Annotated in this window: 48 protein-coding genes and 1 pseudogene (1 of these 49 running past the window's edge); 18 read left to right on the forward strand and 31 right to left on the reverse strand. The window is 70.1% G+C overall.

What is annotated here, in order from left to right:
- The 7 genes and pseudogenes from ACFSE6_RS17015 to ACFSE6_RS17045 form a co-directional block, all read right to left on the reverse strand.
- Positions 1-261 (reverse strand): annotated as a pseudogene (locus ACFSE6_RS17015) (hypothetical protein); the annotation flags it as partial.
- 256 nt (positions 262-517) lie between these two features.
- On the reverse strand, positions 518-736 hold the full coding sequence (locus ACFSE6_RS17020) for a hypothetical protein (RefSeq protein WP_388010068.1): 219 nt from the start codon (positions 734-736) through the stop codon (positions 518-520).
- A 322-nt stretch (positions 737-1,058) separates the two neighbouring features.
- Entirely contained in the window at positions 1,059-3,485 is a 2,427-nt protein-coding gene (locus tag ACFSE6_RS17025) for a glycoside hydrolase family 172 protein (protein WP_388010071.1), read from the reverse strand.
- Between the two features lie 74 nt (positions 3,486-3,559).
- Positions 3,560-4,600 carry a substrate-binding domain-containing protein gene (locus ACFSE6_RS17030; protein WP_388010074.1) on the reverse strand — a complete coding sequence of 347 codons (1,041 nt, stop codon included), beginning with the start codon at positions 4,598-4,600 and terminating at the stop codon, positions 3,560-3,562.
- 17 nt (positions 4,601-4,617) lie between these two features.
- Positions 4,618-5,646, reverse strand: coding sequence for an ABC transporter permease (locus ACFSE6_RS17035; protein WP_388010077.1), 1,029 nt, complete (start codon positions 5,644-5,646; stop codon positions 4,618-4,620).
- Entirely contained in the window at positions 5,643-7,187 is a 1,545-nt protein-coding gene (locus tag ACFSE6_RS17040) for a sugar ABC transporter ATP-binding protein (protein ID WP_388010080.1), read from the reverse strand. Before ACFSE6_RS17040 ends, ACFSE6_RS17035 begins: the two co-directional genes overlap by 4 nt.
- A gap of 139 nt (positions 7,188-7,326) precedes the next feature.
- On the reverse strand, positions 7,327-8,277 hold the full coding sequence (locus ACFSE6_RS17045) for a DNA-3-methyladenine glycosylase family protein (protein ID WP_388010083.1): 951 nt from the start codon (positions 8,275-8,277) through the stop codon (positions 7,327-7,329).
- Positions 8,278-8,426: 149 nt separating this feature from the next.
- On the opposite strand from ACFSE6_RS17045, the gene ACFSE6_RS17050 reads away from it, so the two are divergent.
- Positions 8,427-9,971: an ATP-dependent DNA ligase gene (locus tag ACFSE6_RS17050; protein WP_388010086.1), complete on the forward strand. Its 1,545-nt coding sequence runs from the start codon at positions 8,427-8,429 to the stop codon at positions 9,969-9,971.
- A 4-nt stretch (positions 9,972-9,975) separates the two neighbouring features.
- On the opposite strand, the gene ACFSE6_RS17055 is transcribed toward ACFSE6_RS17050, so the two are convergent.
- A complete protein-coding gene (locus ACFSE6_RS17055) occupies positions 9,976-10,650 on the reverse strand; it encodes a sortase (RefSeq protein ID WP_388010089.1) in 675 nt (224 codons plus the stop codon).
- 249 nt (positions 10,651-10,899) lie between these two features.
- On the opposite strand from ACFSE6_RS17055, the gene ACFSE6_RS17060 reads away from it, so the two are divergent.
- Together ACFSE6_RS17060 and ACFSE6_RS17065 are read left to right on the forward strand one after the other, a co-directional pair.
- Positions 10,900-13,944, forward strand: coding sequence for an alpha-mannosidase (locus ACFSE6_RS17060; protein WP_388010092.1), 3,045 nt, complete (start codon positions 10,900-10,902; stop codon positions 13,942-13,944).
- A gap of 324 nt (positions 13,945-14,268) precedes the next feature.
- A complete protein-coding gene (locus ACFSE6_RS17065) occupies positions 14,269-17,469 on the forward strand; it encodes an SNF2-related protein (protein WP_388010095.1) in 3,201 nt (1,066 codons plus the stop codon).
- 139 nt (positions 17,470-17,608) lie between these two features.
- On the opposite strand, the gene ACFSE6_RS17070 is transcribed toward ACFSE6_RS17065, so the two are convergent.
- Entirely contained in the window at positions 17,609-18,034 is a 426-nt protein-coding gene (locus ACFSE6_RS17070) for a PPOX class F420-dependent oxidoreductase (protein ID WP_388010098.1), read from the reverse strand.
- 99 nt (positions 18,035-18,133) lie between these two features.
- Between ACFSE6_RS17070 and ACFSE6_RS17075 the strand changes: the two genes are divergently transcribed.
- Positions 18,134-19,339 carry an MFS transporter gene (locus ACFSE6_RS17075; RefSeq protein ID WP_388010101.1) on the forward strand — a complete coding sequence of 402 codons (1,206 nt, stop codon included), beginning with the start codon at positions 18,134-18,136 and terminating at the stop codon, positions 19,337-19,339.
- Between the two features lie 36 nt (positions 19,340-19,375).
- Here ACFSE6_RS17075 and ACFSE6_RS17080 read toward each other — a convergent pair whose 3' ends face one another.
- A complete protein-coding gene (locus tag ACFSE6_RS17080; protein ID WP_388010104.1) occupies positions 19,376-19,759 on the reverse strand; it encodes a MerR family transcriptional regulator in 384 nt (127 codons plus the stop codon).
- A 219-nt stretch (positions 19,760-19,978) separates the two neighbouring features.
- Between ACFSE6_RS17080 and ACFSE6_RS17085 the strand changes: the two genes are divergently transcribed.
- Positions 19,979-21,511: a SulP family inorganic anion transporter gene (locus ACFSE6_RS17085; protein ID WP_388010433.1), complete on the forward strand. Its 1,533-nt coding sequence runs from the start codon at positions 19,979-19,981 to the stop codon at positions 21,509-21,511.
- 27 nt (positions 21,512-21,538) lie between these two features.
- Here ACFSE6_RS17085 and ACFSE6_RS17090 read toward each other — a convergent pair whose 3' ends face one another.
- From ACFSE6_RS17090 to ACFSE6_RS17110, 5 genes are all read right to left on the reverse strand, one after another.
- Positions 21,539-22,297: a LytR/AlgR family response regulator transcription factor gene (locus tag ACFSE6_RS17090; protein WP_388010107.1), complete on the reverse strand. Its 759-nt coding sequence runs from the start codon at positions 22,295-22,297 to the stop codon at positions 21,539-21,541.
- Between the two features lie 172 nt (positions 22,298-22,469).
- Complete coding sequence (locus tag ACFSE6_RS17095) at positions 22,470-23,768, reverse strand: sensor histidine kinase (protein ID WP_388010110.1); 1,299 nt, start codon at positions 23,766-23,768, stop codon at positions 22,470-22,472.
- Positions 23,755-25,458, reverse strand: coding sequence for a sodium/solute symporter (locus tag ACFSE6_RS17100; RefSeq protein ID WP_388010113.1), 1,704 nt, complete (start codon positions 25,456-25,458; stop codon positions 23,755-23,757). Before ACFSE6_RS17100 ends, ACFSE6_RS17095 begins: the two co-directional genes overlap by 14 nt.
- Positions 25,455-25,856 (reverse strand): 6TM ABC transporter family protein, encoded by a 402-nt coding sequence (locus tag ACFSE6_RS17105; RefSeq protein WP_388010116.1) that lies wholly within the window; start codon positions 25,854-25,856, stop codon positions 25,455-25,457. The genes ACFSE6_RS17100 and ACFSE6_RS17105 overlap by 4 nt, the downstream gene beginning before the upstream one ends.
- Positions 25,857-25,892: 36 nt before the next feature.
- Positions 25,893-26,327 carry a hypothetical protein gene (locus tag ACFSE6_RS17110; protein WP_388010119.1) on the reverse strand — a complete coding sequence of 145 codons (435 nt, stop codon included), beginning with the start codon at positions 26,325-26,327 and terminating at the stop codon, positions 25,893-25,895.
- A 279-nt stretch (positions 26,328-26,606) separates the two neighbouring features.
- Between ACFSE6_RS17110 and ACFSE6_RS17115 the strand changes: the two genes are divergently transcribed.
- Positions 26,607-26,933, forward strand: a complete 327-nt coding sequence (locus ACFSE6_RS17115; protein WP_388010122.1) for a DUF4212 domain-containing protein — start codon at positions 26,607-26,609, stop codon at positions 26,931-26,933.
- Entirely contained in the window at positions 26,930-28,597 is a 1,668-nt protein-coding gene (locus ACFSE6_RS17120) for a sodium:solute symporter family protein (RefSeq protein ID WP_388010125.1), read from the forward strand. Before ACFSE6_RS17115 ends, ACFSE6_RS17120 begins: the two co-directional genes overlap by 4 nt.
- 73 nt (positions 28,598-28,670) lie before the next feature.
- Here ACFSE6_RS17120 and ACFSE6_RS17125 read toward each other — a convergent pair whose 3' ends face one another.
- From ACFSE6_RS17125 to ACFSE6_RS17155, 7 genes are all read right to left on the reverse strand, one after another.
- Complete coding sequence (locus tag ACFSE6_RS17125; RefSeq protein WP_388010128.1) at positions 28,671-30,482, reverse strand: hypothetical protein; 1,812 nt, start codon at positions 30,480-30,482, stop codon at positions 28,671-28,673.
- A gap of 174 nt (positions 30,483-30,656) precedes the next feature.
- Entirely contained in the window at positions 30,657-31,958 is a 1,302-nt protein-coding gene (locus ACFSE6_RS17130) for an alkaline phosphatase family protein (RefSeq protein ID WP_388010131.1), read from the reverse strand.
- A gap of 168 nt (positions 31,959-32,126) precedes the next feature.
- Positions 32,127-33,632: an arabinosylfuranosidase ArfA gene (gene arfA / locus ACFSE6_RS17135; protein WP_388010134.1), complete on the reverse strand. Its 1,506-nt coding sequence runs from the start codon at positions 33,630-33,632 to the stop codon at positions 32,127-32,129.
- Positions 33,633-33,731: 99 nt separating this feature from the next.
- The gene (locus ACFSE6_RS17140) at positions 33,732-34,667 is read right to left on the reverse strand and encodes a carbohydrate ABC transporter permease (RefSeq protein WP_388010137.1); all 936 of its coding nucleotides are present in this window, start codon (positions 34,665-34,667) and stop codon (positions 33,732-33,734) included.
- Positions 34,664-35,602, reverse strand: coding sequence for a carbohydrate ABC transporter permease (locus tag ACFSE6_RS17145; protein ID WP_388010140.1), 939 nt, complete (start codon positions 35,600-35,602; stop codon positions 34,664-34,666). Before ACFSE6_RS17145 ends, ACFSE6_RS17140 begins: the two co-directional genes overlap by 4 nt.
- Positions 35,599-36,918 carry an extracellular solute-binding protein gene (locus tag ACFSE6_RS17150; protein ID WP_388010143.1) on the reverse strand — a complete coding sequence of 440 codons (1,320 nt, stop codon included), beginning with the start codon at positions 36,916-36,918 and terminating at the stop codon, positions 35,599-35,601. The genes ACFSE6_RS17145 and ACFSE6_RS17150 overlap by 4 nt, the downstream gene beginning before the upstream one ends.
- Complete coding sequence (locus ACFSE6_RS17155) at positions 36,915-38,315, reverse strand: homoserine dehydrogenase (RefSeq protein WP_388010146.1); 1,401 nt, start codon at positions 38,313-38,315, stop codon at positions 36,915-36,917. The genes ACFSE6_RS17150 and ACFSE6_RS17155 overlap by 4 nt, the downstream gene beginning before the upstream one ends.
- A gap of 97 nt (positions 38,316-38,412) precedes the next feature.
- On the opposite strand from ACFSE6_RS17155, the gene otnK reads away from it, so the two are divergent.
- Genes otnK through ACFSE6_RS17170 form a run of 3 tightly spaced genes read left to right on the forward strand, consistent with a single transcriptional unit; the run spans position 38,413 to position 41,180 of the window.
- Entirely contained in the window at positions 38,413-39,654 is a 1,242-nt protein-coding gene (gene otnK / locus ACFSE6_RS17160; protein ID WP_388010153.1) for a 3-oxo-tetronate kinase, read from the forward strand.
- The gene (locus tag ACFSE6_RS17165; RefSeq protein WP_388010156.1) at positions 39,651-40,337 is read left to right on the forward strand and encodes a class II aldolase/adducin family protein; all 687 of its coding nucleotides are present in this window, start codon (positions 39,651-39,653) and stop codon (positions 40,335-40,337) included. Before otnK ends, ACFSE6_RS17165 begins: the two co-directional genes overlap by 4 nt.
- 30 nt (positions 40,338-40,367) lie before the next feature.
- Positions 40,368-41,180, forward strand: coding sequence for a DeoR/GlpR family DNA-binding transcription regulator (locus ACFSE6_RS17170; RefSeq protein WP_388010159.1), 813 nt, complete (start codon positions 40,368-40,370; stop codon positions 41,178-41,180).
- Between the two features lie 77 nt (positions 41,181-41,257).
- Here ACFSE6_RS17170 and ACFSE6_RS17175 read toward each other — a convergent pair whose 3' ends face one another.
- From ACFSE6_RS17175 to ACFSE6_RS17200, 6 genes are all read right to left on the reverse strand, one after another.
- Positions 41,258-42,148 (reverse strand): universal stress protein, encoded by an 891-nt coding sequence (locus ACFSE6_RS17175; RefSeq protein ID WP_388010162.1) that lies wholly within the window; start codon positions 42,146-42,148, stop codon positions 41,258-41,260.
- Positions 42,149-42,305: 157 nt separating this feature from the next.
- Positions 42,306-43,679 (reverse strand): hypothetical protein, encoded by a 1,374-nt coding sequence (locus ACFSE6_RS17180; RefSeq protein ID WP_388010165.1) that lies wholly within the window; start codon positions 43,677-43,679, stop codon positions 42,306-42,308.
- Positions 43,680-43,836: 157 nt separating this feature from the next.
- Positions 43,837-44,715 carry a polysaccharide deacetylase family protein gene (locus ACFSE6_RS17185; RefSeq protein ID WP_388010168.1) on the reverse strand — a complete coding sequence of 293 codons (879 nt, stop codon included), beginning with the start codon at positions 44,713-44,715 and terminating at the stop codon, positions 43,837-43,839.
- Between the two features lie 57 nt (positions 44,716-44,772).
- A complete protein-coding gene (locus tag ACFSE6_RS17190) occupies positions 44,773-45,744 on the reverse strand; it encodes an asparaginase (protein ID WP_388010171.1) in 972 nt (323 codons plus the stop codon).
- Positions 45,745-45,869: 125 nt separating this feature from the next.
- A complete protein-coding gene (locus ACFSE6_RS17195; RefSeq protein WP_388010174.1) occupies positions 45,870-46,520 on the reverse strand; it encodes a response regulator in 651 nt (216 codons plus the stop codon).
- Positions 46,517-47,641, reverse strand: coding sequence for a sensor histidine kinase (locus ACFSE6_RS17200; RefSeq protein ID WP_388010177.1), 1,125 nt, complete (start codon positions 47,639-47,641; stop codon positions 46,517-46,519). The genes ACFSE6_RS17195 and ACFSE6_RS17200 overlap by 4 nt, the downstream gene beginning before the upstream one ends.
- 128 nt (positions 47,642-47,769) lie before the next feature.
- On the opposite strand from ACFSE6_RS17200, the gene ACFSE6_RS17205 reads away from it, so the two are divergent.
- Together ACFSE6_RS17205 and ACFSE6_RS17210 are read left to right on the forward strand one after the other, a co-directional pair.
- Positions 47,770-48,498 carry an ABC transporter ATP-binding protein gene (locus ACFSE6_RS17205; protein ID WP_388010180.1) on the forward strand — a complete coding sequence of 243 codons (729 nt, stop codon included), beginning with the start codon at positions 47,770-47,772 and terminating at the stop codon, positions 48,496-48,498.
- Positions 48,495-49,337 (forward strand): ABC transporter permease, encoded by an 843-nt coding sequence (locus ACFSE6_RS17210; protein ID WP_388010183.1) that lies wholly within the window; start codon positions 48,495-48,497, stop codon positions 49,335-49,337. The genes ACFSE6_RS17205 and ACFSE6_RS17210 overlap by 4 nt, the downstream gene beginning before the upstream one ends.
- Before the next feature lie 27 nt (positions 49,338-49,364).
- On the opposite strand, the gene ACFSE6_RS17215 is transcribed toward ACFSE6_RS17210, so the two are convergent.
- Together ACFSE6_RS17215 and ACFSE6_RS17220 are read right to left on the reverse strand one after the other, a co-directional pair.
- Positions 49,365-50,390 carry an Rv2578c family radical SAM protein gene (locus ACFSE6_RS17215; protein WP_388010186.1) on the reverse strand — a complete coding sequence of 342 codons (1,026 nt, stop codon included), beginning with the start codon at positions 50,388-50,390 and terminating at the stop codon, positions 49,365-49,367.
- A gap of 46 nt (positions 50,391-50,436) precedes the next feature.
- On the reverse strand, positions 50,437-51,993 hold the full coding sequence (locus ACFSE6_RS17220; RefSeq protein ID WP_388010189.1) for an MFS transporter: 1,557 nt from the start codon (positions 51,991-51,993) through the stop codon (positions 50,437-50,439).
- Positions 51,994-52,062: 69 nt separating this feature from the next.
- On the opposite strand from ACFSE6_RS17220, the gene ACFSE6_RS17225 reads away from it, so the two are divergent.
- Complete coding sequence (locus ACFSE6_RS17225; RefSeq protein WP_388010192.1) at positions 52,063-52,623, forward strand: TetR/AcrR family transcriptional regulator; 561 nt, start codon at positions 52,063-52,065, stop codon at positions 52,621-52,623.
- A gap of 140 nt (positions 52,624-52,763) precedes the next feature.
- Positions 52,764-53,618: a dihydrodipicolinate synthase family protein gene (locus tag ACFSE6_RS17230; protein ID WP_388010195.1), complete on the forward strand. Its 855-nt coding sequence runs from the start codon at positions 52,764-52,766 to the stop codon at positions 53,616-53,618.
- Positions 53,619-53,677: 59 nt separating this feature from the next.
- On the opposite strand, the gene ACFSE6_RS17235 is transcribed toward ACFSE6_RS17230, so the two are convergent.
- Positions 53,678-54,379, reverse strand: coding sequence for a GntR family transcriptional regulator (locus tag ACFSE6_RS17235; RefSeq protein ID WP_388010198.1), 702 nt, complete (start codon positions 54,377-54,379; stop codon positions 53,678-53,680).
- A gap of 168 nt (positions 54,380-54,547) precedes the next feature.
- Here ACFSE6_RS17235 and ACFSE6_RS17240 point away from each other — a divergent pair, with 168 nt between their 5' ends.
- The 4 genes from ACFSE6_RS17240 to ACFSE6_RS17255 form a co-directional block, all read left to right on the forward strand.
- Positions 54,548-55,504, forward strand: coding sequence for a C-terminal binding protein (locus ACFSE6_RS17240; RefSeq protein ID WP_388010201.1), 957 nt, complete (start codon positions 54,548-54,550; stop codon positions 55,502-55,504).
- A gap of 145 nt (positions 55,505-55,649) precedes the next feature.
- The gene (locus ACFSE6_RS17245) at positions 55,650-56,849 is read left to right on the forward strand and encodes a CaiB/BaiF CoA transferase family protein (protein ID WP_388010204.1); all 1,200 of its coding nucleotides are present in this window, start codon (positions 55,650-55,652) and stop codon (positions 56,847-56,849) included.
- Positions 56,846-57,625, forward strand: coding sequence for an enoyl-CoA hydratase (locus tag ACFSE6_RS17250; RefSeq protein ID WP_388010207.1), 780 nt, complete (start codon positions 56,846-56,848; stop codon positions 57,623-57,625). Before ACFSE6_RS17245 ends, ACFSE6_RS17250 begins: the two co-directional genes overlap by 4 nt.
- Positions 57,622-57,671, forward strand: the start of a protein-coding gene (locus ACFSE6_RS17255) for a gamma carbonic anhydrase family protein (RefSeq protein ID WP_388010210.1). 475 nt of this gene lie beyond the right edge of the window; 50 of the gene's 525 nt are visible here — the first part of the coding sequence; its start codon is at positions 57,622-57,624; its stop codon lies off the right edge, out of view. The genes ACFSE6_RS17250 and ACFSE6_RS17255 overlap by 4 nt, the downstream gene beginning before the upstream one ends.

Below are 57,671 nucleotides of genomic sequence, written 5' to 3' on the forward strand. Positions count from 1 at the left end.
GGCCGCGGAGAACAACCCCAGCGTGACCGCTTCCAGGCGCCGGCGGGCCTGCTCGGCCGCATCGATCGCCTCGAGGATCTCCGCCGAGGCCAGGCCGCCGGCCTCGACCTCGGCCAGCGCGGCCAACTGCTCGATGATCACCGCGAACCGCTGCGCCACCGACAACCCCGCCCCCGCCTCCGCCTCAGTGCCGGTGCCAGTGCCGATATCGGTCTCGGTCTCGGTCTCGGTCTCGTGGGGAGGCTCGATCGTCGTCGTCATCGACCCTCTCCCTTCCTCTCCACCAGGCGAGAACTCCGAACCCCCGGGGGGCCGGTGACGCCCGTCCGGGTCAGGCCGTGCGCCTCGGTGCGTGTGCCATTGACCTACCCACACAGTATCGAACACGCGTACGACATGTCGAGGTTTTCCGCGACATTCCGCCAAATCTGTGGACAGCACGGCAACTCAACCCACCTGTGGAAACCGAGGCAAGTGGGTCACGGGTGGGCCTCGGCCAGTACCCCGGTACCAGCGCTCACTCGCGCGGCGGGTGCTCCCCCGACAGCGCCTGGATGACGACGGCCGCGCCGAACAACGCCGCCCCGAGCGGGATCAGGCCCGTCCGGACGATCGTCAGCACCACGCTGAGGACGCGCATGCCGGGCTCCGCACTCGCGTTCACCGCGCCGGCGAGGGCGGTGTACAGGTCGGGCCCGACGGCGACGAGAAACCCGCCCACGACGAACAGGGCCACCGCCCAGCCGACAGACTTCTTCGCGATCGGATATGCACCGTTGGGCCTCCAGCATCGACGGCACCGGTCCCGCCTGTGTATCGCACCGCCCAGCCGGCCGTGGCCCGAATGACCGGACCACGGTTTCGGGGCCGCCTCATGCCCACCGTGCTAGCCATGCCCGTGCCCCCAGGGGAACAGGCCGGCCGCCCAGAGAAGCAGGCCGGCCGTCCAGAGAAACGGGCCGCCCCTCCGGTCGTCGATCGACCGGAGGGGCGGGTTCCCGGTGAGCTCCCTGCGTCAGCACACGCGCGACGTCAGCGAGCGAACCACGTCAGCTCTGTCAGCTCAGCGCGTCGTAGCGCGCCGCAGACCACGGCGCGGCGTCCTCCACCGGCGTCAACGTGACGTCGATGGTGCGCTCACCCCGGGTGACGGCTGTCGGGATCTCGAAGGAGTCCTCCAGCCAGCGGTGGGTCTCGTTGCCCAGTGGCTGGCGCCACAGGCCCACGTCCTGCCCGTTGACCCTCACGTGTGCGGCCTGCAAGGCCTCGCTCTGGTCCGCGAGGCGACGCAGCCGGACGTCGTCGGCACCCGGTTCGATCTCGAGCGTGAACGAGACCTGCGACGCACCGTTCTCGACCCGCTCCGTGAAATCGACGTCGTCGAAGTCGCCCTCGAAGGTCGACGTGAGCGTGCTGACCTCACCGTCCGAGGTGTAGTCGTGCGCCGCCTCGCTCTCGGCGGAGCCCACATCGACCGTGTCGGTCACCTGGAGCGTCGAGTCGCCCTCGTGCCCGTACCAGAACGCGGTCGAGCCGTAGTGCGCCGGTTCGTTCGCCGTCGGACCGTGCTCGATCCCGAACCGGAGGGAGGATCCGAACGCCACCGCGTCACCGATCATCAACCGGTAGGCCGCATCGCACTGGTACTCGCACCCGAAGGAGCGGGTCTCCATCTCCGGCGCACCGTTCATCGGTGCGGAGAAGTGCTGGCGGTTGAAGTACCAGCCGCCCTGGTAGAAGTCCTCCGAGCCGGTGCCGTGGATCTGCGGCGTGCGCGAGCCGTCGACGTACACACGCTCATCACCCTCGAGGTAGTTGCGGATGTTCCCGCTGGTGATGTGTCCCTCCATGGTGTGGTTGACCCCGACGAACTTGCCGGTGCCCTCGACGTCCAGGAAGACCCAGTCCTCGCCGTCGACGGTGTCGCCCTCGTGCGACGTCGCCCGGAAATAGCCCTGTCCACCGTCACTCAGTCCGGCGGCCCGACCGCGGTTGCGGTCGAACGTCACCGACGCGTCACCGGAGGAGAGGGTGTGCTCGGAGGTGTTGACCAGCTCGACCGTGGCGCCCCGCAGGAAGGGCATGGGCCACCACGAGTAGTACGAGCCGTCCTCACCGGTCTCCATCGCATACATCAGTGACTGGACGTCGGCCTCGCCGAGACCGGAGCCGAAGAACTCGCCCACGGGTGCGTCGACCGTCTGCTCGCCGTCGAAACTCATCCGCAGCCGCAGCCCCTGCAGCAGCTCGTCGGAACGGATCACCTCGTCCTCGTCGGAGCGGTCGGGCGGCAGCTGATAGGTCTGCTGCCCCTGCCAGGTCTGCTCGACGATCTCGTAGTCGTGCTCGGCCTCACTGGCTCGCGCCTCGTCCGAGGGCCCGACGTCGAGCTCGTCGGTGCGGACCGGCTCACCACCGACCACCGAGTCGACCCAGTACCGGAACTCGGAGTAGTCGATACCGGCGGAGACGAACTCGTTGCGGACGGTGATCTCGCTCTTGCCGGCCGTGACCGAGGCCGGCAGATCCACCGTCTGGCTGACCCACCCCGTCGAAGGCTCGACCGGATCCCACGTGCCGACCTGCTCGCCGTCGACGTAGACGTTCGCGCGCTGGTCGGTCGAGATGGTGTCGAACCGCCGGGTGAGCTGGACGCCCTCGTTGTCCGGATCGATGGCCACGGTGAACGTCGAGGAGCCGGTGAACGCGCGGCCGTCATCGGTGACGGTCTCACCCACCGGCGAGCCGATGATCTCCGGCAGTCGCAGGCGCAGTTCGTCGACCACGCCAGGTCCATGGGTGTCGAGCAGTCGCACACGCTCGCCGGGAGCGAGGGAGAAGTCGCGGTCCGTGGTGCGCGGGCGGACCGAGGCCGGCTTCGGGTCCTCCTCGCCCCACGTCTGCGCTGCGGCCAGCACGTCCTCCGGAACCTCGGCGGGGTCGAACGTGGAGATTCCCTCCGCCGTCGGGAAGGTGCGGTGCGAGACGTGGTAGAAGAACGGGTTCGACGACGTCGAGATGCGCATCGACTCCCGGTACGGCATGGGCACGCGGATGTAGACGCCGCCCGAGGACTGATCCGCGTTGGCGACGAACGGGTGGACGAACGGCTCCCCCACCGAGCCGTCGACCACGTCCTGCAGCGGAGCCTCGAGCACCGTCTCGCCGTCGAGCTCGATCCGGATGTCACCGGTGGCGGAGACGTTGCCGCCGTCGCGGGTGAACCAGATCGACTGCACCTCGCCGGCGCCGTCGTCCTCGGCGAGGACACAGCCGGAAGCATCCTCACGCAGGCATGAGTAGGTGCCCTCGAAGCCGTCGTTGTTGCCGCCGGTGCGGTCGAAACTGGAGAACTGGTGCGTCTGCACCCCGTTCGTCAGTTCCGGCAGTCGGTCGAGGTGGCGGTAGGTCTCCCACCCCACCGGTCCGACGCCGGGCGGCTGGCCGTCCTCGTGCGGTGTGGCCTGTGCGGCGGCGGCAGTCATGCTGGTGGCCGCGAGCGCAGCCGTCGACGCGACTGCGCCGAGCAGTCGGGATCGTCTGGCGATGCGTGGCAAGGTCACTGCCCTCCCAGTTCGGTGTACAGCTCGGATGCGTTCTCCTGGGTCACGAGTTGGGTCTCGAGGATCTGCTCCTTCTCCACGTCGGCGCACTCGATGAGGATTTGCTCGGCCGTCTCGACCGCCTCCCGGCCGCCGGTCGGGTACACGAAGGTCGCGGACAGTCGGCCCTCCTCGACGGCCTTGATCCCGCCCGAGGGGATGGGAAGCGCGTCGATGCCGATGAAGTCGATCTCGTCCGTGCGGCCGGCGGACTCGGCGGCGAGATAGGCCCCTTCCGCCATCGGGTCGTTGTGGGCGTACACGACGTCGATGTCCGGGTTGGCCTGGTAGATCGCGTCCGCCTGGCTCTGCCCCTCCGCCCGGAGCCAGTTGCCGACCCCTTCGGCGATGATCTCGACGCCGTCGTTGCCGCTGATGCCCTCGGCGAAGCCCTGCGACCGCTCCTGGGCCGGCGTGGAGCCCGGCAACCCCTTGAGCTCGACGACGTTCCCGCCGTCGGGCAGCAATTCTTCGGCCACGTACTCGCCGGCCGCGCGACCGATCTCCGCGTTGTCGGCGCCGATGAACTGGGTGTAGGAGTCACCCTCGATCTTGCGGTCGAGGACGATGACCGGCACCCCCTCGTTGTAGGCACGTTCGACGACGGCGGTCAGCGGGGCGGCCTCGTTCGGGCTGATGATGAGCAGATCGATTCCCTGCGCCAGGAAGTTCTCGACGTCGCTGACCTGTGTGGAGTTGTCCTGGGCCGCGTCGGCGAAGGCCACCTCGAACTGCGGGATGTCCTCGGCGGCCGCGCGGATGTCGTCGTCCATCTGCTGCCGGTACGGCTCCCCGACGTTGGCCTGGCTCATACCGATGAGGTAGTCGCCGTCGGGCCCTTCGCACTCGGCGGCGGTGTCCTCGCCACCCTCGCCGTCGTCGACGCCGGGAGCGTCGGACTCGGTCCCGCACGCCGCCAGCGCAAGGGCGCCGGTGAGCAGGAGGCCGACGCCCGCGCTGCGCCGTCGTGCGGATGTGGCCGGTGTGGTTCGTGCCATGGTGGCGTCTCCTTCGACTATCTCTGTCCGGGGCGGAAGGCCTGAACACCGGCGGCGACGACGATGATCACGCCCTTGATCAGCAACTGAACGTTGGAGTCGATGTTGTTCAGCGCAAGGATGTTGTTGAGGACGCCGAGCAGAACCGCGCCGGCGATGGTCCCGGGAATGGACCCGATCCCGCCCATCAGACTGGTGCCCCCGATGACGACGGCGGCGATGGCGTCCAGCTCGTAGCCGATTCCGTCGTTCGGACTGCCCTGATTGAGCTGGCCGGCGTGGATGATGCCGGCCAGGGCGGAGAGCAGGCCGGCGATCGCGAACACTGCGATCTTGACCCGGCGCGTGTTGATGCCCGAGAGACGGGCCGCGCGCTCGTTGCCGCCGAGGGCGTAGACGTGGCGGGCGAAGACCGTGTGGCGGACCACGAGGACCGCGATGACACCGACGGCGAGAAAGATCAGTGCGGGGATCGGCACCGTGCCGTTGAACGTACGTGAGTTGAGCAGCGCGAAGGCCTCCGGCGCGGTCCCCGGACCGTCCCCGTAGGCGATGGGCACGCCCTGCCCGCCCGACCAGATCCGGGCCAGCCCGCGGGCGATCTGCAGGCCGGCGAGGGTGACGATGAAGGCCTGGATGCCGAACGTCGCGGTGATGAAGCCCTGCACGGCGCCGAAGGCGAGCCCGATCGCCAGCACGATCGCCACCGCCGGCAGGACGCCTAAGCCATTGACCATGAGCAGACTGGCTGAGCCTGTGGCGGCGAGACCGAGCACAGCGCCCACCGAGAGGTCGATGCCACCGACGAGGATCACGAACGTCATCCCGATGGCGATGATCCCGATCTCCGAGGTCGCCCGGATGATGTTCAGCAGGTTCTCCGGGGCGAGGAAGACGACGTCGCCACCACGCCGCGGCGAGAAGATCACGGCCGCGAGGACCACGAGGATCAGCGCCAGGTAGCTCTGCACGGCGAAGACCTTGGCGGGGATCACGAATCGCCGACGGGTGGTCCCCTCGGTCGCCGGCGTCGCTGTCTGAGTCATACCGCCTCCGTCTCTCGCTCGGTGGGCAGGGCAGCGGCGGCGAGGATGGTCTCCTCGTCCGCCTCGGATCGGTCGAAGGTGTCGACGACGCGGCCGCCGCGCAGGACGGCGATGCGGTCGCACAGGCCGACGAGCTCCCCGACCTCGGACGAGGCGACAAGGACGCTGAGGCCGGTCTCGGTGAGGTCCGCGAGCAGGTGGTAGACCTCGGACTTCGCACCGATGTCGACTCCGCGCGTGGGCTCGTCGAGCAGGAGGATCCGCGGTTCGCGGAGCAGGTTGCGGGCGAAGACGACCTTCTGCTGGTTGCCACCGGACAACGTCCCGACGATGGCCTCGCCGGTCGGGGTCTTGATGCTCAGGCGCTCGATCGAGGCCCGGACGGCGCTGCGCTCGCCGCTACGACGGCGCAGGCCGAGGCGGGCGAGTTCACGCAGAGCGCTGAGGACGATGTTGGCACCGACCGACTGCTGCATCACGAGCCCGGCGGCACGGCGGTCCTCCGGGACCAGCCCGATGCCGAGACGGAGCGCTCGCCGCGGGGAGGTCAGGCGGACCGGGCTGCCGTCGATCTCCACCGTGCCGGTGAGTTTCTCGCCCGCGAGACCGTAGAGCGCCTCGAGCAGTTCGGTGCGCCCCGAACCGAGGAGGCCGGCGAGTCCGAGGATCTCTCCGCGGCGGACCTCGAGGTCGATGCCGGCCGGCTCCCGGCGGGGCGAGAGCGGGTCGCGCGGGACCGCCAGACCCCGCACCGTCAGCCGGACGTCCCCAGCGGGCGCGGGTCGTCGCGGGAAGATCTCCTCGACCGACCGGCCGATCATCAGGCGGATGACTTCACTGGGGTCGGCACCGGCGATGTCGACGGTCCCGACGTGCTCACCGTCACGCAGCACGGTCGCGCGGTCCGCGATCTCGGTGATCTCGTCGAGGCGGTGCGAGATGTAGATGACGGCGACGCCCTGCCGGCGCAGCACGGGGAGCAGCGCGAAGAGGGTGCGGACCTCGGCGTCGGACAGGGCCGACGTCGGTTCGTCCATGACGAGGATTCGTGCCTCCAGCCGCAGCGCCTTGGCGATGGCGACCATCTGCTGCTCGCCTACCCGCAGCGACTGGACCTGGGTGTCGGGGTCGATGTCGATCCCCAGATCGGACAGCAGTGCCCCGGCCCGCTCGCGCATGGCGGAACGGTCGGCGAGGCCGATGGCGCGGCGCGGCTCGTCGCCGAGGAAGATGTTCCCGGCCACCGTGCCCTGGGGCACGAGGTCGAGTTCCTGGTGGATCATCGCGACGCCGGCGCGCTGGGCGTCCGCCGGCGAGCTGAATCGATGTTCGGTGCCGTCGACCACGATGCGCCCGGCGTCGGGGACGACGACGCCGGAGAGCACGTTCATCAGGGTCGACTTGCCTGCGCCGTTCTCCCCGAGGAGGGCTAGTACCTCGCCGTCGTGCACGGTGAGGTCCACACCGCGCAGCGCTCGGACCCCGCCGAAGCTCTTGGCGATGCCCTCCATGCGTAACCGCGGTGGTGCGGCCTCGGACACACTGCCTCCACTTCGAGGTCATCGGGCATTCGGACGTACCGGGTCGCTGCCGTCGCGCCGGGTAGTAATCGATTTCCGCGTGAACCGTAGAAGCCTCGCCGGCGCGTGTCAAGGCGCGTCGGGTCCCGTTCCGCCCAGGTCAGGAGATGGGCAGATGGGTCCGGGCCGGCATCCGCGGGCCGCGCCGCGGTTGGCGGAGTCCGGCGAGCTCGACCAGCCGTTGCACGCGGTATCGGTGCGGGCGGAACGGCTCGAGGAGCTCGGCCAGACCGTCGTCGTCGACGTCGAACCGCCCGGTCAGCGCCCAGCCGATGTCCCGGGCGACGTTGTAGTCACCGAAGCTCACGGCGTCCGCGTCCCCGTGGGTGCGCACCCGCGTCTCGGCCGACGTCCACGGGCCGATCCCGGGCAACGACCGCAGCCGCCGGTCCGCCTCGCGGGAGTCGGCATCCGCAGCCCGCTCCAGCGAGGGGGCGACCCGCGCGGCTGAGACGAGCGTGCGTGCCCGCTGTGGGCTGATGCCGAGCCGGAGCCAGGCGTAGGACGGAATGCGGGCGACCGTCTCCGGTGCCGGCGGCACCCACAGCCCCAGATCTCCGCCTGGTCCGGGGGCCCGGTCTCCGTGACCGCGGACCAGCCTCCGGTAGCCCGCGAACGCCTCGGAACCGGTGACCTTCTGTTCGATGATCGCGGGTACGAGTGCGTCCCAGACCATGCCGGTGCGGGCGAGGCGCAGGTGGGCGAACCGGCGAGCCAGCTCCGCGACCACACGATGGTGTCCTGGTTCGAAGGATCGGGTGGCGTCCTCGGCACCGAGGAGCGCGGGCACCTGGGCGACCGCCCAAGCGGCCCCAGCGCCCCAGGCGGCGGCCCGCACGTCGCCTCCGGCGAACTCGACGCGCAGGGTGGCCGCTCCCTCCGGGGTTCGCAGCCCCCGCCACCACACGCCGGCGCCGGTGCGGACAGTCGGGTCGGCCGGGCCGTGTTGAAGCACACCGAGCGTGGGGCCCGGGCGCAACGGCCACCCAGGGGTCCAACGGCGTTGCGCGTCCGCCGGCACGTGGGCCGCCGGCGCTGTCGTGGAGGGCACGCAGCAAGGGTAGGCACGAGGCGTCCACATCCGCGGGGCACAGGGTCCGGGGACACGCACGCCTGGGGCACCGCTTCTCGCGATCACCCCCGACGCCCGGCCGATCCCGACGCCCGGCCGATGTGGGCGCACCGTGCCAGGATCGGACCGTGCTCCTCGCCGACCTCGTCGAGACCCACGCCGCTGTGGCGGCGACACGCTCACGCCTGCGTAAGCGCGAGTTGCTCGCCGAGGCGCTGCGCACCGCTGCCGCCGGCGGGGCCGAGGAGGTGGAGATCGTCGCCTCCTACCTGTCCGGCCGGGTACGGCAACGCCGCACCGGCGTCGGCTGGCGCAGCCTGGCGGAGCTGCCGCCGCCGGCCGACTCCCCCACGCTCACCGCCGCCGGCGTCGACGCGGAGCTGGAGCGGATCTCGGTCCTCTCCGGTGAGGGGTCGCACGCCGCCCGGTCGACCGCCGTCGCCTCGCTCTTCGGCTCGGCCACGGCGCCGGAGCAGGACTACCTGCGCGACCTCGTCGTCGGGGAAATGCGCCAGGGCGCACTGGACTCGCTCCTGCTGGACGCCATCGCTGCCGCGGCAGAGGTACCCGTGACGACGGTGCGCCGCGCAGCGATGTTCAGCGCGCTGTCCGGCCCGATCGCCCAGGCGGCACTGTCCGGCGGCGCGGCTGCGCTCGAGGACTTCCGCCTCGAGGCGGGCCGTCCGATCCGCCCGATGCTCGCCTCCTCCGCGCCGGACGTCGCGGCGGCGATCGACAAGCTCACGGGCTCGGACGTGGACACCGAGCTCGTGGCGGACGCGAAGATCGACGGTATCCGGGTACAGGTGCACCGTCGCGGTGATGACGTCGCGGTCTTCACCCGCTCGCTCGACGACATCACCGACCGGGTCCCGGAGGTCGTCGAGGTGGCGCTCGCCCTGCCGAACGACGTCTTCGTCCTCGACGGCGAGGCCGTCGCTCTCGATGCACAGCAGCGTCCCCGGCCGTTCCAGGAGACCGGGTCACGCACCATGAGCCGGGACGGTGCCGCGCTGCGCAACGAGGTCCCGCTGTCGGTGTTCTTCTTCGACGTGCTCCATCTCGACGGCGACGACCTCATCGATGCGCCCGCGGCAGAACGCTTCGCCGCCCTCGCCCGGGTGGTGCCGCCGGATCTGCAGGTCATCCGCCGGACCTCGAGCGACGCCGAGGAGATCCAGGCGTTCTTCACCGAACTCGTCGCCGGAGGTCATGAAGGGATCGTGCTCAAGGACCTCTCGGCGCGTTACGACGCCGGCCGCCGCGGATCGGCGTGGGTGAAGGTCAAACCGCGTCACACCCTCGATCTCGTCGTGCTCGCCGTCGAGTGGGGCAGCGGACGACGCCGTGGCTGGCTCTCCAACATCCATCTCGGCGCTCGCGACGGTGACGGGTTCGTCATGCTCGGCAAGACGTTCAAAGGGATGACCGACGAGATCCTCGCCTGGCAGACCGAGCGGTTCCTCGAACTGGAGACCCATCGCGAGGGTCACGTGGTCCACCTCCGTCCCGAACAGGTCGTCGAGATCGCGTTCGACGGCCTGCAACGGTCCACCCGATATCCCGGTGGGCTCGCCCTGCGCTTCGCCCGGGTGCTGCGGTACCGCGACGACAAGACTGCCGCGGAGGCGGACACGATTCAGACCGTGCGCTCCCTCGCCGCCCCGAGCTAGGCGATCAGGCCGGCTGGAAGTCCTCAAGCTCGGCGTAGGTGACCCAGCGCTGCGCCGTCGACCCGAGCGGGTGGCAGGCGACCAGCGTCATGAGTTGACCGACGGCGGGCCCGCCGGGGTTGTGCGGGTCGGCCTCGATGACGCGGACCTGGTCGGGCGTGACGATCTCGTACTCGCTGACGGCGTAGGTGTACTCGCCCTCGTCCGTGGTCACGATGATCTCGTCGCCGACCTCGAGCTCGTTGATCCGGTAGAGCGGCTTGGAGTGGAGCGTGCGGTGTCCGGCCAGGGCGAAGTTGCCCTCGGCACCCGGCATCGAGCTGGTCGGGAACCGGCCGAGTCCGAGATTGTCCAGCACGTGGTCGGAGATGCCTTCACTGATGGGGTATTCCTCGTTGCCCCAGCTCGGGACCCGCATGGTGGCGAACGTCTGGCCCTCGCTCACCTCGTCGGGGACGACGACGTCCTCGGACTCCGAGGTCTGAGCGGATGCGTCCCCCTGGGGCTCGAACGGTGTCTCCTCCGTGGTGACAGGGCGATCGATCTGGGCGCTCGTGCGAGCGGCCGGCTCGCTGCGCAGTGCCACCGCCGCGATCCCCGCGGCGACGACCAGGACGACGGCGACGAACGCCGCGAGGATCAGCCGGGTGCGCGGCCGCCCCTCGTGCGTGTGGCTCATGGGTCCCCCTGATGATGCCGGTGACCTCCTCACTATGCCCCGACTCGCGCCGTGCTGCCAGAGGTCGAAAGTGAAAGGTTGGTGACGAAATATCGCCGTCGCACCCCGCCGCGCGGCCCCGCGACGCCCTGACCGGGGGCGTCGTCGGGACGGCCACACGCCGACGCGCCATAACGGACTGGATCCGGCCACCCCGTAGGCTCACCTTCGGCTCTGACGACCACGACCCGGAAGCGGTTAGTTCCACTCATGCACGACGACGTCACTCTGACCCTGGGCCGCGCACGCCGCGTCCTCACCGAACGCATCTGGCCCGCCGTCCACTCCACACCGCGGCCGTTCGAGGTGAGCTCGCACGACCTGCCCGGCGAACCGATCCCACCCGCCGACGCGCTGGCCCTCGACTACCGGCCCTACGAGGTGGGCACCGACTGGGGTGCACCGTGGGGAACGACCTGGTTCCGGCTGCGCGGCACAGTTCCGGCCGAGTGGTCCGGACGGACCGTCGAGGCGGTCATCGACATCGGCTTCGACAAGAACATGCCCGGCTTCCAGTGCGAGGGCCTGCTCTACCGCCCGGACGGCTCGCCGGTGAAGTCGGTGAACCCGCGCAACCGGACGGTCACCATCGCCGAGCAGGCGGCCGGCGGCGAGAACGTCGAGCTGTACCTCGAGGGCGCGGCCAATCCCGTCATCCTCGACTCCCACCCTTTCCTCCCCACACAGGAAGGGGATATCCGCACCTCCTCGACCAAGCCCATCTACGCCACCCGGCGGATGGACCTGGCCGTCTTCGAGCCGGAGGTGCACGCGCTCGCGCTCGACGTCGAGGTCCTCGTCGAACTCGTCGAAGAACTCCCGAGCGGACCGCGCCGCATGCGCATCCTGCAGGCCCTCGACGATGCGCTCGACGTGCTCGACCTGCAGCGCATCGCGGACACGGCGGCACAGGCGCGCTCGGAGTTGACCGAGGTGCTCGCCTCCAAGGCGGAGCCGAGTGCGCACGTCATCTCCGCCGTCGGCCATGCCCACATCGACTCCGCCTGGCTCTGGCCGATCCGCGAGACGATCCGCAAGGTCGCGCGCACCACCGCGTCGATCACCGATCTCATCGACCGCACCGACGACTTCGTCTACGGCATGTCCTCGGCTCAGCAGTACGCCTGGATCAAGGAGCACCGGCCGGAGGTCTACGCCCGGGTCAAGGAGGCGGTGGCCGCCGGCCGCTTCCTGCCGTTGGGCGGCATGTGGGTCGAGTCCGACACGGTGATGCCGACCGGCGAGGCGATGGTGCGGCAGTTCTCCCAGGGACAGCGGTTCTTCGAGCGTGAGTTCGGCATCCGCCCCAAGGGTGTGTGGCTGCCGGACTCGTTCGGCTACTCCCCCGCGCTGCCGCAGCTCATGCGCCGGGCCGGGTTCGAGTGGTTCTTCACCCAGAAGATCTCCTGGAACCAGGTCAACGTCTTCCCACATCACACGTTCCTGTGGGAGGGCATCGACGGGTCCCGGGTCTTCACCCACTTCCCACCGATGGACACCTACAACTCGCAGCTCTCCGGCGAGGAGGTCGCCAAGGCCACCCGCCAGTTCCGCGAGTCCCGCCGGGCCACCGGGTCGATCGCCCCGGTCGGGTGGGGCGACGGCGGTGGCGGCACCACCCGCGAGATGGTCGGCAAGGCGGAACGGCTCGCCGACCTCGAGGGCAGCGCGAAGGTGCGGTGGGAGCACCCGGACGAATTCTACGCCCGCACCCGTGCGGAGCTCTCCTCACCACCCGTGTGGGCCGGTGAGCTCTACCTCGAGCTCCACCGCGCGACGCTGACCTCTCAGCACAAGACCAAGCAGGGCAACCGCCGCAGCGAGCACCTGCTCATCGAGGCCGAGGCGTGGTGCGCCACCGCTGCCGCGACCGCCGGCTTCGACTATCCCTACGACGAGCTCGACGAGCTGTGGCAGCGGGTGCTCCTGCACCAGTTCCACGACATCCTGCCGGGCACCTCGATCGCCTGGGTGCACCGCGAGGCGGTGGCCGTCTACGAAGAGATCCGCTCCCGTACCGAGGCCGTCATCGCGCGTGCCCTCGCCGCGCTGGTCGGTGAGGGTGAGCAGGAGATCCGGGCCAACCCGGCGCCGGTGGCGCGCGGCGGCGTGAACGGGCTCTCCGCCCGGCCGGCGACGGACCTGCCCGAGCCCACCCCTGTGCACCTGCAGGAGACCGATGCCGGTTACGTGCTGGACAACGGCTTCGTGACGATCACGATCTCGCGCGAGGGGCACGTGACGTCCGCCGTCGACCGCATCAGCGGCCGGGACGCGATCGCTCCGGGCCGGGAGGCCGGTGTCCTCCAGCTGCACCAGGACTTCCCGAACAAGTGGGACGCCTGGGACGTGGACAGCTTCTACCGGAACAACGTCACGGACCTGCGTGAGGTCACCGGGATCTCCGCCACCGTGCGTGACGACGGCGCGGCTGCGGTCACCGTCTCCCGCGCCTTCGGTGACTCGAGTCTCGAGCAGGTGATCTCGCTCGAGCCCGGCTCGCGCACGCTGCGGTTCGCGCAGACCACCGACTGGCACGAGGCGGAGAAGTTCCTCAAGGTCGCGTTCCCGCTCGACGTGCGGGCCGAGCACACCGCGGCCGAGACCCAGTTCGGCCACCAGAAGCGGGTCACCCACACGAACACCTCGTGGGAGGCGGCGAAGTTCGAGACGTCGATGCATCGTTACGTCCTCGCCGAGGAGCCGGGCTTCGGCGTCGCGCTGGTCAACGACTCGGTGTACGGGTACGACGTCACCCGCGACGTGGACGACACCGGCCACGACACCAGGGTCAGCACCACGGTCCGGCTCTCCCTCCTGCGGGCCCCGCGGTTCCCCGACCCGGAGACGGACCAGGGCACCCAGACGGTCACGTACGGTCTCGTCGTCGGAGCCGACGTGGCCGACGCCACCCGGGCGGGTCTTGAAATGAACCTCGCGGAGCGGAGGGTCACGGGCGGGCACGGCTTCGATCCGCTCGTCAAGCTCCGGCCCGATTCCGGTCCGGGCGAACTGGTGATCTCCTCCGTCAAGCTGGCGGACGACCGTTCCGGTGACCTGGTGGTGCGCGTGTACGAGGCGCTCGGGGCCCGGGCCACCGGCACTCTCGCCGTCGGCGTCCCGGTCTCCGCCGCCCGCACGGTCAGCCTCATCGAGGACGACCTCGACGGCGCCGATCTCCCGGTCGAGGACGGGACGCTCGAACTCGCACTGGAACCGTTCGAGGTTCGCACGCTGCGGCTCGCCCGCGCCTGACCAGCTCCGCAGGCAACGAGGTTGCAGAATCCGTCGAAAAGTCGACGGATTCTGCAACCTCGTTCGTCACCCGGGCGTGGACTCGGGCCGGACGACCACGACGCCCGCCCTCGCGGCGAGTGGGAGGCGGTCGAGCCCGGGCAAGGCACGAAGTCACTCGCTGACGGTGGCCAGATCGCCGAGGCCGCCCCCGGCAGCCAGGACGCCGAGCGGCGCGCGACGCCCCGCCCCGGCGCACCCGCCCACGCACCGCACGGGTTCCGGTGACACCATGTCCACAGGCCGCCGACTGGTGTCGGACCGGCGTGCCACGATGAGGCAGTCATGAACGTTCTCGCGGCGCTGACGGACGACATGCTCGCCCGTCACTTCGACTCCCGGACGTTGACCCGCGCCCGCGGGTACGTCTCCCGCGTCCGCGGTCGCCCGACCATCCATGATCTCCGAAAGGACGCGGTCACCGCCACGGCGTCGATCCAAGGCACCGATGTGACGCCGTACCACGTCGAGTTCCATGCCGACGTCGGGACGCCGGCGAACAGACCGTCCGGCAGGAGCACGGCCGAGGAATGGGTGGCGAGCGTCTGCAGCTGCCCGGTGGGGAACCAGTGCAAGCACGGCGCCGCCCTTGCCCTTGTACTGCGGCAGTCGTTCGTCGGCACCGCGGCCGCCCCGGCGTGGCAGCGCCAGCTCGACGCCCTCGCCACCGAGTTGGCGGACCAACACACGCCGGTGGCTCCGACCGAGTTCGCGTTGCAGTTCTCGCTGGCGCCTCCCAGCCGGTACAGCTACTCCGCCCTGCCGAGCTTCCACCTGCGTCCCATGCGTCGGGGTAGCCGGGGAAAGTGGATCAAGGGTGGCGCGAGCTGGTCCGATCTCGGTGAGGCGCTGGCAGCGCGCCGGGTCCCACCCGAGCACGAACAGGCCCTGGAGGCCCTGCATACCGGACTCGACCCGCGCCTGATGCCCGGCCGTTCGGAGACTCCCTCACTCGGTCACTTCAGTCATCACCTCCCCCGTCAGCTCCGCGCCGCGGCCGCGGCGGGCGTCGAGTTCCTCACCACGGGCGGGGTTCGTTCGGTCAGCGTGCTGCCCGATCCGGTCGAGCTCGCTGCGAGCGCCACGGCACGGGAGGGCAGCACGCGGTTCGCGCTGGGGGTCGCCGTCGGCGGCGAGGTGTGGCAGGGCGAGTGCCTGGTCCTTCCCGGCGGGCCGTACCCCCAGATGGCCGCGCTCTACGACTCCGGTCATCTGCAGATCGCCGAACTGACCGAGCCCGTCCCCACCGCGGCCCTCCGGCTCGTGCAGGGCGGGCCGGTCGATATCCCGGCGGCCGATCTCGAGGCCTTCCGCGAGCGCCTCGCCGGACTGGTCCGGCATGTCGCCGTCCACTCCCCCGACGGCTCCATCGAGGTGCCGGAACGGCTGCGTCCCACGTTGCACGTAGCCGTCGAGTGGGTGAGTTCCGTCGAGGCCGAGCTCGCGTGGACATGGCGGTACGGGACGTCCCGCCAGGTGGCGGTGGGCGGCGCCGACCCTCTTGGCGGCGTGCGTGACCACACGGCCGAGCAGGAGATCCTCGAACGCGTCCCGGACGGGCTGCGCAGCCGCTCCTCGGTCCGCGGCGGCGACGCGCTCTCATTCGCCATCCATGACCTCCCGTTCCTCCGGGATCTCGCCGACGTCGAGGTCAGCGAACGGCAGCGCCCGGACTTTCGCGAGGCGACCGAGCCACCCGAGATCAGCTTCGACGTCCTCGATCCCGAGGCCCCGCCGGACGAGGACGATCCGAGTTACACCGACTGGCTCGACCTCACCGTCACCATCACGGTGGCCGGCGAGACGGTGCCGTTGGTGCTCGTCCTGGCGGCACTGACTCTCGGCGAGGACTTCGTCGTCCTGCCGAGCGGACTGTATATGCCGACGGACATTCCCGAGTTCACCGGGCTGCGCGAGGTGGTCGAGGCGGCCTCGCAGCTGCAGGACCGGGACGGGGACCGGCTGCGCGTGGGCAAGCACGACCTCGGCGTATGGGCGGAACTGGCCGAGGTCGGCGTCGTCTCCCGCCAGGCGAACGAATGGGTGGAGCGTGCGCGGGCGCTGCGCGACCTGACCGAGATCCCCCGTCCGGAACCGGTCGGGCTGGCCAGCGAGCTGCGCAGCTACCAGCAGGAGGGCTTCTGGTGGCTGGCGTTCCTCCATCAGCACGGGCTCGGCGGCATCCTCGCCGACGATATGGGACTCGGAAAGACGCTGCAGGTGCTCGCGCTCATCCAGCACGCACGCAGTGCCGGAAGCGAGTTGCCGTTCCTCGTCGTCGCACCCACCAGTGTGGTCACCGCATGGGAACACGAGGCCGAGCGGCACGCGCCGGGCCTGCGGGTCGGCGTGGTGCGGCGACGCACCGACGACGTCGCGGCGATCGCAGCCGAGTCCGACGTCGTCCTCACCACCTACACCCTGCTGCGTCTGGGGCAGGACGCTTACGCCGCCCTCGGCTGGGCGGGACTGATCCTCGACGAGGCGCAGCAGGTCAAGAACCATCAGGGCAAGACGTACGCGGCCGTGCGCAGGGTCGAGGCGGACTTCCGACTGGCGATGACCGGGACGCCGTTCGAGAACCGGCTGATGGAGCTGTGGTCGCTGCTCTCGCTCACCGTCCCAGGGCTGTACCCGTGGCCACGGCAGTTCGCTGACGAGGTGGTCAAGCCGGTCGAGCGCGACGGCGACGCACGGGTTCTGGAGCGGTTCCGCAGGCGCATACGCCCGTTTATGCTGCGGCGCACCAAGGAGCTGGTCGCGGCCGACCTCCCGCCGAAGCAGGAACAGATCCTCGACGTCACGCTCACGCCCAAGCACCGCAAGCTTTACGACGCGTGGCTCGCGAAGGAGCGGCAACGCATCCTCGGGTTGGTGGCCGACTTCGACCGCAACCGGGTGGCGATCTTCAGCGCACTGACCAAACTCCGTCAGCTCGCGCTCGACCCAGCGCTCATCGGCGAGGACGAGGCCGCCGGGTCGGCCAAGCTCGACGTCCTGCTCGAGCACCTGGCAGAGATCACCGCCGAAGGACACCGCGCGCTGGTGTTCAGCCAGTTCACCTCGTATCTCGAGCGGGTCCGGGCCGGGCTCGACAGGGCCGGTATCACCTCGACCTACCTCGACGGTTCCACGCGCGAGCGTGCCAGGGTGATCGAGGAGTTCCGGTCCGGCGCGGCACCGGTGTTTCTCATCAGTCTCAAGGCCGGCGGATCAGGGTTGACGTTGACCGAGGCGGACTACGTGTTCGTGCTCGATCCGTGGTGGAACCCCGCGGCCGAGGCTCAGGCGGTCGACCGGGCGCACCGCATCGGGCAGGACCGCAGTGTCCACGTGTACCGCCTCGTCGCGGCGGACACGATCGAGCAGAAGGTGATGGAGCTCAAGGCACGCAAGGCCGAGTTGTTCGCTCAGGTCATCGACGGTGACGGCACCGGGTCTGCGGCCATCGAGGCCGAGGACATCCGACGGCTCTTCGTGGACTGAAGGGTCGGCCTCTCGAGGTCCGATGGGCCTGTCGAGCCGAGCAGGCTCGGGTTGACCCGGCTTTCCGCCACCCGGACCGCCTGACGCTCGTGGCCCGGGCGTCGCCCTCCGACGGTCGGTGGTGACGGCCGGCGCCGACTCAGCCCTGAGGCGGAAGGCCGTACGCCCGCTCGGGTCGTACGCGCAGCACAGCCCGGTCGTCGGCGACCATGGCGCGGCGGTAGTCGTCCCAGTCCGGGTGCTCACCGGCGAGGTCGCGGTAGAGCCGGACGAGCTCCTCGACGACGTCGTCGTCCGGAGCGGCAGCGGGTGGTGTCACCTCGGCCGGCCCTTCGAGCACGACGTAGGACCAGAAGTCGGGCCCGTTGACGTGGATGGCCGCCCAGGGTTCACGGCGAACGTTGTGGTACTTGGCGCGATCCGCGGTGACGGAGACGCGAATGATGCCGTCGCCATCGGTGTGCTGCGAGACGTTGGACAGCTGCGGCCGGCCGTCGCGGCGCATCGTCACCGCCACGGCCTGGGATCGGGCACCGGCGATATCGAGGGCGTGTGCGAGCTCCATGACAACGGCAAGCAACGGGCTCCCGGGTCTATTCCGGACGGTGGGTCCGTCGCGCGTCGGGCGCCGGGTACGGTGGCGACCGGACGCAGAGGAGGACGAGTGGGCGCGAGGTCGGCGGAGCCGCTGTGGACCCGCGACTTCCTTCTCGCCACCGGCGTGAACCTCTGCGCGGCGACCGTCTTCTACATGCTCATGACCACCCTCGCCCGGTACGCGGCCGAGGAGTTCGGCGCGGGTGACGCGCTCTCGGGCCTGGCGGCCAGCATGTTCATCGTCGGGGCCATCGCCGCGCGGTTGGTCGGCGGCAATCTCCTCGAACTGATCGGGCGCCGCCGCACGGTGGTCCTGGCGATGACGCTGTTCCTGTTGGCCTCGGTGAGCTACCTGCCGACGACGTCGCTCGGCCTCCTGCTCGCCGAGCGGTTCGTCCACGGCGCCGCCTTCGGCATGACGAGCACCGCGACGATCACCATCGCGCAGAGCACCATCCCGCCGCTCCGGCGCAGCGAGGGCACCGGCCATTTCACCCTGAGCAACACGGTCGCCACCGGCCTCGGCCCGTTCCTCGGTCTGACGCTCATCGATGTCGTCGGATACCCGGGGCTGTTCTGGGGCGCGGTGGCCTTGGCCGCTGCGGGTCTGGCTGTCGGGACGGGCTTGCGTGCACCCGACCTGAGCCTCACCACTGCCGAACGGGCGCGGCTACGACGATTCCGGCCGCGAGACACGCTGGCCGGCGAGGTCGTGCCCATCACCGTCTTCGTGGGAGTGATCGCCGCCGCCTACGCGGCGATCATCACGTTCCTTGATTCCTACGCCAATGCGGAAGGGCTCGCCGTCGGAGCGGGTGCGTTCTTCCTCGTCTTCGCGGCTGTGCTGTTCGTTGCGCGGCTCGTGGTGGGCCGGATCCAGGACCGCCGTGGCGACAACGTAGTGCTCTTCCCGGCTATCGCCTCGCTGGCGGTCGGGTTCGCGGCGCTGGCGTTCGCCTCGAACGACATCATGGTCATCGTCTCCGCGGCCTTCGTGGGGTTCGGCTGGGGCACCATCCTCTCCTCCTCGCAGGCAATCGCCGTCGCACTCGTCTCACCCGCACGGCTCGGCAGCGCGGTCTCGACCTACTACCTCGCCGTCGACATCGGCACCGGGTTCGGTCCGGCCCTGCTGGGGTTCGCCGTCACGGCGGTGGGTTACCGGAACACCTACGGCCTGCTCGCTGTCGTGGTCCTCGCCTCGGCAGGCTTGTACCACGCGGTGCACGGGCGAGACTCGTCGAAGACCGCAGCCGAGCGCGACGCGCGCTGACCGGGCACCCTCGACCGGGCCCGGGGACGGGGTCGTTCAGCTCACGGCCGCGTCCAGTCGGGCCACGAAGGATTCCGCAGCCCGCACCTTGGCACGCAACTTCGTCCGGCGCTCGTCCGCCGTCGTCCGGACGCGGGCAAGCGCCTCGAGGAGCTCGTGGCGCTCGTCGTCGGACAGGTCAGCCGCGGCCAGGCGGTCCAGGACGGAGAGGACCTCTCGCATCTCTTCGACCGTGAAGTCGAGCGGCTTCATCTGCTTGACCAGTTCGAGACGTTCGACGTCGCGCTCGGTGAACAGGCGGAATCCGCCCTCGGTCCGGCTCGACGGCGTCACCAGGCCCACCTCGCCGTAGTAGCGGATCGTCCGCAGCGACAGGCCCGTACGTTCGGCCACCTCGCCGATCTGCATGCGCTCTCTCATCGGGCCTCCTCCGGAGCGAGCCTAACCCGGCGGCCCGAGAGCAGGGTCACCGAGACAGCACTCTTCCGTTACGTTAAGGTTGCTGCTGGCGACGCCGCCCCGGCCCGCGAGTCGGATCGCCACTGCCAGGTGTGATGACGCGCCGCCCCCGACCATGACAGACCATCGGGCGCTCGGCGCGCCCACCGACCTGGAGGCCGTGTGCCGCTCATCGATGCTTTGCGCCCCGACCCCGCACCGGAACGCCGCAGCAAGCAGGACCGGGACGATGCCGGTTCCGTCCGCGCCGCCCTCGGTGATCCGCGCCGGCTGCGCACCGAGGTCCTCGGCGGCCTCGTCGTCGCGCTGGCGTTGATCCCCGAGGCCATCTCTTTCTCACTGATCGCCGGCGTCGACCCCCGGGTCGGGCTCTTCGCGTCGTTCACGATGGCCGTCGCGATCTCCATCTTCGGCGGCCGGCGCGCCATGATCTCGGCCGCGACCGCGGCGACCGCCCTGGTCATCTCCCCGCTCGTGCCGCTGTACGGTCCCGAGCGCGGGCTGGAGTACATCATCGCCGCCGTCATCCTGGGCGGCGTCATCCAGGTGGTTCTCGGTCTGCTCGGGGTCGCCAAGATGATGCGGTTCATCCCGCGCTCGGTCATGGTCGGCTTCGTCAACGCGCTGGCGATCCTCATCTTCATCGCTCAGCTGCCGCACCTGTTCGGCGTGCCGTGGTACGTCTACGTCCTGGTCGCTGCGGGCCTCGCCATCATCGTTCTCTTCCCGCGCCTGACCACCGTGGTCCCCGCGCCGCTCGTCGCCATCGTCGGTCTGACCACGGTCACCGTCGCCTTCGGCATCGCTGCGCCGAACGTCAGCGGCGAGGGTGCGCTTCCGGACTCGCTGCCCACGCTCCTGGTCCCGGACGTACCGCTGTCGCTCGAGACGCTGGAGATCGTCGCGCCCTACGCCATCGGTATCGCGCTGGTCGGGCTCATGGAGTCCCTGATGACGGCCAAGCTCGTCGACGACATCACCGATACTCACTCCGACAAGACGCGTGAGGCCTGGGGCCAGGGCGCTGCCAACATCATCACCGGCTTCTTCGGCGGCATGGGCGGCTGCGCCATGATCGGGCAGACCATGATCAATGTGAAGTCGGCCGGGTCCCGCACGCGGATATCGACCTTCCTCGCCGGCGTCTTCCTGCTGATCCTGGTCGTGGCGCTCGGCGACATCGTCGGCCTGATCCCGATGGCCGCGCTCGTCGCGGTGATGATCATGGTCTCCGTCGCCACCTTCGACTGGCACTCCGTGCAGCCGTCGACCCTGCGCCGGATGCCCAAGTCGGAAACCACCGTGATGCTGGTGACTGTGGTGGTCACGGTCGCCACCCACAACCTCGCGTACGGCGTCATCACCGGCGTCATCGTCGCGGCGCTGATGTTCGCCCGGCGCGTCGCGCACTTCACGCAGGTCGTCGACGTGGCGCACCCGGACGAGAACACGCGGGTGTACAAGGTGATCGGTGAGCTGTTCTTCGCCAGCTCGAACGATCTCGTGTACCAGTTCGACTATGCCGGAGACCCGGAGAACGTCGTCATCGACATGTCCGACTCACACATCTGGGACGCCTCCACGGTCGCCGCCCTGGACGCGATCACGACGAAGTACGCCGCCAAGGCCAAGAAGGTCACCATCACCGGCTTGAACGATGCCAGCGCGGCGCGGCACGAGCGCCTCGCCGGCCACCTGTCCGCCGGGCACTAGACCGGCGGCGGGTTGGTCGCCGCGCGATCACATGCCGAATCGCCGCCGCAGCTCCCGGGCGTGCCGACGCGAGACCTCGACCCGGCTGCGCTGACGGTCGTTCATCACAAGAACCAACGCGCCGCGGAAGTCGGGGACCATCTCGCGCACGTGGTCGAGGTTCACCAGGTAGGCGCGGTGGGTGCGGAAGAAGTGTCCGCGCAGGCGCCTCTCCAACTCGTTGAGGGAGAACGAGACGAGCAGTCGTTCGTCGGCGAGCTTGAGCGAGGTGTACCCCCGGTCCGCGGCGGCGTAGACGATCGATGCACCGTCGACGAGCACGGTCCGCCCGTCCTTCTGCACCGGGATGCGGACCAGTGGTTCGACCTCGGATACACCGGCACGTGCCTCCGGTGCCCGCTCCCCCGCCTCTGCGCGCTCCGCGCCCCCGGTCAGGGCGCGGTCGAGCGCGCGGCGGAGCCGGTCGGCATCGAACGGCTTGACGAGGTAGTCGGCCGCGGACAGGTCGAACGCCTCGACGGCGTGATCCGGATAGGCGGTGGTGAAGATGACCTTCGGTCGGTGCGGGTGTTCCTGCAGTGCGGCCGCCACGTCCAGCCCGCTCCCGCCCGGCATCCGGACGTCGAGCAGGACCAGGTCGTAGTCGAGTGAGCGCAGGAGAAGGAGGGCCTCCTCCCCGTTCGTCGCCTCGCCGACCACCTGGACCTGGCCGACCTCCTCGAGCAGGTAGCGCAGTTCCTCCCTGGCCGGGGCTTCGTCGTCGACGATCAGGGCGCGGGGGCGCATTCGCACAGCGTACTGGCGCGCGTTCCCCACCCGCTCCCCCGCGCGGCCGCCGCCACTCGTCAACCACGTGCCCACTCGTCAACCATGTGCCCACTCGTCAAAGATCTGCCGGTCGGGTCCGGGCGCACATGAATGACCAATCGGCACAGATATGACAAGTCGCGGGTATGGGTCAGCGCAGGGGGACGCGCAGGTCGACCACGGTGCCGCGGCCCGCGGTCGAGGAGATGCTCAGGTCGTACCGCTCGCCGAACAGTGAATCGAGCCGCTCGGAGATGTTGCGCAGCCCCACGCCGCCCGACCGCGGGGAGCGGTCACCGTCGTCGGGCGCCGGCTCACCGTGGGTCAGGCGCGCCAGCACGTCGGGCTCCATGCCGACACCGTCGTCCGAGACCCGGATCGAGGTAGTGCGGGTGAGCGGGTCCACCCGGGCCTTGAGGTGGATCGTCCCGCCCTCGACCTTGTCCGCGATGCCGTGCTTGACGGCGTTCTCCACCAGCGGCTGGATGGTGAGCACCGGCACGCGGGTCGTCAGCACCTGCGGGTCGATGTCGTAGCGCACGCGCAACCGGTCCCCGTAGCGCGCCTGCTCCAGCGAGAGGTAGGTCCGCACGAAGAAGTACTCCTGCGCGAACTCGGCGAAGTGGCCGTCCTGGCGCACCGCGTACCGGAAGAAGTCCGACAGGCGCAGCAGCAGTTGCCGGGCGTCCTCCGGGTCGGTGCGGGCCTTGGAGGCGATCGTATTGAGGATGTTGAACAGGAAGTGCGGATTGATCTGCGCCCGCAGCGCATCCAGCCGTGCATGCGCCGACAGCCGCCGCTCCCGGTCCATCTCGGCCAGCTCCAGGTGCAGGGAGAGGATGCTGGCCATGTCCTCGACCAGCCCACGTGGCGGCGGGTCGGGGTGGACCCGGTAGACGCCGAGGATGCCCACGACGCGCGACCCGATCGCCAGCGGTGCCACGACCGCCGAGACGAGAGGGCAGTCTGGTTCGGTGCAACCCAGGTGCTCCGGCCTGGTCACCGTCACGGTGCGCTGCTTCTCGATCACCTCGGCCGTGACCCGGGTCTGCGGCGCCCCACCGACGCGGTGGTGGTCGGCACCCGGGCCGACGAAGGCCAGCACCTGCTCACGGTCCGCGATGGCGACGGCGTCCCCGCCGACCACCGGCTTGAGCAGTTCGACGGTCCGGCGCGCGGCGTCGGGCGTCAGACCGGACCTCAGCGGCATGGACCGCCCGGCTGCCGCGATCGGCTGCACCCGGGGATCGCGCGGAGCGGGGCGCGAGGAGGCGCGAGGACCGCGGAGGGCGGACGGATACCCGAGCACGGCCGCCACCGTCAGCGCCGTCCCGGTGGCAAGCGTCGGCAGCACCCCGAGCGGGGGGTCCACGAACTGCTGCGTGACGAGGTACACCAGCGTCCAGACGCCGACGACGACCCCGGCGAGCAACGCGCTACCGCTGCGCACGGCGGCCTCCTCGGCGTTCGGTGCGACGACCGGCGACGGTGAGCCGGGCCAGCCGCTCGGCCTGCCGGTCGGCCGCGGTGCCGTGCATCCGCACCCACGCCGCGTCAACGTCCGGCGGGGGCTCGGTCCGCCGCGAGACCAGGACCGTCACCGCCGCGGCGATCGGCGCCGCGACAAAGGTCGGCGTCACCAGCAGTTCCTTCAGCGCCGACGGGGCCAGCGAGTTGCCCGTGGTGAACATGACGACGGCGAGCACCGCACCGGTGATCATGCCGGCGGTCGCGCCGCTCGCCGTCGTCCCGCGCCACCAGATCGCCAGCGCGAAGACCGGCGTGAAGGCGCAGCCCGCGATGGCGAACGCCCAGGTCACCATGGTCGCCACCAGTGACGGCATGGCCGGGGCGAACGCCTCGGGTCGCAGCGCCAGGGCGAGCACCGCCGCCGCGCAGGCCGCCACGAGGGTGGTGGCGCGCCCCGCGGTGACGGCCTGGCGCTGCGTGGCACGCGGGTTGATGTGCCGCTCGTAGACGTCATGGCCCCAGGTGGCCGCCGAGGCCAGCAGGAGGCCGGCGATCGTCGACATCAGCGCGACCAGCGCACCCGCGGCGACCACACCGAGACCCGCTTCCCCGCCGAAGATACGGCCGAGCACCGGCAGGGCGTGCTCGGGAACGGTCAGCACGCCCTCGACGGTGAGGTCCTCGAGCCACGGATGGTCCGCCACGGCGTCCGGGATGAGTGCACGAGCCGCCGTGCCGAGCATCACCGCGAGCGCATAGAACATCCCGGCCAACGCGAGAACCCACACCGTGGTCGTGCGGGCGGCCTTGCCCGTCGGAGAGGTGAAGTAGCGGTTCATCACGTGCGGCAGTCCGGCGGTCCCCATGGCGAGGGTGACCACCAACGCGAACTGACCGAGCCGGCCGTACCGCGCACCGGGTTCGCCGAAGGTGGCGGGCTGCGCGCCGTCGATCCGGTTCACCTCCTCCTGCAGGACCCAGCCGTCGGCGTCGCGGCTGGGGTTCGCCAGTGGTTCGGCGCTCAGGGCGTCGACCGCGTCCCCGTACCGGAATCCCTCACCGATGACGACGGCGGCGAGCCAGACCAGCGCGACGAGCAGGAGCAGGAACTGGACCGCCTGGTTCCAGGTGGTCCCCCGCATGCCGCCGAAGGCGACGATCGCCGCGACCACAGCGGTCGAGAGCAGTACACCGGTCGCGTAGGGCGAGAGCCCGAAGAACCCCTCGCCGACGAGCAGCTGCCAGGTGATCCCACCACCCACCGACTGCGGGATGAGGTAGGAGAGGATGACGAGCTGGACGACGGCGACGGCGACCAGCCGCACACGTTCGGAACCGAGCCGGCGCCCGAGGAAGTCCGGGATGGAGAACTCGCCGTAGCGCCGTAGCGGGGCTGCGACGAAGAGCAGGACGGGGACGAACCCCGCGGCGAAGCCGACGGCGTACCAGGCGCCGTCGAGACCAGAGACATACACGGCCGCGGCGACGCCGAGGAAGGACGCGGCCGAGAGGTAGTCACCGCAGATCGCCCACGCGTTGGTGACGATGCCGACCTTCTGGCCCGCGAGGTAGAAGTCCAGGGTGGAGCTGCCGCGCGGGCGCATCACCACCGACACGCCGACCACCACGGCCAGCACGGCCAGCAAGGTGGCGAGGCTCGTGGTGTTCACGCGTGCGGCCCGGGGAGGCGGTCGGGCTCGTCGGCGTCCTCGGTGCCGGTGCTGGTGGCCTCGGAGCTGCCGCCGCCGAGCATCCGGGACTCGACCGCACTGGACAGGCTCGCCGCGGCGATGCCGACGACGGCGAAGACGGCGTACAGCCCGAAGGCCGCCATCGCGAAACCCGGGCTGATGTTGCCGACCAGCCGGGCCTCGGACCACCAGCCGAGCGTCAGGGACAGGACCGGGAAGCCCCCGACCACGACGAGAAAGACGAGGAAGTAGCCCACGGCGACGCGCCGCAGCGTGCGGAAGGCTGCATCGACCTCCGCCGGCGTGTCCGTGGAGTCCAGGCCCGGCGGCTCGGCAGCGCCGTCGGACGCGCCGATGCCGCCCGTCCCGAGAACCATGGCGGGCACCTTAACGCGGGCAGCTCACCGACGGCGCTAGGAGCGGGTGAGGAGTTTGTACCCGGTCCGGAGCAGGACTGCGGCACCGCCGCCGGCCAGCACCAGCCCCATCCCGGGCAGCAACGAGCCCCAGCTGTCACTGACCGCAGAGAGGTACACCAACCGCGCCAGCTGCCAGCCGACGATCACCCCGACGCCGAGCCCGGCGACGAGCACGTGGCCGAGCGCGATCTTGCGGTACGGCAGCAACGCGCCGGCGATCGCGATGAAGCCGGCGCTCAGCGTCCACAGCCCGGGACCGGCCAGGCCCGGTAGGGATCCGGCCGGAAAGATGACCCATGGGAAGAGGGAGCCGAGGACAGCGAGCAGACCACCGAGCAGCATCCCGAGACTGCCGGGATGGAAGACGCCTCTGGCGCCTGCGTGCGCCTTGCCGGCGGCCGTGCCGGCCGTGCTCGTCGTCGAGGACATACCGCGATGATATGCGCAGCGGACCCGACACCGGCACGTCTCGGGGGCGGTGAAGTCCTCGAACGGTCGGCTCGGATCCACGAGTGGTCCCTCTCGGCCCGTGAGCGGACCCAGTGTGGCGCGCTGCCCGGTCACGCGCGGTTTGCGACCGTTCGACGATCGGCGTGCGCCGTCGGCGGCGATTGGCTTGTGCGGGCCGCGACGGGTGCGCTTTTCTCCCAGCACCGGACGTGCCCTGGGTAAAGCCGCCCAGGGTGCTCGCGAGGAAGGGAGCGTCCTGTGGAGCGCACGGCGCACGAGAACGACCCGGGGGGTACCTCCCCGCCCGGGGGCAACGGCTGGAGGCAGCAGTACTGGCGGAAGAACCTCCGGCTGATGCTCGTCCTGTTGATCATCTGGTTCGTGGTCTCGTTCGGCTTCGGTGTCCTGCTGATCGAGCCGCTGAACCAGATCGAGGTGTTCGGGTTCCCGCTGGGTCTGTGGTTCGCCCAGCAGGGTTCGATCTACACGTTCGTCATCCTGATCCTCGTGTACGCGGTGCGGATGGACCGCCTCGACGACGAGTTCGGCGTGAGCGAGCGCAACGGGGACGGTGAGCGGCTGTGAGCGACATCCAGACCTGGACCCTCGTCTTCATCGTCATCACCTTCGGCATCTACATCACGATCGCGTGGCGATCCCGCGTCAAGGAGACGGCCGGCTTCTACGTCGCCGGTCAGGGCATTCCGACGGTCGCCAACGGCGCCGCCGTCGCGGCGGACTGGATGTCCGCGGCGTCGTTCATCTCCATGGCAGGCCTGATCGCGTTCCTCGGCTCCGACGGCTCGATCTACCTCATGGGGTGGACCGGCGGGTACGTCCTGCTGGCGCTGCTGCTCGCGCCGTACCTGCGCAAGTGGGGCAAGTTCACGGTCCCGGAGTTCGTGGGCGACCGTTACTCCGAGGCGGTCCGGATCATCGCGGCGCTTGCCGCGATCATCGTCTCCTTCACCTACGTCGTGGGTCAGATGAACGGCGGGGGCATCGTGTTCAGCCGGTTCCTCGGCCTGGACATCACCGGTGGGGTCATCGTCGCGGCGATCATCATCTTCGCCTACGCGGTCCTCGGCGGCATGAAGGGCATCACCTGGACCCAAGTGGCGCAGTACACGGTGCTGATCATCGCGTACCTCATCCCCGCAGTGGCGGTTGCGCAGCAGATGACCGGCATCCCGATCCCGCAGGTCTCGTTCGGCCAGATCCTCGGCGAGCTGGATGCGCTCAGCCAGCAGTTCGGACTGGACGCGTTCACCGATCCGTTCAGTGCCCGGCCGCAGATCGACGTCTTCCTCGTGACGATGTCGCTGATGGTCGGTACGGCGGGCCTGCCGCACGTGATCATCCGCTTCTACACGACGAAGTCGGTGCGTGGTGCGCGGTGGTCGGCGTTCTGGGCCCTGTTCTTCATCTCCCTGCTCTACACCACTGCTCCGGCCGTGGGGGCCTTCACCAAGTTGAACCTGTTGCAGGGCGTGCAGGGCGTCTCTGCCGACGAGTTGCCGAGCTGGGTGGTCAACTGGCAGCAGACGGGCCTGGTCAGCGTGGCCGAGGGCGCCTCGACGATCGAGACCGTCAGCAACGACGCCACGTCGGGTGCTGATCTCATCGTCAACAACGACATCCTCGTCCTGGCCAGTCCGGAGATCGCGGGCCTGCCCGCGCCGATCATCGGCCTCGTGGCAGCCGGCGGTATGGCGGCGGCCCTGTCGACGGCAGCCGGCCTGTTACTGGTCATCTCCTCGTCCTTCTCCCACGACCTGTTCTTCCGGGTCGTCAAGCGGAAGACGACCGACGCCCAGCAGCTGCTGGCGGGGCGGGTCGCCATGGGCCTGGCGGTGCTGATCGCGATCTACTTCGGGATCAATCCCCCGGCCTTCGTCGCCCAGGTGGTCGCGTTCGCGTTCGGGCTGGCGGCGTCGACGTTCTTCCCGATTCTGCTGCTCGGCATCTTCTGGAAACGGGCGAACGGCATCGGTGCCGTCTGCGGCATGGTGGCGGGCCTGATCTTCACCGCGAGCTACATGATCTACACGCTCGAGGTGTTCGGGACCTCCGCCAACGACCACGTTCTCGGGATCAGTCCCGAGGGGATCGGCGCGATCGGCGCGGTGGTCAACCTGGTGATCACCGTGGTGGTCTCCCTGGCCACCCGGCCGCCGTCGGAGCACGTGCAGGAGATGGTCGAAGAGATCCGTTATCCCGCGGCTCGGGTCACCTCCGGGGAGCGCTGAGCCGCCGATCGCTGCGGGACATCGTGAGGCCGGGCGCCGCGTGGCGCCCGGCCTCACGGCATGTCACCGCTCGTCATGCCACGGCTGGTACCCGCAGGGCGTGGCCGGCCTCCGCCGGGGCGTTCAGGTGGACCGGTGCGGAGACGTCGGCCGGCGTGGAGACCTGACTGCTGCCGCCTCCACCGTTGTCGTCACCGCCGCCGCCACCGCCGCCGTCACCGCTGGTCTCGACGAGCCATTCGACCTCGAGCTCGTCGGCCGCCATGTCGATGGAGACGACGCCGAGGATGCCGCCGAGCGAGAGGTCCGGCGAGATCTCACACCGACCCGACCGGCCGCCCTGGCGGCAGTCGGCGGTGACCGGCACGTCGGCACCGGCGAGGATGCCGCGCGCGACCGTCGGCTCGTCGTCGCTCAGAACGGGCTGCAGATTGTTGATCTCCCGCCGCGCGGACTGGGGCAGGTTGCGCTCCAGCGAGCCGTCCTCGAGCTGGGTGCCGTCGCTGAGCGTGCCCGGCAGGGACAGCCCGCACCCGGCCTCGAGACTGCTGGACGCGACGCATTCCTGCGCAGATTCGAGAACAGCGTTCCGGAACTCCTCGACCGCCTGATCCGTCAGCGTGGGCTCCAGGCTCGACGTGTCGTACGACTGCGCCTGATCGACCACGACGGTGCTCTCCCCCTCGAGCTCGAACCGCTCCTGGGGTAGGGAGATCTCGTAGGCACCGGGGAAGACTGGCCGGCTGCCCGCGGTGATCTCCTGGCCGTTGACCGTGGCGCCGAGCTGCTCGAGGGACTGGCTGAAGTCCAGGCTCGCGAGCGGATTCTCCAGGAGCCACTTGCCGTTGCCGTGCGGGTCGCTCACGGTGAACGCCGTGCTGACGTCCTGGTCCCCGAGTCGATAGGTCACCGGGACGTCGACGGTGTCGCTCGCGTCACCGACGTCCTCGACCGTGAGCTCACTGATGGGCGCCTGCTCCTGAGCCGCGCCGAGGACGTCGTCGCTGAGGAAACTGGTGTCACCAGGCTGCTCGCTCGAAGGCAGGTAGGACAGCGCACGCGCGGCGTCACCGTCGGCGATGGCGGTCATGTATCCCTCGACGAGCGCGGTCGGGTTCGGGGTTGTCATCGGTGCCGCTGCCTTCATGTCTTCCGGCCCGGGCTGCGAGAACCACCACACGGCTCCCGCGGCCACGGCCGCGACCACGACGACGCCACCGACGATGCCGGCGATCGCCCCGGCTCCGAAGCGTCGCTTCTTCTGCGGTTGCTGGTCGGGGTAGCTGCCCGGGGCGCCAGGTGCCGGGCTCTGCCCGTATCCGGAGTGGTCCCACTGCCCCGGCGGATACTGGCCCGGAGGCGGCGCCTGCTGCCCTTGGCCGGGGTAGGGACCTTGACCGGGGTACTGCCCCTGGCCCTGGTACGGCCCCTGCCCCTGGCCCTCGTACGGACCCTGGCCCTGGCCCTGGTACGGACCCTGCGGCTGGTGCTGCGCCGGCTGGCCGTACGGCGCCTGCTGCTGACCGTAGGACTGCTGCTGACCGTAGGACTGTTGCTGCCGACCGTAGGACCCCTGTCCGGGTGGCCCCTGTGGGCTGCCTTGCGCGGCCCACGGCGCAGCCGGCGGACCCGGCTGCGAACCAGCCTGGTCGCCACTCCAGTTTCCTTGGTCGTCCTGACGCCACTGTCCCGGCGTCTGCCCCGCCTCGGGCCCGCTCGACGGCGGTGGTTGCGGCGAGGCACTTGGCCTCTCGCCTGCCGCCGGCGGTTCCGGCATCGGCGGTCCCTGCGGTGGCGGCGGACCTTGCGCCGGATTCGCCGGTGGTACCTGCCCCGGCTGGTCGCCGTCGGGTGTGCCGCCGTCGTGACGGTCCTGTTGACTCATGTCCGGGCCCCCTCGTAGCTCCCTCGCAGGCTATCCCCCTGACGGAGCCGATTCCCTGCGGTCCGCGTGGGGAGTTCTCCCCTGTCCACGTCGGGGCAGGTCGGGAGCTCGCTGCGCGCCGGATCCGGCCTGGGCGGCGGGCCGCACGGTGGCCTCGGCGGAGCCCTTTGCGGATCAGCGTCGCGGCGGCAGGAGTGACTCCTCGAGCACGCGGCCCTCGCTCGCGGACGGCGGACGGACCCCGAGCAGGTGGGAGATCGTCGGGGCCACGTCGACCAGGCGCGGGTTGTGCGGTGCCGCGCCCGGGCGAATGCCCGCACCGCTGAGCAGGAAGGCCAGCTCGAGCTCCTGCGAGGTGCCGTGGCGGCCGCGGGTGTAGGGCTGGTCGCCGGTGAACATCGCCCAGCCAGGCTCCGGTTCGACGACGAGGTCCCCGTAGACGCCGGCCATCCGCATCTCGGCCTGTGCGGTCTTGTCGTAGACCCCGCCGATTCCCTCGACCGAGGTGATCGCCTCCTCGACCTGCGCGAGCGCCTCGGCGTCGCCGGCAAGATCGCCGACGAGGTGCACGGAGGTGAGGCCGCCACCGGCGAGGACCACCTCGGTCCCCTCGGACGGAGAATCGCCGCTGCTGACCCACTCGGCCTCGAAGCCGGCGTCGTCGATCGCGGCTTCCACCTGCGGACCGTTGACGTGGTCGTAGGAGGTCATGCCGTGGTCGCCCACGAGCACGAACGTGGTCCGACCGAAGGTGCCGGCGCGGCGGGTCGCGTCGACGACCCGGCCGATCTGCTCGTCCACGTGCGTCAACGCCTGGTCGATCTCCGCACTGTCGTCACCGGTAGCGTGACCGGCCGAATCCAGGTCGCTGCAGTACACGGCGAGCAGATCGGGCACCTCGGGCACCGTCACCTCGGTACCCCCGGAGTCCACCGGCTCACCACTGAGGATCGCGACGGCGTCGTCCGCCCGCTGTGAGCACTCGCCGCCGGGCTGGGTGTACAGCGCATCCGGGTTCCCGTACGTGACGCCGCGATTCTCGAGGATGAACCACTGGGCGGAGGCGAGGGTCCGGCCCTGTGCGGTCAATGACTCCCCCAGGGTCTCGACCGCGATGTCCCGGGACTGTCCCTCCACCACGCCGCTCTCACGGTCGAGGTAGTACGCGGCGTTCCCGGTGACGTCGGGATACGTGCCGGTGGCCACCGAGGACCACGACTGGTTCGTCACGGTGGACATCACGCCGGTGCCCGTGGTCACCGATCCGCGGCGGGCGAGCGCCTCGATGTTCGGCAACGGCACCCTGCCGTCGAGGTACTCAGCGTCGAAGCCGTCGATCGCGAAGAGCACCACCCGGTGGGGCGGACGCTCCCCCATCCCAGGTGACGCGATGGCGGACGGCATGGTGGCGGCACCGGCGATCAGGGTGACGGCGGTGGCGACGGTGGCGGTGACGCGGCGCCGGCGTCGGCGCATCGTTACTCCCTCGGATGAGACTTGGCGGCCGACGAGCATGCTGGCGTACCGGTCCGAACACGTCCGCAACGAGTCACGAACGTCTCGTGAACGCGTGTAGTGGCCGGACGAGGGTGCCGTCACCGCCCCGAGGAACCGGCCGCAGCCGTCCACCATGGTGCGGCGTCCTCACCTCTCCCGTCGGACCCGGAGCATGGACCACGAGCCCGGCGCCAGTTCGCCGACCGGCTCGTCGTCCTCGAGCAAAGCGCCAGGGGCCACGGCGGGAGTCAGCCCCTGGTTTCCCGGGCCGTTGGTGGCGGTCAGGTCAGGTCCGGTCAGCGTGGTGCGCTCGACAGTCCGGCGGCCGGGAGCGGCCCCGCGGAGGTCGATGTGGGGTCTGACCGCGGTGGTCGTCGAACGGTTGACCACGAAGATCACGTGCTCGTCGGCGTCCTTCCGGACGGCCGCCACGTCGAGCACGGGGACGTCGTCGTGCTCGCTGGTGGAGACGCGGTCACAGGTGACGCTCGGCTGCAGTGCCGTTCCGCGGCCGTGCCGCGCGGTCAGCGCGAACGGGTAGAAGGTGGTCTGCCGCCACAGCTCTCCAGCACCCGGCTCGGTCCTGATCGGGGCGATGACGTTGACGAGCTGGGCGAGACACGCCATGCGCACACGGTCACCGGCGCGCAGGATCGAGTTCAGGAAGCTGCCGACCACGAGCGCGTCGGCCAATGTGTACTCATCCTCGATGAGGCGCGGCGCGTGGGGCCAGTGCCCGAGATCGCGCGGGCGGGAGTTGTACCAGACGTTCCACTCGTCGAACGAGAGCGACATGTGCCGGTTGTGCCGCCCGGCGGCACGCGCGTAGTCGACGCTGGAGATGACCGAACGGATGTACTCGTCGATGTCGAGTCCGGCTGCCAGGAAGTCCGCCATGTCCGGGTACTTGTCCGGATCGGCGTACATGTGCATCGAGACATGGTCGACGTGCGGGTAGGCGTACTCCAGCACGGTCGCCTCCCACCGTGCGAACGTCGGCATGATCGGTTTCGACGTGCCGCACGCGACGAGCTCGATCGACGGATCGGTCCGTTTCATGGCGACGGCGGTCTGTGCCGCCAATTTGCCGTAGTCCTCGGCGGTTTTGTGCCCGAGCTGCCACGGGCCGTCCATCTCGTTGCCGAGACACCACACCGTGACGCCGTACGGATCGGCCGTGCCGTTCGCGCGGCGCATCTCCGAGGCCGGCGTGCCGCCCGGGATGTTGCAGTACTCCAGGAGCCGGACGGCGTCGGCGATCCCCCGGGTGCCGAGGTTGACCGCCATCATCGGCTCGGCCTGGACGGTCCGGCAGTACCGGAGGAACTCGTCGGTCCCGACCTGATTCGACTCGACGCTGCGCCACGCGAGGTCCAGCCGCTCGGGCCGCTGCGCGCGCGGACCGACGCCGTCCTCCCACTCGTAGCCGGAGACGAAGTTCCCCCCGGGATACCGCAGGATGGTCGGTCCGAGCTCGCGCACGGCCTCGGCCACGTCGCCACGAAACCCGTCCTCGTCCGCGCTCGGGTGGTCCGGCGCGTAGATCCCGTCGTAGACGCACCGGCCCATGTGCTCGACGAACGATCCGTAGATGCGAGGGTCGACCTCGGCGATCTCGTAGTCGTCGTCGAGGACGATCCGTGCTGCGGTCATGGCACTCCTTCTCCTCCGCACCTGTGCGTGCGGTCCGGGTACTGAGGTTGGTCATGCGTCGTGACGGGTTGTGCTCCGGCGATTGGCGACGGCCCGGACTCACTGACCGCCGAGGCCGGTGGTGGCCACGCTCTGCACGATCTGACGTTGGAAGAGCATGAACACGATGATCAGCGGGAGCCCGGCGAGGGTGGCGGCCGCCATCTCCTGCGAGTAGATCTCGCCGTAGGCGCTGAGCACGTTGGGCAGACCCACCGGAACCGTCATCAGCTCCGGCTCGCTCGTGACGATGAACGGCCACAGGAAGTTGTTCCAGGCGTTGATAAACACGAAGATCGACACCGCGGCCAGGATCGGCCGGGACAGCGGCAGGACCACGGACCAGAAGATCCGCAGACGGGACGCGCCGTCGATCCGCGCCGCCTCCTCGAGCTCGATCGGGATGCCGTCGAAGAACTTCTTCAAGATGAAGACCATGACCGGAGCGATGACCTGTGGCAGGGCGATGCCCCAGTAGGTGTCGACGAGGCGCCAGCTGACCATCTGCTGGAAGAGCGGCACGACGAGGATCTGGGGCGGCACCATGATCGACCCGACAGTGAGCGCGAAAAGCAGGCTCTTCCCACGGAAGGTCGTCCGGGAGAACGCGTAGGCGGCGAGTGAGGAGATCACCATCGTCAGGACCGTCACCATGACGGCGACGACGATGCTGTTGAGGAACCACGTCTGGATGTTTCCCGCGCCGAGGACGTCCCGGTAGGACTCTAGGGTGAAGCCGTTGGGAGGGATCCAGGACAGCGGCAGCGCGCCCGCGTCCGCCTCGGTCTTGAACGAGGTGTTCACGGCCCAGGCGAGCGGCAGCAGCCACAGGAAGGCCAGGGCGAGCAGCACGATCCACGTGACGATCCGTGGCCCCCAGGCGGTGCCGAGGAGCAGGCGTTCCTGGGGCGTCTGGACGGTCACGCTCCGCAGGCCTCGGCGCGGGCGACGGCCGGCCGCAGGCGGGGCGGCGGGCGTCGTGACGGTCGTGCTCATGCCGAGTTCCCCCTCTGTCGGGCGAGTCGCACCTGAATGATCGAGACGATGACGATGAGGGCGAGGAACAGGTAGGACAGTGCGGCGCCGTACCCGATCCGGTACCCGGTGAAGCCGATGTCGTAGACGTAGAGGAGCATCGAGCGGGTCGCCCCGTTCGGGCCGCCCTTCGTCATGAGGTAGATCTGGTCGAACACCTTCAGCGAGGACAGGATCTGCAGCGTCAGCACGACCCCGGTGATCCGGCTCAACTGCGGGATCGTGATGTTCCACAGCCGGCGCAACGGGCCGGCCCCATCGAGGGCCGCGGCCTCGTAGAGGTGATGCGGGATGGCCTGCAACGCCGAGAGATAGAGCAGGAAGTTGAAGCCTACGGTCCACCACACGGTGGCGATCGTGACGGCCCACATCGCCGCCCCCTCCTCGGAGATCCACCCGATCGGGGCCAGGCCGAGGGACGTGAGCGTCTGGTTGACCAGACCGAGGTTCTCCTCGAACAGCCAGCTCCAGATCATCGCGACGGTGGCGACAGGTAGCAGGTACGGCGCGAAGAACGCCAGGCGCCACAGCCACTGCCCGCGCACACCGGTGTAGACGGTGATCGCCATGACGAGAGCGACGACCACCAGCGGGACCGTGCTGATCAGCACGAAGAACAGCGTGTTGCCGAGCGAGCTCCAGGCATCCGGGTCACCGAGCGCCTCGGCGTAGTTCGCCAGCCCGACGAAGCTCGGCGCGTCCCCGACCAGGGACTCGTCCGTCAGGCTCAGCCAGGCTCCGTAGAGGATCGGCCAGATCATGAACAGGAGAAAGAAGACCAGGAACGGGACGACGAACCATCCCGGGGACCAGGAACGGCCCCGACGACGTCGTCGGGTCGGCGCATCCTGCCCGGACAGGTCCGGTGCCGGGGCAGGGGCAGTGTCGGTGCTCATCGAACTCCACCCTCCGTCGGGTCGGGGCCGGCGGCCTTCTGCTCGCAGTAGGCGATGAGGTCGGCGGTCGCCTGCTCGGGGTCCCGGCCCCGGATCGCGTCCTGCACGGCGAACCCGGCCTCGCGCTGGAACTCCGACCCGGATCCGGTGAACCAGGCCTCCGGGTCCAGGGCGCCGGTCTCCGCGGCGGAGACGTAGTCGCGCTGCGGCTCCATCTGTTCGTACTCGGGCGACTGCCGGACCGGTGCGTAGGCCGGGATATGTCCCGCCTCCGCCCAGGTGATGCTGGCCTTGAGGAACGCGGCCACGAACTGGTGCGCGTGGCGGCGCGCCTCCTCGTCGACCACGAGCTGCGCGGGCAGAACGAAGGCGTGCGAGTCGGTGGCCCCCGCGGGCTCACCGAGCACTGTCGGGAACGGGGAGACGCCCAGCTCCGGGACCACGTCACGGAAGGTGGTGAGTTCCCATTCGCCGTTGAAGTGCATCGCAGAGCGCTCATTGATGAACGAGGCCTCGGACGCGGCCGACTGTTCGTTGGGCAACGCCCGCTCACCGTTGAACAGCTCGCCGAGGAACGCCATCACCCGGTGCACGCCGTCGGCGTCGATGTCCGCCCGGCCGTCCACGAACTCGAACCGTGTGCCCTGCTGACGCAGGAGGGACCAGAAGATCCGCCACGCCTGCGAATCGTGATTGATGTGCCCGAAGCTCAACGGGAGCATGCCGCTCCTCGCCCCCAGCTCGTCCAGCGAGGACAGGAAGTCTTCCGCGCCGTCGAACTCGCGCAGCACACCGTCGGCGTCGAGCATGCCGACGGCGTCGAGCAGGTCACGCCGGTAGAACGCGACGAACGGATGGGTGTCCATGGGGATGGCGAGCTGCTCTCCGTCCACGCTGCCGCGCTCCCAGATGCTGGCGTCGAAGTCGTCGGCGCTCACCCCGAACTCCGCGAGGAGGTCCAGGTCGAACGGTTCGACAAGGCCGCCCGGGGCGTATCCGGGAATTCGCGACAGGTGGAGGATCGCGAGATCCGGGCCTCGGCCGCCCGCGGACGCCATGGCGAACTTGGTGTAATAAGGCTGGCCCCACTCCAGCACCGTCGACCGTGCGGGGGCCTCATCGGCGATCTCGGCGAGGATGCGCTCCAGGAGGACGCCGTCGCCTCCGGAGAAGAGATTCCAGAACCGGATGGCGTCCTCGCCCGAGGAGAAGTTGCCGGTCATCCCGGCGCACGAACTCAGCAACGGGGCGCTCAGGCCGAGCAGACCGGCCTGGAGCACCGTTCTGCGGCTCGGTGGCGACTCAGGTGAACTCATACCGACGCTCCTTCGCGAAGGGAGGATTCTCGGTCTCGGCCGGGCGCACAGTCGGCGGCGAGCGACGTTTCCGGCAGACGCACGTGCTCACTGCGCACCGTCGTCCCGGGTTCGAGCGTGGTACGGATCCGCGCGCCGTCGAGCAGATAGAACGGGATGGCATCGGACGGGGCGTCGGTGGCCAGCCGTGGCTCGACGCCGTCGATCTCGTGGTGGTGTCCGGCGACGCGCAACGAGGTCCCGGCGTCCAACCGCGCCGTGGTCACGCCGTACATGGTGACCGGGCCCGCGGCCGGCTCCGCGGCGGTCTCGGTGGACGTCCCGGCAAGCCGCCGCAGGCTGCGCACCGTCTCCAGTCCCATGAGGTGATGCGGGCGATAAAGGCACGCGTAGCGCCGATCACGGCTGATGACATGTCCCTTGCCGGCCAGGACCTCCGCCGTGGCCCGGTCGTGCACGCGCACGATCACGAAGACACCACCGGCGAAGCTCGCCTCGTCCGGTGTTCGGAGCTGGGTGAAGACGTCCACCACGCCGTCCGCCCGGCGGATGCCCCCGTGCTCGCTCGCCGCGTAGACGTCCGCGAGCTCCGGCACGCGCGCCGGCGGGTGGTGGAGGGTCGGCACGTCAGGTCTCAGGCCCAGCAGGTTCGCGGCCACAGTCATCTCGCAGACGTCGGCGGCCGAGGCCCGCACGAACGGAGCCAGCACCGCCGCGCGCCGGGCAAGTGTGCCACCCACGTCGTCGCCGATCCGCCAGTGGTCACTCAGCGAGGCGGCGTCGAACTCGGCGTCCGACAGTCGAGCGCGCCCGGTCGTGGGGTCGTGGACAACGTCGTACTCGCTCGACTTTCCGGCCGCGACGACGTCCAGGCCGCACTGCTGCGCCCAGGCGACGAGGTCGACCAGGTTGGCCGGTTGGTCGCCTTCGGCGGCGACGCACCGGACACCACGGTCACGGGCCAGGGCACCGAGCCGGCGACCGGCCACCGCCTGCGTCTCCTTGGTGACCATGACGACGTCGCGGCCGGCGTCGATAGCGGCGGTGGCCACCGCGTAACCCGTCGCCGCGTGCCCGGTTGCCTCGACCGTGACATCGTGCGGCACCTCCGCCAAGGTGTCGATCGACGCCGTCAGCGCGATCTGACCGCGCTCAACGGCACGGCGCGCGTCGGCCGGGCTACCGCATTCGGCGAGGTCGCCCTCGGCATAGCCGGCCTGCCGGCACACCGCACGCAGGCCGGCGACGTCCCGGTCGCACAACACGGCGGTCACCAGATCGCGGTGCCGACGCGCATGGGGGAGCAGAGTGCGCGCGAAGCCGCCGGCGGCACCGGTGACCGCGAGGCGTACGGGGACGGCAGCGTCCCGCACGGAAGGCTCGGACGGCGATGTCATCGGGCTCCTACGTCGTCGTGGTCGAGTCCAGATGTGAACGTGAACATGAACCTAGAGCTACTTCACATCTGCGTCAACATCTGTATCGTTCTTTCACATGGCGGATACCCCAGTGCCCCGTGGTGTCATCGCCGACGACCTGACCGGCGCGACGGACCTTGCCCTGATGACCTCCGAGCGCGGCCTGCGCACCGCCCTGTCGGTGGGACCGCCCGAAACGCCCGTGCCGGGCGACGTCGAGGCCTCGAGTCCGGACGTCACCGTCGTGGCGTTGCGGTCCCGTACGAGCCCGGTGGACGAAGCCGTGGCCCAGAGCGTGCGAGCGCTGCGCCGGCTCCGCGCACAGGGCGTCGGTTCGTTCTACTTCAAGTACTGCTCGACGTTCGACTCCACCACGAAGGGCAATATCGGGCCCGTGCTCGAGGCTCTGCTGGACGAGCTCGGCAGCGACCTCACCGTCGTCGTCCCCGCCTTTCCGGCGGCGCGCCGGACCGTGTACAAGAGCCGGCTGTTCGTCGGGGACGACGTGCTCGACGAGAGCTCGATGCGCGCCCATCCGCTCACGCCCATGCAGGACTCCCACCTGGTGCGCCTGCTGCAACCGCAGATGCGCGGCCGCGTCGGGGCCATCACGCTCGAGGACGTGCGTGGCGACCTGGCGAGAGCGCTCGAGCAGTGCCGCCAGCGCGGCGTACGGGCCGCCGTCCTCGACGCTGTGGCGGACGACGACCTCAAGACGATCGCTCGGGCGACCTCCGGCCTCCCGCTGACCACCGGGTCCGCGGGGCTGGCCGCGGCATGGGGACCAGGGGGCCCGTCCGCCGCCGTCCCGGTGACGGCGCCGGGCCCGTCCGTGAGCCTGGTGGGCAGTCAGTCCGAGACGAGCCGGGCTCAGGTCGCGCACGCTGCCGCGAGCCAGCCTGTCTTCGTGCTCGAGGTGCCGCGGGATCGGCAGACCGTCGCGGAGACCGTGACCGAGGTGGTGCACTGGTGCCAGGCCCGCTGGCGCGAGAACGCCGAACGTCCGGTTCTCGTGCACGCTCCGCCACCCACCCGTCCGCCGGATCCGCCCCAGGCGAACCTGCTGGAACAGACGTTCGGCGCGATCGCTTCCGAGCTGGCGGATCGGGGCGTCCGGCGCTTTGCTGTCGGCGGGGGTGAAACCTCCGGGAGCGTCGTCGACGCCCTCGGCATCCACATGCTCGATATCGGGCCACCGATCGCTACCGGCGTGTGCTGGTCGGTGGGACGTCGGGACGGCGACCCTGTGGCGCTCGCCCTCAAGTCGGGCAACTTCGGCGGGCCGGACTTCTTCCGGCGCGCGTGGGAACTCCTGTGACGGCGGCGCGCGCGGATTGGGAGATCGCCGACCACCTCGTGGCCGCAGGGCGCGCTGTCGTCGCGGCCGGCCTGTCCCCCGGATCCTCCGGCAACATCAGCGTGCGCACCGGCGACCGGATGCTCATGTCCCCCACCGGTGCACGCCTCGACGAGCTCAGGGTGGACTCCCTGGCGATCGTCGACATGGCGGGCGAGCACATCGGCGGCCCCAGACCGTCCAAGGAGAAGTGGCTGCACCGAGCGATGTACGCGCGCACACCTGAGGCTCGCGGTGTCGTCCACGTGCACAGCCGGCACGCCGTCGCCGCCTCCTGCCTGCCGGCGTGGCATAGCTGCAGTGCACTGCCGCCCCTGACGCCGTACTTCGTCATGCGGGTCGGCCAGACACCGTTGCTGCCCTACGCACCGCCGGGAGATCCCGGTCAGGCCGAGGAGCTGGAGACGCTCGACATCCCGTGCCGCGCGGTCCTGCTCCAGAATCACGGGTCGGTCGTGGCCGGCACAAATATCGCGAGTGCGGTGGACGCGGCCGTAGAACTGGAGGAGGCGGCGTGGTTGCGGCTCGCGCTGGCCGGATCCGGGCCGCGCACACTGCAGCAGGAGGAGGTGCTCGACCTCGCACGTCGTCACGGCACCCCCTGGACGGTCGACGTTGACAGCGAACGCACCGACGCCATGTGAAGTCTCGTGAACTTCCGATACAGTCGAACGGTGGGCGAGCCGCGTGTGGAGGAACCGACCGAGGCGATGATTCCGGAGCAACGTCGTGAACGGATCCTCTCCCTCCTCGAGGCGGAGACCGTGCTGTCGGTGCGCGAACTGACCCACCGCCTCGGCGTCTCCCACATGACCGTGCGCCGCGACATCGCGGCACTGGTGGACGACGGCCGGGCGAAGGCCGTGAAAGGTGGCGTCCGGCTGACTCGCCATCTGCGGTCGGAACCGAGCTACGAGACCAAGGCCGTGGCCCATCTCGAGCTCAAGCGAGCGATCGCGACCGAGGCGGCACATCGGTTAGGCGACGGCGCGGCGATCTATCTTGATGCGGGAACGACGGTCGCCGCTCTCGTGCCGGCGCTTCTCGATCTCACCGGCCTCACGGTAGTGACGAACGACTTCACGACGCTCGGCATGCTCATGGATCACGACGTCGAGCTGGTGCACATCGGTGGCCATGTCGAGTCACGCAACCGCTCGAGCATCGGGCGGCTCGCGGCCGCGACGCTCCGGAAGATCAACGTCGACGTCGCCTTCCTCAGTGCCAGTTCCTGGGACGGCCGGCGTGGGGTCACGACCCCCGCGGAAGCGAAGGTGGACGTGAAGAACGCAGCCCTGGAGGTGGCCTCCACCTCGATCCTGCTCGCCGACTCGACCAAGTACGGCACCTTCGCCATGCACCGGATCGCCGAGCTGCAGACGTTCGACGAAATCATCACGGACGACCGACTCGGGGAGCAGACGGCGACCGCGCTTCGTGCCGCGGGCGTATCGCTGACTCTCGCCGGCCAGCACTCGTCCTCCTGAGCGGGCGTCCAGGGCCGGCCCGAGCAGTCGCTCGTGACGAGTGGTGCCACATCGCGTGAGGTCCCGCGCGTTCGTCGTCAGGTCGCCGCCGCACCTGCCGTCGGCGTCGGCGCCTGCTCGCGCGGCGTGCGGATCTGTCCGACGACCGCGACCGGGCAGCGTGCATGCCGGAGCACGCCGTGGCTGACCGAGCCCAGGAGGGCCGAGCGCACTGTGCCGCGACCGCGGGAGCCGACCACCACGAGGTCGGCGTGCGCGGAGGCGGCGGCGAGGGCGGTGACCGGGTTCTGCAGACGAATGGTGGTCTCGACCTCCACGTGCGGGTAGGCGGCCGCCCACGTGGCGATCTCGTCCTCGACGGCACGTTGGTCCTCGGCCAGAACGCCGTCGGGTACGGTCCCGAAGCCGAACTCGTAGCCGGTGGCGGCCACCGTCCAGCCGACGACGACGCGTACGCGTGCGCCTCGGTTCGCTGCCTCGTCGAAGGCGAACCGCAGCGCGTGCCGCGCTCCGGCGGAACGGTCGAAGCCGACGACGATCTCGCCGTGGTGGGTCTCCGGGACGTCGCGGACGACGACGACCGGAGGCATCGTGCGTTCGACGATGCGACCGCAGGCCGTGGAGATCACGAGGGCGGCGAGGCTGCCGTGACGTTCGGTGCCCAGCACCAGCGCGTCGGCTGCGCCAAGTTCCTTGACGAGTTCCTCCGCGATCGGGCCGCGCCGTATCGCCGTCGTCACGGTGCCGGACGGATTGACCCCGCGGGCGGCGGTCGCGGCCTCGGCGACGACCTTGCGGCCGGCGTCGACCGATGCGGACCCGGCGACCGGGCGGACCCACTCCCCGACCGGCGGCAGGACATGAACGATGCGCAGCGGGCACCCGCGCATTGCGGCATCGCGCGCTGCCCAACGGACGGCGGCAGTGCCGGTGGTGGTGCCATCGGTGGCGACGGTGATGCGGCCCATGATCGTCTCCTTGCTCGTGTGCCAACGTCTCTATGGCACTGCACAGCAGAGGCCGGCGCCTGAGTCGAAGGTCCCGAGGCGATCGGGACATCTGCCGAGACCGGGTTGGCACGCCCTGCTCGTGCCGCGGGACGTCCGCACCGACGGAGCTTTGCGGCTACACCCGCTCCGCCGCCGCACGCACCAGCGCCGCAGTCTGGGTGACGATCGCCTGCCGCGTCTCCTCGAAGAGCTCGTCACTGCCGCCGAACTGGGTGGCGAAGTGATGCATGTCCGGCGTGTGGATGTGTCCTGCGGCCACGGCCGCTCCGCCGGAAAGCCGGTCCCGTAGCAACGTGTTGCGATACGCGCTCTCGTTGGAGAGGTAGTTTCCTCCCCCGCCGCGGTACGAGATCGATCCGGCGCCCGGTGCCACCGGGGGCTCGGGCGGTGGGAACCCGTGCGGCACGGGGTCGTTGCGCACGGCGCGCTCGGCGTGCGCGGGATCGGGAATCTCTTCGAACCGGGTGTTCCACACGACGCCAAAGGCCACGTCCGTCTCTGGCCAGCGCGACGCGGCCGGCCGCGGCACATCGGCACCGGTGCGCGCGGTGATCATCGCCTCGACGGGCAGGCTCGTACGCGTCCACTGCGGTGGGTCGTGGAGGTCGAACTCCTCCGGCCCGCCCCAGCGCTGCGGCACCTGGATGAACACCTCAGGCGAGTCGGCCGGCACCGCGACAGCGTCCGTCGACGGTGCCGGCTGTTCGCCGTCGTTGTCCGCCCGCCCGGCGTGGTAGCGGGCGTTGTACTCCTCGAGGTTGAACTGGGAGCCGCTGCCCTGGCTCACCGTGATCGATGCGTGCAGCCGCTGCGGCCCCGGCCGCATCCACGGGCCCACGGTGTCCTCGAGGTACCCGCGGGCGAACCGCGAGTAGCTGACCGGCAGGACGTACGCCTGGATCCGGACGGTGCGCCCGTCGGAACGGACATACTCGGTGCCGTGCAACGCGAGTGCGGCCGCGCCGGAGGGATTGCCGTGCCTGAGGTTGTTGCCGGCCGTCTCGGCTGCCGGTCCGGTGGCGCCGCCGTCGAGGGTGTACGGGTCGAATCCGCTGACGAGGATCCGCACGCCGTCGTCGGGAAAATCGACGCTCGCCGCACCTCGCGAGGCGCGGTCGAAGGCCTCGAGCAACCCCTCGCGCCGGTCCTCATCGAGATCGAAGCCCGGGGTCCAATGCCGGATCGTGGTGGAGGCGAGCAGCCGGGTCCAGTAGAGCGGCCGGTCGTCGGCAGGCGGCAGGTCCCCGCGTCCTACGCGGCCTTGGGCGCGGTCGACCGCCGCGCGCCACAGGCCGAGCCCGTGGTCGGTGATGACCTGCTCGGCCTCGTCCGGCGTCGCGGTGGTGTCGAGCGCGGCCTGCAGCACCGGGGCGACGTCCTCGAATCCGCCACCGAGGATCATCTGGCTGGCGAACGGCACGGGTTGCGGGCCCGTCGGGTCGCCCTCGTCAGGAAGCCGCAGCTCCAGCCGACTCTCCTCGATACTCACCACCCCGACGCTACCGGCGTGACGGCGTCGCCCGGCAAGGGTTCGCGGTCGCGTTCGCTGAGCACAACTCACAGACCTCTGCTGGGGCCGACTGTCCGACACCCGTCATACGGGCGGCTCGGCACGCAGGCCTGGGGCGAGTGTCCGAATGCGATCGTTACTGCCGTGGCCGGCGCTGCCTGAAGTCCTGAGCGATGGCGTCGAAGGTCGACCACCGCACGCCCTGGTGCGCGCTGATGTGCTCGATGAGCCGCTCGAGCATGAGCAGGACCTGGGGCCGACCCGAGACGTCGGGATGGATCGTCATGGTGAACACCGCGTACTCGCACTCGCGGTAGACCCAGTCGAACTGGTCGCGCCACATCTGCTCGATGTCGCGCGGGTTGACGAAGCCGTGGGAGTTCGGGCTGGTCTTGATGAACATCATCGGCGGAAGGTCATCGAGGTACCAGCTCGCCGGGATCTCCACGAGGTCCGTCTCCTCGCCACGCACGAGGGGTTTCATCCATTCCCGGGCCGGTTTGTCGTAGTCGATCTTCGTCCACCGGTCACCAACACGTACGTAGTAGGGCTCGAAGTCGCGGTGCATGAGCGAGTGGTCGTAGGTGATGCCGCGTTCGAGGAGGAGTTCGTTGGTCACCGGGGAGAATTCCCACCAGGGCGCGACGTATCCGGTGGGCCGGGTGCCGGTGCGGTTCTCGATGAGTCCGATGCAGTGGTCGAGGATCTCGGACTCCTGCTCCCGGCTCATCGCGATGGGGTTCTCGTGGCTGTAGCCGTGCACCCCGATCTCGTGTCCGGCTGCCGCGACCTGGTCGAACTGCTCGGGAAAGGTCTCGATCGAGTGGCCGGGCCAGAACCAGGTGGCCGGCAGGTCGTAGCGCTCGAGCAGGGTGTTCAGCCGGGGCACGCCGACGTCGCCGGCGAACAGGCCCCGCGAGATGTCGTCCGGCGAGTCCTCGCCGCCGTAACTGCCGAGCCAGCCACCGACCGCGTCGACGTCGATGCCGAACGCCACGAAGATGTCCTTGGCCATGGCGCGTCCTCCTTCTCCGTCGTGTCTTCTTCTCTCCGCGCGCGGCCTCGGCCGCGCTCAGCGGTACGGGTCGACCATCTCCTGGGTGACGTCCTCGCCCGTTGCCAGCAGCAGCGCGAGCAGCAGTCGCGCGTGGAAGAGCGGGACGGAGGCGAACTGGAGGGCACCGGCTGCGACGAGGTCGACGCCACCCCCGTTGCCGTAGATCGGTACCACCGGCCCCGCGGCCACTCGCGTGGAGAGTCCGACTGCGACGCCGGAATCCGACGCGGCGCGCACCCAGTCCAGGATCGCGTGAGTGGCGTTGCCGGTTCCGGTCCCGGCGAGGATCACGCCCTTGGCTCCGGCGGCGACCGCAGCCTCGGCCAGCGCCGCATCCACACCGGGGTAGACGGCGACGACGTCGACGCGCGTGGCGTCGAAGCGCGCGTCCGGCAATGGCAACGCCGGTGGTCGGACGGGCCTCACGGTCACGGTGGTGACGCCGTCGCGGACCGTGCCGATCGGGCCGCCGTCGCTCGTTCGGAAGGGCTCGGCGGCGATCGTGTGGTGCTTACGCGTGCGCGCAGGGTCGTACAGAGCACCCGCGAAGACGATCACCGTGCCGCAGCCGCGTGCCGTGTCCGAGGCCGCCACCGCGATGGCGTCGCGAAGGTTGCGTGGCCCGTCCGAGTCGGGTTCGTCCGCCGTGCGCTGGGCTCCGGTGAGAACCACGGGCTTGTCCCCGCCGTGCACGAGCGAGAGCAGATAGGCCGTCTCCTCCATGGTGTCCGTGCCGTGGGTGACGACGACGCCGTCGACCTCCTCGCGGGCGAGTTCGTCGGACACCGCCTCACAGATCCGACGCAGGTGTTCGTGACGCAGCAGGAACGAGCCGAGGTTGAACAGGTCCCGGGAGCGGATCTCGATCTCGTCCACCGCCACTCCGGTGAGCAGGTCGGCGGCGCCGCGCATGGCCACGGCTCCACCGTCCTCGGAGCGGGTCGAGGCGATCGTGCCTCCGGTCCCGATCACCACCACCGTCTTCATGCCACATGCTCCGTCCGCGTGACGACCTCGCCGTGGACGCTACGACGGCTCCGTCGCCGAGACCAGTCGACGTCGCCCGCCACCGGCGTCGCGAAGGTTCTCGCCGTGCGCTCCCCGGTAGAGGTCTACGGTGACCGTTCGAGGATGCCGAGATCGAGGGCCCGCAGCACCGCTCGGGTGCGGTCCCGGACCCCGAGCTTGAGGAAGACGTTCGTCATGTGGTTCTTCACCGTTCCGGCGGCCAGATGCAGCACGTCGGCGATCTCACCGTTCGAGTAACCGGCCGCGGCGAGTCGCAGGACGTCGAGTTCGCGGGCGGTCAGCGGCTCGGGCCGGTCGAGCCCGTCGACGGGGTCGCGGACGGCGGCGGCACGGAAGATCCGGTCCGTCAGGTTCGGCTGGACGAGGGTTCCGCCGTACGCGAGCGTACGGATAGCACCGACGAGCTGGTCGAGGGTGACGTCCTTGAGAAGATACCCGCGCGCTCCCGCCCGCAGCGCCTGCAGCACGAGCTCGTCGTCGTCGAACGTGGTCAGCACCAGCACCGGCGGTGCGATCCCCCGCTCCGCGAGCGCCTCCAGCGTGGTGATGCCGTCGCGGCCCGGCATCCGCAGGTCGAGCAGGAGCACGTCGATCTCGACGTTCTCGGCGAGAGCGAGAGCTTCGTCGCCGTCGGACCCCTCGGCCACGACCTCGACGTCGTCCGCAAAGGCGAGCAGGCTGCGGATGCCCTTGCGCACCAGGTGCTGATCGTCCACGAGCGCAACCCGGATCATGCCGGTACCCGTGCCGTGATGATGAAGCCGGCACCGCGGCGGGACCTGAGGTCCAGCGTGCCGCCGAGCTCCTCGATCCGCTCGGTCATGCCGGTCAACCCGTTCCCGGGTTGCAGGTCGGTGACGCCGGCGCCGTCGTCTCGCGCCGTGAGCACGAGACCGTCGACGTCTGAGGTGACCGCGATGTCGAGTCTGGTCGCATCGGCGTGCCGCAGGGTGTTCGTGACAACCTCCTGGACGCAGCGGACGACGGCGAGCGCCACTCGTTCGCCCGGTGGGCACTGCTCGTCCACCCGGAGGTCGATCGTCAGGCCGGGAATCCCGGCGACCACCTTCCGCAGCGTGGGTTCCAGCCCCGCAGGTTCACTGCGCAGCTCGCCGACAGCCGCCCGCACGTCGGAGAGGAGGTCCTTCGCGACCTGGCGGGTCTGCAGGACGTGTTCGCGGGTCTCGCCGTCGGACTGCAGTGCGATGACCTCGAGATCGAGCGCGAGGGCGGTGAGCTGGTGCCCGACGAGGTCGTGCAGGTCCCGGGCGATCCGCAGTCGCTCCGCGTCTCGACTGGAGGTGGCGAGCAACGCCGTCGCAGCACGGAGATCGGCGTGTGCGGCGGCGAGTTCGGCCCGTGCCTCGTGCTCGCGGCGGGCCGAGATGACAACGACCGCCGCGAAGGACATGAACGCCGCGTAGGCCAGCGTGTTGAACACGACGGAGGCGACGGACGTGCCTTCGATGGCGGCCGAACCGGCCGCGACGACCACGGTGTGGGCCGCGACGACGAGCGCGACCGCCCAGCCGGGTAGCACGAAGGCACTGGTCGCCGTCGTGACGACGAACAGCACCGCGGTCCACCCGAGGTGCGGGGCGAGCAGGAACACGGCGCTACCGCAGATGGCGAGCACCACGAACCGGCCGAGCTCCGAACCAGCCCACGGCACCGGGAGAAAGCCGCACTCGATCGCGAAGACGAGCACGTAGATCACGTACAACGACCACCACACGACGGTCGTGGCCGTGGAATCGCCGACCCCGGCGCCGGAGAACAGCACCGCGGCCCCCACGACGAGCGCACCGATCAGGCCGGCTGCGCCGCCGAAGACCTCATCGGGACGAGCGCGCATTGGGTGCATGCTACGGCGGCCCGCACGCCCCCGGACGTGCCAGAGGTCATGGATGCCACCCGTGCCTGCCGGCACATCCGCCCGGCCCGGTCCGCTGCGTAGCGTCCGGGTCGTCGAAAGGAGCGGTCATGACCGTGCTGGAGATGTGTGACGTGCACAAGACGTACGCCGAGGTCCGCGCCCTCGACGGCCTGGACCTGGTGGTCGAACGGGGCGAGATCGTCGCCGTCCTGGGCCCCAACGGAGCCGGGAAGACGACCGCGTTCGAGCTGCTGCTCGGGCTGTCTCGTCCGACATCGGGGCATGTCGAGGTGCTCGGACAGGCGCCCGGTGGCGCGGTACGGGCCCGAGTCGGGGCGATGCTGCAGTCCGCCGGACTGCCGGCGCAGACGACGGTGCGGGATCTGGTGCGGTTACTGGGCCGTGCCTACCCACGATCACTCCCGGTGGACGAGGTGCTCGAACGGACGTCGCTGACGGGCCGGGCCGGCGCGCGGGTCACGTCCCTCTCCGGCGGCGAACGTCAGCGGCTGCTGCTCGCCTTGGCACTGGTCGGGGCGCCCGATGTGCTGCTCCTCGACGAGCCGACGGCAGCCATGGACGTCGCTTCGCGGCGGGCGTTCTGGCGACAGACCCGCGCGAGCGTCGCCGAGGGCGCGACACTGCTGTTCGCCACCCACGATCTGGCCGAAGCGTCGGCCGTGGCCGACCGGGTCGTGGCGCTCCACGAAGGGCGCACGGTGGCGGACGCGACTCCGGAGGAGCTCACGGATCACGGCCGCAGCGATCTCGAGGACGTGTTCCTGGCGCTCACCGACGAATGGTCCAGCGCCGTGGACGGGAAGGCCGTCCGATGACCACACACACTCAACACCATGGCCCGGGCCCGATCCGGGAGCGGAGGACCGGCGGCCCGCTCGGCCTGATGGCGCTCGCGGTCCTCACGGAGCTGCGGGCGAGCCTGCGCACCCCCGAGTTCGCGGTCGGTGCCGTGGCGATCCCGCTGGTGCTGTACGCCATGTTCGGGCTGCCGAACGAGTCCACCCTGCCCGGCGGAACGAGTGTCCGGCTGGCGATGCTCGTCTCTATCGCCGCCTACGGCGTCGTCTCGCTGGCGATCTTCGTCTTCGGCGAGGACGTGGCGGGAGACCGCGGCCGGGGTTGGGCACGGACCCTGGCGGCCACGCCACTGCAGACACGGACGTACCTAGCCGGAAAGGTGGGCGACGCCGTCGTGCTGGCCGTCCTCATCGTGACGGCCCTGTCGCTGCTCGCCGCGTTCGCGGGTGGCGTCGAACTCGACGCCGGCTCCTGGCTCGCCCTCGGCGCGACCATGGTCTCTGCGGTCCTGCTGTTCAGTCCGCTCGGCTTCGCCATCGCGTATCTGGCTCGGCCGCGGGCCGCGGCGGTGGTCGCGAATCTCATCTTCCTGCCGCTGGCATTCGCGTCGGGCTTCTTCTTCCCGCTCGGTGAACTGCCCGACGTCATCGGGACGATCGCCGAGGTCCTCCCTACCTTCCACTTCGGGCAGCTCGCCTACCGTGTGGTGATGCCTGACGGCGACGTCGAGTTCTGGTCCGACACGGCGACGCGGCCGCTGTGGATCCATGCGGTGTGGGTGCTGGGCTACGCCGTCGTCCTCGGTGCGGCCGCGTTGCTGGCTGCGCGGCGCGAGGCCGTCACCCGCCGTGGCTGAGGACGCTGACGGCGCCGCAGCCGACCGTCAGAACAGCGCGAGCTGAGTGGGTTCGGTCGCTGCCGGCGGTGCGGTCTCTGGCGTGGTGCGCTCGCGCCACATGCGCTCGGCGCGCCGTTCGAACCCGTGCCGACGTCGGATCCGCCCGGCCCGTTCGGCCAGCCACTGCCGGTACTCCTTGGCGGCGTACGAACCATGAGGGTAGATGTGCCGGTACTTCGGCACGAGCTCGGGAAACTCGCGCTGGAGCCAGGCCATGAACCACTCACGAGCACCGGGGCGAAGGTGCAGCGCCCCGGTCGTGACGTCGCTCGCTCCTGCGTCCGCGAGGGCGGCGTGGAGCTCCTCGAGGTGGTCGGCGGAGTCGGTCAGCCAGGGCAGGATCGGCATCGCCAGGACCGAGCAGTCCAGCCCGGCGTCGGTGATCGCGCGTACCAGATCGAGCCGGGCCTGCGGTTTCGGTGTGCCGGGCTCGACGCGCTGTTGCAGCTCGGGATCGATCATCGCGAGTGAGACCGCCACCGACACAGGCACCTTCCGCGCGGCCTCGACGAGCAGGGGCAGGTCGCGGCGCAGCAGCGGGCCCTTGGTGAGGATCGAGAACGGCGTGCCGGAGTCGGCGAGTGCCTCGATGATGCCCGGCATGAGTTGGTAGCGACCCTCAGCGCGCATGTACGGATCCGAGTTGGTGCCGAGCGCCACGTGCTCGCGCTGCCACGACGGTCTGGCGAGCTCCTTGCGCAACACGTCGACCACATTGGTCTTGACGATGATCTGGGTGTCGAAGTCACGCCCGGAGTCGAGGTCGAGGTACTCGTGGGTCTTCCGCGCGAAGCAATAAACGCACCGGTGAAGGCAGCCACGCGTGGTGTTGATCGTCCACGAGAACGGCATGTTCGACTGTTTCGGCACGCGGTTGAGCGCGCTCTTGCTCAGCACCTCGTGGAAGGTGACGCCGTCGAAGTCCGGGGTGCGGACGCTGCGCACCAGCCCCTTCAGTGGCAGCAAGGCACCCGGGTCCGTGCCGTCGATCCGTTGCGTCTCCCACCGCACGAAGCTATTCGAACATAGTTTCGAGTCTGGGTCCAGCGACACTCCCTCAGGCGGCCTCGAGGTCCTGACCTCGGGCCACCTCGTCCGGGGTGAGCTTCCGCAGGGCGAGACCCGTGACCACCCCGACCACGAGCACCAAGGCGGAACCGATCAGCGCCGCGGTGCTGAAGCCCTGGGCATAGGCGTCGAAGGCGCGTTCCAGGAGCGCATCCGCGACGGCCGAGGGACTCTGACCGGCCGCGGCGACCGCGCCTCCCAGGGTCTCCTCGGCCGCCGCCGCAGCCTCGGCGTCGAGCACCTCCGGGGACCGGTCACTCATCGCGCTCCGGTAGATCGCCGCGGAGATCGTCCCCAGCGCGGCGATACCGAGCGCGCCGCCGAACTCGGCACTCGTCTCCGAGACTGCGGAGGCGGCGCCGGCCTTCTCGGGTGGGGCGGTGGCCAGGACCAAGGAGGTGGCGAGCGTGGCGGTGACCCCGACGCCCACGGTGAGCAACCCGTAACCGACGATCAACCAGCCGACGTGATCGCTCGGGCCGATCCGACTGACCCACGCGAACCCGGCAGCCGAGACCGCCAGGCCGGCAGCGATCAGGACCGCCGGACGGACCGTGCGCCCGAGAACCGACGCCGCAGTCACACCCAGCACGCTTCCACCCACCGCCGGGAGCATCCACACCGCGGCGTCGAACGGGCTGTACCCGAGCACCGCCTGAATGAAGGTCACCGCCAGGAACCCCATGCCCGCAGTGGCGAAGACGACGGTCATGTTGGCCGCGATGGAGGCACTGAACGCCGCGCGACGGAAGAGTCGGACATCGATCATCGGCGTCGCGGCCCGGAGCTGTCGGCGCGCGAACAGGGCGGCGAAGACGAGACCGGCGAGCAGGGTGACCACGCTGCCCACCTGCAGCCCCTCCCCCACCATCGTCTTGATCCCGTAGATCACCGGCAGGACGGCCGCCAAGGACAACACCGACCCCAGCAGATCGAGGCGACCGGGCGCCGGATCCCGCGACTCGCGCACGATCATCGGAGCGACGACGAGCAGCAGCACCATGATCGGCACGTTCAGGAGGAAGACCGACCCCCAGTGGAATCGCTCCAGCAGCATCCCTCCGACGATCGGCCCGACGGCGAATCCCCCGGTGAACGCGGCGGTCCAGATGCCGATAGCGCTGCGCCGCTGATCCGGGTCGGCGAACATGCTGCGGATCAGCGAGAGCGTCGACGGTGCGAGCGTCGCGCCGCCGAGTCCGAGCAGCGCCCTGGCCGCGATGAGCATCTCCGCCGAGGTGGAGACCGCCGCCAGGACCGAGGCGGCGCCGAAGGCCGTCGCACCGATCAGCAACATCCGCCGCCGTCCGATGCGGTCCCCGAGGCTCCCCATGGTGATGAGGAACCCGGCCATGACGAATCCGTAGATGTCCATCATCCAGAGATGTTGCGAGGCGGTGGGAGCGAGTTCGGCACTGATCGAGGGGGCCGCCATGAACAGGATGGACAGGTCCATGGAGGCGAGGAGGGCGGGAAGGACAAGCACGACGACGCCCCACCACTCGCGTGAGGTGGCCCGGGCGGGCAAGGAATCGGTAGTAGCCATACCGGGATCATACGTCCGTCTAATACGCCCGTACAAGACATTTGTATAAACTCGTCGTAGACTGCGCCCATGAGCCAACGCGACGACCTCCTCCGAGGGGCGCGGCAGTGCCTGGCCGAGAAGGGCTACTCCCGCACGACCGCGCGCGACATCGCCCACGCTTCCGGCGCGAACCTCGCCTCGATCGGCTACTACTTCGGCTCCAAGGACGCCCTCCTGAACGCCGCCGTGCTGGAGTCGTTCGACGAGTGGGGCGACGCGGTCGAAGCCGCCATGGCCGACGCCGACAGCGACAATCCGCTCGACCGCCTCGAGGCATTCTTCGACCACTTCATCGCCAGCACACCGCAACGCCGCACCATGCTGGTGGCAAGCCTGCAGGCCTTCGCCGAGGCGGAGTTCGCGCCGGAGATCTACGCCCAACTACGCGCGTCCCACGACGAGGGCAGACGAAGCCTTGCCGCCCTCGTCCTCAACGCCGACCCGAGCGACCTGACGAACGAGGATCTGAGCGTCGGCTTCGTCGTGCTCAGCCTGATCAACGGATTCGCCCTGCAGTGGTTCACCTCGCCCGAGTCCGCACCTGGACCGGCCGAGATCGCGCGCGCCGTCCGCCGCCTGGTCGGCTGATCCGGTGTCGGGGCCGGGGCCGCGCGCGACTAGCCGTACGGCGAAACCGGCTGAGCACGCCCCTCGGCGCGCCGGTGGCCCAGGCCCCGCGCGCGTGGGAAGGTCAGCATGCACGCCCATGCCGACAAGGAGCACTCAGCATGACCCAGGTCGTTCCCGCGATCCCCACGCCGTTCTACGACGACGGCGTGCTGGACCTGCCCGCGTTCGACGCGGCGCTGCAGGTGATCGAGCCGCACGTGGACGCGGTCTTCGTGGCGGGCACGACCGGGGAGTTCCTCGCCCTGGACGACGACGAGCGTATCGAGCTCTTCCGCCGCGCTGTGGCGTACCTCGGCCGCGACCGCGTCATCGCGCACGTCGGACACGGGAGCAGCCGTCAGGTGCTCCGGCTGGCCAAGGCGGCCACCGCCGGAGGTGTCCACCGTTTCGGCCTCGTCTCGCCGTACTACATCGCGACCGACGACGACGCTCTCGTCGGCTTCTACCGCACCGTCGCCGAGGCGCATCCGGACGCGAGCCTCTACGCGTACCTGTTCCCCGAACGCACCGGGACCGACCTGTCGGCGGAGACCTTCGGCCGGCTCATGGACCTGCCGGGGATGGCCGGCGCGAAGCTCTCCGGCGGCGCCGCGGACCGCCTGGCCGAGTACGCCGACGTGATGCACGACGAGCAGGACCTGTTCTCCGGCGACGACGCGCGGCTCCCGCAGGCGGTCGGCCACGGTGCGGCCGGCCTTGTCTCGGCCGTCGCGTCGGCGTTCCCGGAGAGTTACCGCGCGCTGGCGGACGCGCTCGACGCCGAGGACAGCAGCGCCGTCGAGGAGCACCAGGCCGTCGCCGCCCACCTCGTCTCGGCCGTCGGAACCACCGAACGGGTCAAGGCAGCCCTGGCCGAGCGCACGGGCCACGACTGGGCGGCACGGATGGCCCTGCCCGCACTCGAGGACGAGGCCCGCGAGGAGGTAGCCCGCGCCGTCGCCGAGCACTCTTGACCGGACGGGCACCGACCCGTCCGAGCCGCACGGGCACCGGCCCGTCCGAGCCGCTCGTCTCAGTCCGGCCGATCCTCGCCGGCCGGCGGGCGCTCGAACGACCGCTCGCCGTGCACCGCGAGTTCGGCGAGCACGGCCGCCGGGTCACCCGCTTCGATCACCTCGAGCAGTCGGCGGTGGCGGTCGACGTGCTCGACGAGGGTCTCGTAGTAACGCTCACGCACCACGAGGTTGCGCGACATGCACAGCAGGATCTGCTGCTGGACCGAGCGGTAGATGGCGCTGAGCCGGCCGTGCTGCGCGAGGTCGACGATCGCGGCGTGGAAGGCGTAGCCGTCCTGGACGAGCGATCCCCGATCCTCGGTGCGCGCGTCGTGCTCCATGCGGGCGAGCGCCTCGCGGACCGGGCCGAGCAATTCCGGGTCACGCACCGGTACGCCGTGCTCGACGGCGATCCGTTCGAGTCCGGATCGCAGCGTCATCACCTCGAAGACGTCCTGCTCGTCCATCGTGGCGACCACGGCGCCGCGACGAGGCCGGACCGTCACCAGCCCGTCCCCTTCGAGCAGTCGCAGCGCCTCGCGCAACGGGGGTCTGCTCACCCCGAGACGTTCGGTCAGCCGCTCCTCGACGAGCCGCTGCCCGGGCTCGAGATCGCCGGCCAGGATGTCCCGCCGGATGGCCTCTCGGGCGAGTGCGACCAGGCTCTGCTGGTCGATCCGCCCGCTGGGCGCCCCGGACGCGGGGGCCGGTGCCTGCATGTATGTCCTCCTCGACGTCGCGCTGCGAGTGCCGGGGCACCTCGCACGTGCCAGGGTACTTGTCGGTCGTCGTCTGAAGAGTGTAGACAATAGTCCGTCCGGTGTACCGGCGTCGGCGCCCGGAGGCTCCTGGCCGGCACCCGCACCTCCCAGCAGAACGGACACTCCATGACCTCACGCGTGGTCGTCACCGATCACACCTTCCCGGACCTCGCCGCGGAGGAACGCCTTGCCGCCGAGCACGGCGCCTCGTTCGCCTCCCACCAGTGCGCGACCGTCGAGGAGACGGCCGAGGCCATGGACGGGGCCACTGTGGCGCTCGTGAACTTCGCCCCGGTCCCCCGTGAGGCCCTCGCCAGGCTCACCCCGGGCGCCACCGTGATCCGTTACGGGATCGGGTACGACAACGTCGACGTCGAGGCCGCCCGCGAATTGGGGGTCCAGGTCGCCAACGTGCCGGACTACGGCGTCCCCACGGTGGCCGACCATGCCGCCACCAGCATCCTCACACTCGCCCGCCGTCTGCCCCAGTATGACCGGCGCGTCCGCCGCGAGGGGTGGCTCCGTCCCGCGGAGCTGGGACCGCTTCCGAGCTTCCGCTCGATGGTCGTCGGGCTCGTCGGCCTGGGCCGGATCGCCCGTGAGGTCCATGCCCGGCTCGCACCGTTCGGTTTCACCGTGATCGCTCACGACCCGTTCGCCGATCCGGAACTCTTCGACCAGCTCGGGGTGGAATCCGTCGACCTCCTCGAGCTCGCCCGACGCGCCCACGCGATCAGCCTGCACGCCCCCAGCACGCCGCAGACCCACCATCTGGTCGACGACCGGTTTCTCGCGCACGTGCGACCCGGAACCGTCCTTGTCAACACCGCGCGCGGCCCGCTCATCGACACCGAGGCCCTGGTGGCGGCCGTCCGGGAGGGCCGGGTCGCCGCCGCCGCGCTGGACGTCACCGACCCCGAGCCACCGCCAGCCGACTCGCCCCTGTGGTCGACGCCCGACATCCTCCTGACGCCACACGCCGCGTTCTACGACGAGGACTCGGTCCGCGCCCTGCAACGTCTCGCACGCGAGGAGGCCGGGCGAGCGCTGCGCGGTGAACCGTTGCGCTGCCGCGTGGCCTGAGACGGCGGACGGCTTGCAACCGCACAGGCAATCTTGTAGACAATAGACACACCGCGATGGTGTCGACGCCGGACCGGATCCCGGACGCGCGTGGCCACCCGATCCGTGCCCGCACTCGTCGCTGACGACGCCCAGGAGGAAGTTCGTGACCACACCGGCAAGCACGCACCAGGCCAAGGCTTTGGACGGGATGACCGTCCTCGACCTGACCCAGGTCATGGCCGGCCCCTATTGCACGATGGTCCTCGCGGACCTCGGCGCCGATGTGATCAAGGTGGAGAACCCGGACGCCGGTGACCAGGCGCGCCGATCCTGGGGCCGACCGGGTGCCGGCGAGGACAGCCGGGCGTTCATGGCGCTGAACCGCAACAAGCGCAGCATCACGCTCGATCTGAAGTCCGAGTCGGGACGCGAACGCTTCCTCGAGCTGGTCCGCTCGGCCGACGTCGTGATCGAGAACTTCCGCCCGGGGGTCACGGCACGGCTCGGCATCGACTACGCCACGCTCGCCCCGCTCAACCGCGGCCTCATCTACGCCAGCATCTCCGGCTTCGGCCAGGACGGGCCCTATTCCACCCGCCCCGGGTACGACCTCATCGCGCAGGCGATGGCCGGCGTCATGTCGATCACCGGCGAGCCCGGCGGCCGCCCGGTCAAGTGCGGTCTTCCGGTCGGCGACCTCGGCGCCGGGCTGTTCACCACGATCGGCGTGCTGTCCGCCTGGGCCTGGCGCCAGCGGACCGGCGAGGGACAGTACGTCGAGACCTCCCTGTTCGAATCGGCGCTCGCCCTGTCCGTCTGGGAGTCGGTCGAGTACTGGTCGACCGGTCGGGTACCGGAGCCCCTCGGCTCGGCGAACCGGATGTCCGCCCCGTACCAGGCCCTGGCCACGCGCGACGGCTACATCACGGTCGGCGCCAACAACCAGCGGCTGTGGGAACGGCTGTGCCGGGCCCTCGGCGACGAGGCGTTGGCCGCCGACCCACGGTTTGCCTCGAACATGGACCGGATGACGAACCTGCCCGAGCTCGTCACGATCCTCGAGCGACACCTGGCCGCGAAGGACACCCACGAATGGGTCGACATCCTGCTCGAGGCGGGGGTACCGGCCGGACCGATCCAGAACTATCGCGAGATCCTCGACGAGGACCCGCACGTCAAGGCTCGCGGGATGGTCTCGACGTTCACCCACCCCACCGACGGTGAGGTGCCGGTCCTCAGCTCCCCCATCCGGCTGAGCCAAACCCCGGCCGCCATCTACCGGCACGCTCCGCTGCTCGGCGAGCACAACGACGGCGTGCTCGGGGCGATCTCCTCCGCGGCCCCGGCACGGAGCACCGAATGAGCCCGGACACCGGCGAGGTCCACCTCACCGACGACGGTGACGTCTGGTGGCTCGAGCTCAGCAACCCCGGACGGCACAACGCCCTGACATGGCGGATGTACGACCGGCTCGAGGAGATCTGTGCCGCCACGCACGCCGCGCCCGGCCTGCGGGTTCTCGTCGTGCGCGGCGGCGGCGGATCGTTCGCCGCCGGTACCGACATCGCCCAGTTCACCGAGTTCACGGGGGCGGACGGCCTCGCGTACGAGCGGCGCATGGACGAGGTGCTGCGATCCCTCCTCGCGGTCCGGGTCCCGGTCGTCGGAGTCGTCGAAGGCCCGGCGGTCGGTGCGGGACTGGCCATCGCGGCCTGCTGCGACGTCCTCCTCGCGAGTGAGGACGCCCGCTTCGGCGTCCCGGTCGCCCGCACCCTGGGCAACATGGTCGCCACCGTGGCCATGCACCGGCTACGCATCCGCCTCGGCGCCGCCCGCACGACGGCGATGTTCCTCACCGCGCGGCTGCTCCGTGCTGCGGACGCCGCCACGGCCGGATTCGTCCATACGGTGTGCGCCCCGGAGGATCTCGAGCACTCCGTCGGCGCCCTCGTCGAACGGCTACGCTCCAACGCCCCGCTCACCCTGGCCGCCGCGAAGGAGATCGAGCGCCGCCTGGACGGGCTGGACACGCTGCCCGCCCACGAGGACGTCCTGGCACGCTGCTACGGCAGCGACGATTTTCAGGAGGGCGTGGCAGCCTTCCTGGATCGACGGATCCCCGAATGGAAAGGCCGATGATGCCCGCCATCGACTTCGACGGACGCACACCACAGATCCACGCCGA

Origin of the sequence: Georgenia deserti, from assembly GCF_042680605.1 — a bacterium.
In the GTDB taxonomy this organism is placed as follows: domain Bacteria; phylum Actinomycetota; class Actinomycetes; order Actinomycetales; family Actinomycetaceae; genus Allobogoriella; species Allobogoriella deserti.

Bases quoted from the DNA above. Each gene is read 5' to 3' on its own strand.
- ACFSE6_RS17025 (WP_388010071.1), bottom strand. From the start codon at position 3,485: ATGACTGCCGCCGCCGCACAGGCCACACCGCACGAGGACGGCCAGCCG.
- ACFSE6_RS17030 (WP_388010074.1), bottom strand. From the start codon at position 4,600: ATGGCACGAACCACACCGGCCACATCCGCACGACGGCGCAGCGCGGGC.
- ACFSE6_RS17035 (WP_388010077.1), bottom strand. From the start codon at position 5,646: ATGACTCAGACAGCGACGCCGGCGACCGAGGGGACCACCCGTCGGCGA.
- ACFSE6_RS17055 (WP_388010089.1), bottom strand. From the start codon at position 10,650: ATGAGCCACACGCACGAGGGGCGGCCGCGCACCCGGCTGATCCTCGCG.
- ACFSE6_RS17060 (WP_388010092.1), top strand. From the start codon at position 10,900: ATGCACGACGACGTCACTCTGACCCTGGGCCGCGCACGCCGCGTCCTC.
- ACFSE6_RS17065 (WP_388010095.1), top strand. From the start codon at position 14,269: ATGAACGTTCTCGCGGCGCTGACGGACGACATGCTCGCCCGTCACTTC.
- ACFSE6_RS17070 (WP_388010098.1), bottom strand. From the start codon at position 18,034: ATGGAGCTCGCACACGCCCTCGATATCGCCGGTGCCCGATCCCAGGCC.
- ACFSE6_RS17080 (WP_388010104.1), bottom strand. From the start codon at position 19,759: ATGAGAGAGCGCATGCAGATCGGCGAGGTGGCCGAACGTACGGGCCTG.
- ACFSE6_RS17090 (WP_388010107.1), bottom strand. From the start codon at position 22,297: ATGCGCCCCCGCGCCCTGATCGTCGACGACGAAGCCCCGGCCAGGGAG.
- ACFSE6_RS17105 (WP_388010116.1), bottom strand. From the start codon at position 25,856: ATGGTTCTCGGGACGGGCGGCATCGGCGCGTCCGACGGCGCTGCCGAG.
- ACFSE6_RS17110 (WP_388010119.1), bottom strand. From the start codon at position 26,327: ATGTCCTCGACGACGAGCACGGCCGGCACGGCCGCCGGCAAGGCGCAC.
- ACFSE6_RS17125 (WP_388010128.1), bottom strand. From the start codon at position 30,482: ATGAGTCAACAGGACCGTCACGACGGCGGCACACCCGACGGCGACCAG.
- ACFSE6_RS17130 (WP_388010131.1), bottom strand. From the start codon at position 31,958: ATGCGCCGACGCCGGCGCCGCGTCACCGCCACCGTCGCCACCGCCGTC.
- arfA (WP_388010134.1), bottom strand. From the start codon at position 33,632: ATGACCGCAGCACGGATCGTCCTCGACGACGACTACGAGATCGCCGAG.
- ACFSE6_RS17140 (WP_388010137.1), bottom strand. From the start codon at position 34,667: ATGAGCACGACCGTCACGACGCCCGCCGCCCCGCCTGCGGCCGGCCGT.
- ACFSE6_RS17145 (WP_388010140.1), bottom strand. From the start codon at position 35,602: ATGAGCACCGACACTGCCCCTGCCCCGGCACCGGACCTGTCCGGGCAG.
- ACFSE6_RS17150 (WP_388010143.1), bottom strand. From the start codon at position 36,918: ATGAGTTCACCTGAGTCGCCACCGAGCCGCAGAACGGTGCTCCAGGCC.
- ACFSE6_RS17155 (WP_388010146.1), bottom strand. From the start codon at position 38,315: ATGACATCGCCGTCCGAGCCTTCCGTGCGGGACGCTGCCGTCCCCGTA.
- otnK (WP_388010153.1), top strand. From the start codon at position 38,413: ATGGCGGATACCCCAGTGCCCCGTGGTGTCATCGCCGACGACCTGACC.
- ACFSE6_RS17175 (WP_388010162.1), bottom strand. From the start codon at position 42,148: ATGGGCCGCATCACCGTCGCCACCGATGGCACCACCACCGGCACTGCC.
- ACFSE6_RS17185 (WP_388010168.1), bottom strand. From the start codon at position 44,715: ATGGCCAAGGACATCTTCGTGGCGTTCGGCATCGACGTCGACGCGGTC.
- ACFSE6_RS17190 (WP_388010171.1), bottom strand. From the start codon at position 45,744: ATGAAGACGGTGGTGGTGATCGGGACCGGAGGCACGATCGCCTCGACC.
- ACFSE6_RS17195 (WP_388010174.1), bottom strand. From the start codon at position 46,520: ATGATCCGGGTTGCGCTCGTGGACGATCAGCACCTGGTGCGCAAGGGC.
- ACFSE6_RS17200 (WP_388010177.1), bottom strand. From the start codon at position 47,641: ATGCGCGCTCGTCCCGATGAGGTCTTCGGCGGCGCAGCCGGCCTGATC.
- ACFSE6_RS17205 (WP_388010180.1), top strand. From the start codon at position 47,770: ATGACCGTGCTGGAGATGTGTGACGTGCACAAGACGTACGCCGAGGTC.
- ACFSE6_RS17210 (WP_388010183.1), top strand. From the start codon at position 48,495: ATGACCACACACACTCAACACCATGGCCCGGGCCCGATCCGGGAGCGG.
- ACFSE6_RS17220 (WP_388010189.1), bottom strand. From the start codon at position 51,993: ATGGCTACTACCGATTCCTTGCCCGCCCGGGCCACCTCACGCGAGTGG.
- ACFSE6_RS17225 (WP_388010192.1), top strand. From the start codon at position 52,063: ATGAGCCAACGCGACGACCTCCTCCGAGGGGCGCGGCAGTGCCTGGCC.
- ACFSE6_RS17230 (WP_388010195.1), top strand. From the start codon at position 52,764: ATGACCCAGGTCGTTCCCGCGATCCCCACGCCGTTCTACGACGACGGC.
- ACFSE6_RS17235 (WP_388010198.1), bottom strand. From the start codon at position 54,379: ATGCAGGCACCGGCCCCCGCGTCCGGGGCGCCCAGCGGGCGGATCGAC.
- ACFSE6_RS17240 (WP_388010201.1), top strand. From the start codon at position 54,548: ATGACCTCACGCGTGGTCGTCACCGATCACACCTTCCCGGACCTCGCC.
- ACFSE6_RS17250 (WP_388010207.1), top strand. From the start codon at position 56,846: ATGAGCCCGGACACCGGCGAGGTCCACCTCACCGACGACGGTGACGTC.